We start from the raw sequence: 56,598 nt of genomic DNA, 5'->3' as shown, positions 1-56,598 counted from the left end.
GAGTTTGCTAGATACACCTCGCTCGTGCGATCGCCCATGCGGCCTACGAAGTTGCGATTTGTCGTGCTCACGCATCTCTCGCCATCGCCCAAAATACCCATATATCCGCCAAGGCACGCTCCACAGGTCGGGTTGCTCACAACAGCACCTGCTTCGACGAAAATATCCCACAAGCCCTCTTTTTGCGCTTGTAGAGCGATTTTTTGCGTAGCTGGTGTGATGATAAGGCGAGTTTTGCGAGCTACTTTTCTGCCTTTTAAAATCTGCGCTGCTATGCGAAGATCGCTTAAACGCCCATTTGTGCAGCTTCCGATGAAGACTTGATCGACAGCGATACTATCTTTTACCGCCTCTCTCACGCTTTTGCCATTACTTGGCAAAAATGGATACGCTATCACTGGGTCTAAATTAGCAGTGTCGATTTCTAGGACGCGCTCGTAGTTTGCCCCCTCGTCTGAGTAGTGAAATTTCGGCTCGCTTCGTAGCGTTCTAGCGGCCAAAAATTCTTTTGTTACCTCATCGCACGCCACGATTCCGCTCTTTCCGCCAGCCTCAATCGCCATATTGCAAAGCGAAAATCTACTATCCATATCAAGGTGCGCAATCGCCTCGCCAACAAATTCTAACGCCTTGTAGCGCGCACCATCAACGCCGATTTGGCGGATTACTTCAAGTATCAAATCCTTGCCGTAAATGTGCGCACCCGGTTTGCCTTTGAAAACCACTTTTATGCTTTCTGGCACCTTAAACCAGTTTTTGCCCGTAATCATCGCATAAGCTAAATCCGTGCTTCCCATGCCGGTAGAAAACGCCCCAAGTGCGCCGTGTGTGCAGGTGTGGCTGTCCGCGCCGATGATGACATCGCCGGGTACCACTAGCCCTTTTTCAGGCATTAGGGCGTGTTCGATGCCCATATCTTTTTCGTCAAAATAGTTTTTTAGGTTGTGTTTGTAGGCAAATTCGCGTGAAATTTTGGCTTGGTTTGCGCTTAAAATGTCCTTTGTAGGGATATAGTGATCCATTACAATCGCAAAGCCGTCTGGATTTGCCAAAGCCTTTGCGCCGCTTAGCTCAAACTGCTTTATCGAAATCGGCGTTGTGATGTCGTTGCCGATGACCATATCGATTTTGCTTTCTACAATTTGCCCTGCACTGACTTCTTCGCCCACATGTTCGCTAAAAATTTTTTCCGTAATTGTCTGTTTCATAACCTGTCCTTAAAAAATTTGGGCTAAATTCTATCAAATCTAACCATAAAACTTTATAATAAAAGGTATAATTTTGCTTTTGGAAAGGAAAAATCATGGAAATTTTAGAGATTTTAAAAGCCAGGCGCAGTGTGCGAAAATACGCTCCTGGCGAGATTAGCGATGAAATTTTAGAAACAATCTTAAAGGCTGGTTTGCTAAGTCCTAGCGGACATGCAAGGAAATCCTGGGAATTTATCGTAGTCAAAGATAAAGCAAACCTCGCCAAACTAAGCCTTGCGCGCACAGGCGCAGCCGATATGCTAAAAGGCGCAAATGCCGCTGTGGTCGTAATCGCCGATGAAAGCGTGCAAGATGTCTGGATCGAGGACGCCTCTATCGCTATGGCTTACATGCACCTGTGCGCGAGCGCGCTAGGCGTGGGAAGCTGCTGGATACAATGCAGACTGCGCGAGGCGCAAAACGGCGCGAGTAGCGAGGAATACCTGAGCGAAATTTTGGGTTTTAAGGGGAATTACAGGGCCTTAGCGATTTTATCGCTTGGAAATCTAATCTCCACGCCCGCTCCACACGAGCTAGAAAAGCTAGAATTTAGCAAAATTCACAAAGAAAAATTTTAAGTGTAAAAATCAGAGACAACCAAATTTGCCGAATTTTACCCAAATTCGGCAATGAATTTATTTGCAACTAAGTTTTGGATAATTTGCCAAAAAGTAAGTTTTGGTTTTGCCAAAGAGATTTTTTACCTCATCTTCGCTGCCGCTGCTAGCTAATAATCTTTGTTTATAGATAGTTTGAGTCATACCGCAAGATTTTAGTTCGATGATAGCAAAATTTATCTCATAATCTTTTTCGCCCCTGCGTTGATTTGGATACCAAAGCATGGTTTGAAGTGCCTTATTTTCGGCTAGTTTTTCAATTTTTGCTTCGTGTTTTTTATCGAATTTCGCAATATCTTTTTTGGTGTCGCTTAAAAATTTATCAAAATCTTTTTTCTTTAAACCTTCGCTAAAAAGCACATCGATTTGCCCGTATGTAGGATTTTGGGCTGAAAAGTAAGTAACCGCGCTAGTATCCGAGCCATAAACTCGTGGATATTCTTTGAATTTCTCAAAGTTTGTTTGCATATATTCTAGGCTTTGCGGGTGATTTAGCTTCGAACTTTTTATGCTAAGATCCTGCGCGCACTCGATTTTAGGATAGTTTTTCAAAAAATTTGCCTTTTTGCTCTGTATTTGCTTTCGCACAGTATCTATCGGCGTATCTTTGTCGAAATTCATCGCATAATGCACATTTACAGCCCCGCAATCTTTGATTTCATAAATTTTCAAATTTGCTTCAAATTTGTTTAAATTTGGATTATTTGTAGGGTAGAAAATTTCGGTAGAAATCGCCTTTTTCTCGCTCAATTTTTCGAATTTATACTCATTTTTTGCGCCAGAGCTTTTTTGTTTTTCTAACTCATGTTCCATGGCGCTGAGCCAACGCTCCATATCATACACGCCATGCCCATACGAAATCGTAATCAGCTTCGTCCAGCCAAAGCCCCTTTCGCCATCTAAAAAATACTCGACGCCCATGGAGCTTTTGTGTCCTAGCGCGTAAGATTGCTTTTCAAATGTGATGTTTTGTGGCAAATTTAGCATTTTATCGATAGAGTGCGGACTGGCTTCGTTTGAAGGCACGACAATGTAAGTATCGCGTCCTAGCCCTTGCAAACAACCACTTAACACAAACGCCGATAATGCTAACGGCACTAAAATTTTAAATTTCATAATCTCTCCTTAAAAATAAACCCAAAGTATATCATTTTTTTTAAAGTAAAAATGGAATTTAAAATTTTTGCTAAATTTTTTTGCTAAAATAGCGTTTATGAAATACCAACACCTAATCCAAATTTGCGAATTTTTGCAAAATTTCAAAACTCTAAGCCACATAAAGCGCGTCGGCGACAATCTTTTTAAACTAAGCTTTGATAGCTATGAGCTGTTTTTTGATATGAATAAAACCGCGTGCAATATCCATAAAAACGGCTCTTTCGTGGAAAATAAAATTTACAAAGCCCCATTTGACGGGGTTTTGGCTAAACGGCTCGTAAAATCGAAAATTTTGCAAATTTGCGTAGTGGAAAATAATAGAATTTTGCATATCAAAACCGAACTAAAAGCCAGCTACAAGGCGTTTATCACAAATTTATATTTTGAATTTACAGGGCGATTTACAAATGTCATCATCACTGATGAAAAGGGCATCATACTCGAAGCGCTCAGACACCTAGATAACGATGTGCGAAGCGTGCGCGTGGGGCGGATTTTGGCGCCACTTCCGCCATATAAAATCAAAGAAAAAGATGTAGCAAAAATAGAGAATTTCGATGAATTTTTCGTGGGCGAGTTTGAAAAGCTAAATTTGGCAAATTTAGCCCAAATTCGAAATTCAAAATTAACCCAAATTGATAAAAAAATCGAAATTTTGCATGCAAATTTAAATGCCGTGCCAAAAGAGAGCGAACTTTTAGCAAAAGCCGAAAATTTGGCAAATCTCGGGCAGGTATTATCAGCGAATTTGTATAATTTAAGCGACTGGCAAAGGGAATTTTGCCTAAGAGATAAAAACGGGGAAAGCGTGGAATTTCGCCTAGAAAATCCGCCAAAAATCGCAATGAACGAATTTTTTAACGAAGCAAAAAAATTGCGCCAAAAAGCCGCAAATTCGCATATCCAAATCGCAAATTTAAACGAAAAAATCGAATTTTACGAAAATTTGAAAAATTTAATCACAAACGCAAAAAGCGTCGAAGAGCTTGAAATTTTGCTTCCAAAAAAGCGAATTAGCGCGAATTTGAAGGAAAAAAACGCCGAATTTGTGCAGAGCTTTTATATCGGCGAGTTTAAAATCAGCGTGGGCAAAAATGAAAAAGGCAATGAATTTTTGCTAAAAAACAGCGCCAAAAACGACTTTTGGTTCCATTTAAAAGACCGCGCCAGCGCGCATGTCATTGTGCAAACTAACAAACAAAATTTAAGCGAAGAAATCGCAAATTTTGCTGCTAAAATTTGCGTAAATTTTAGCGTAAAAGAGGCTGGAAACTACCTCGTTGATTACACCAAACGCCTAAATGTAAGCCCCGTGAAAGGCTCGTTTGTGCATTATGTGGATTATAAAACTATCGGCGTTTTAAAGCCGTGATAAGGCGAAATTTTATATAATCTCGCGAAATCAAATCTAAGGAAATTTTATGAAACAAAGACTAGTAACTGGCGGAATTTTGCTCGCCATTTTTTCTGTTTTAATCCTGATAAATAGCAGATTTATCAACTTTTTCGTTTTTGCCATAATGCTTAGCATAGGGCTTTTGGAGAGCTACAAGCTCTATGGGCTAAAAAATGTCAGCCTCAAATGGCTAGCCCTTGCGCTTGCATTTTTCGCGCTAATTCCCCTTGCCCAAGACGACGAGCCATTTATCAGCGCGGTTAAAGTATGTATCGCCTCGGTAGTCGTGGCTGCTTCGATTGTGGCTTTTAAAAAGCTTGAAAACGCGAAAATTATCCTGCCTTTTATCTACCCTTTCGCTCCGATTTGCCTAATGTGGGCGGTTTATGATGATTTGGGGATTTTCCACTTCGTCTGGCTTATCATTACGATAATCGCCTGCGATAGCGGTGCGTATTTCGCCGGCAAAAGCTTTGGCAAAACCCCATTTAGCCCTAGTTCGCCAAACAAAACCATTGAAGGCATCATAGGCGGAATTATTTTTGCATTTATCACAAGCTTCATTTACGCGCGCATTTTCACAAACCTGCCGCCGCTTGAAATTTTATGCAAGACCCTAGTTATCGTGATTTTTGGCATTTTTGGCGATCTTTTTGAAAGCTATCTCAAACGAAGCGCAGGCGTCAAAGACAGTGGCAGTTTATTCCCGGGACACGGCGGCGTGCTAGACCGCATTGACGGGTATATGTTTGGCGCAGTGGCTATGGTGGTCGTGTATTCATGGTAGTGCTAGGCTCCACCGGCTCGATTGGCACAAACACCCTAGATATCGCGCACAAAAAGGGAATTTTAATCGAGGCTTTGGCGTGCGGAAAAAATGTGAGTTTGCTAAACGAGCAGATTGCTAAAATTCACCCTAAATTCGTCGCTATCGGCGAAGAGAGCCTAAAATCAGCCGTCAAACACGACAAGGTTTTTGTCGGTATGGAGGGGATTTTGGCAATGCTTGAAGAGTGCAAATCTAGCACCGTCGTAAATGCCCTAGTGGGCTTTGCTGGCATGCTCCCTAGCCTAAAAACGCAAGAACTTGGCAAAACGCTATGCCTAGCAAATAAAGAAAGCCTAGTCGTGGGCGGGAAATTCCTTGAAATTTCAAAAATTCATGCCATTGACAGCGAGCATTTCGGGCTAAAATTTCTAATCCAAAACGCAAAAACCCCTATTTCTAGGCTCATCATAACAGCCAGCGGTGGGGCGTTTTACGATACGCCACTAACCGAGCTTGGAAGTGTCGGCGCCAAAGACGCGCTAAGGCACCCAAACTGGCAAATGGGCGCAAAAATCACAATTGATAGCGCGAGTATGGCAAACAAGCTTTTCGAGGTAATCGAGGCGTTTTGGCTATACGGCACGAAAAATATCGACGCCGTGATCGAGCGCACATCGCAAATCCACGCCCTAGTCGAGTTTATAGATGGCTCGACCACAGCGCACATTAGCGAGACTGACATGCGCCTAGCCATAGCGCACGCGGTTTTAGAGGGCGCGATTAGCGAGCAAATCGTAAAGCCCGTGAATTTGCTGGATTTAAAACCGATTAAATTCGCTCCAATAGATACACTCAAATACCCTATTTTTGGGCTCAAAGACGCGCTTTTGGATAATCCAAATTTTGGCGTGGTGATAAATGCGGCAAACGAAGTTGGCGTTTATGCGTTTTTAGAAGGGCGGGCGAGATTTAGCGATATTTCGCGCGTAGTGCTAAAATCCGTGGATAAATTTCACTCGCCAAACACGCCAGACACGCACGCCCTAATCGAAATCGACCGAAGCGTGCGAGCGTATGCAAATGAGCTTTTGCGCTAAATTTGGAAAATTTGGCGCAAAATTTGGCACAAAATTTAAAAATTTTGGCAAATTTGATTAAATTTTACATTTTTTAAATTTTATATTAGCTTTTTTTGGTATAATGCAAACTCTTATTTTTGGCCCCGTAACTCAGTTGGTAGAGTGTCACCTTGACATGGTGGAAGTCGTTGGTTCGAGTCCAATCGGGACCACCATTTAATCGAGCCTTAATTTCAAATATTTCAAATTTATCTGTGCGATTTAAAGGAAAACCATGCTAAATGCCAAACAGCTAAAAATGTGGCAAAATGTAAGCAAACATTTAAGCAAAATGAGCGATGATACGCAATATCGCGCGCAGGTCGAAGCACGCCTGTATAAGGGCATTGCGCCAGAGATTATAGATAAAATTTACAGCCAAATTCCATGCCAAAACAGCGTAAATTTAATAAGCCAAATCACAAAACTCGACTTTTCGCACAATGAATTTTTGGCAAAAATTCAAACCGATGCCATAAATTTAGCCTCAAATTTCACAGCATACATTTTAGAAAACTACGCTAAATTCGCCGATAGCGCGCATGGACGCTACATTTGCTCAGACACCTTTAAGGAGCTGTTTATGGCATGGGTGCGCAAAAACGACAGAGCACTTGTAAATGACGCCTTGCATAACACTTCGGCGGTTTTGGGCGCGACGCAGTTTGATGAGATTTTAAAATCCCGCGAGGAGAGCAAAACAGAGGCTGTTTTTATCACTGGAATCCCGGGTGCTGGCAAAAGCGCTAGCGTAAAAAATTTTATGTCCAACCCAGATATCAAACTCATTTTCGAAGGACAGCTAGCAAACCCAGCCCCAAGTATCGCCAAAATCGAAAAATGCTTACAAAATGGGTTAAATGTCACGATCTGCGTTCTTCATATCGCCCCAGAACGCGCGCTAAAAAACACTTTTGCGCGATTTGAGGCATACGGCAGAGGCAGTAGTATCGCGGTGATGTCGAGCATACAAGGCAATCTGGGCACTGGACTAGCGCATATAGCGGAGCGTTTCGCAGATAAAATCAATATAATCGCTATCGACAGAGACAGAGGCAATGAGGTAGTGCAAGGTTTCGCACAAGTCCAAAATCTCATAAATATCGGCTCGAAAGATGAAATTTTCACTCGCCTTAGAGCGAAATTAAACAGCGACTTCGAAAACGGCAAAATCAGCGAAGAGTGCTTTAATCAAGCAGATAAGACAAATTTGATGAATATCATGCGCTCTGGTGAGAAATAAATTTTTAAAAAAGGTCAAATTATGGGTCAATTAGTTTCCTTAAACTTCACAAACTACGATAAAATGGGGATTTCATAAGATAAAGTGGCTCCGGATGCTGGATTCGAACCAGCGACCAAGCGGTTAACAGCCGCCTACTCTACCGCTGAGCTAATCCGGAACGAGTATTAAATGGTGCGGATGAAAGGACTTGAACCTTCACGCCGTAAAGCACCAGATCCTAAGTCTGGCGTGTCTGCCAATTTCACCACATCCGCAAAAAAGAAAGCGCATTATAGCCAAAAGCTCTTAATGCTAGCTTAAATGGTACGCCCATCAGGATTCGAACCTGAGGCCTACGGCTTAGAAGGCCGTTGCTCTATCCAGCTGAGCTATGAGCGCATAAAAAACAAATCAGTGGTACGCCCGAAAGGAGTCGAACCTTCAACCTACAGATCCGAAGTCTGTTGCTCTATCCAATTGAGCTACGAGCGCGAAAGTGGGGTGAATTGTGGGAATCGAACCCACGACCCTCAGGACCACAATCTGATGCTCTAACCAACTGAGCTAAACTCACCACAATGGTCGGAGCGAAAGGATTCGAACCTTCGACCCTCTGGTCCCAAACCAGATGCGCTACCAGACTGCGCTACGCTCCGATAAATGATGTGGATTGAAAAAGGAAACTTGATTATATATAATTTTTAAAATTTTGTCAATGAAATTTAGCTTAAAAATTTAAAATTTAGAAAGAATTTTATTTATGACGAATTTATGGGTAAATTTCAAGTAATGCGATGATAAAAATGTCTGCAACATTTCCTTTGTCAAATTTGAATTTTTAAGAAGTCTAGCTTCTGCCTTGTCTAGTTCTGCTTTCGCAATACTTTCTCTACTCATATCGTCTCATTTAACAAAAGTTTAATTTAATAAATCTTTATCTTTAAACCAAGATATAGGCAGAAAAAATTTCTTTTCTGCCTTATCTAAACTCTTGCCTGTTTTAACCAATAAATACTTTTTAATTTCATTGTATTGTTTATCCGAACTAACCATAAAATTAAAAAATTTGCCGTCTTTATCTTGTAGCCAAATGACATCGTAAAAACTATCTTTCAAACCGCCATATTTGCGATGAATTATAAATTGTGGTAAATATAAAACTGAAAAAGTAAAAAGTGATATAAAAATCAGTATTTTAAATTCGCCTCTATATATAATCAAAGCTAAAACAAAAACGAAAAATAATCCACAATAAATAAGAATAGCTTTTTCTATTTTTTCACCAATAAAACCATTTGGCAACATTGATGAAATGCTTTTTGTTATATTTTTCAAGTGAGATATTGCAATTCTTTTTTCAATACCGTTTTCTAATTTTTTAACTATATAATCATTATAAAAGTGAATTTGTGCGTCTTTTTCAAGGTTTCTAAAAGTATTTTTTAAAGTCATATAAGTAAGAAACGGAATAATAAAAAGCGAACTACCATTGCTATAAACAGTGTCATATTGAGAAAAAAATATTTTTCTAATTATTAAAGCAAGTCCTAATAAAATTAAAAAAATGATACTCAAAAATTTCGCATTTGATAATTCATCTTTCATAATTATCGGATTTTCATCATAATCTCGCAAATTTGATTTTTTAATGTTTGGTTTATTTTCTAAATTTTCGTTTTCCAAATTTAATCCTTTTATAAAATCTCGGTCAGTATCGTTGATACTGAAATTTTAAATTTTATAAATCAGATGTTTTTAAAAGAGTTTATCAAAATTTTCATTAGCGCAAGTCCTCGACAGCGATGCGAAATTTCGCCCTTAATGCGCGCTGAAAGCTCGCCTATGGTTTTGCCCAAATCGCCCTCTCCAAGCTCCTCGTAGCGACGCGGAATAAACATAAAATCATACCCAAACCCATTTTCCCCGCGCTCTTCGCAAATCACTTCGCCGTGCATAAATCCGTGCGTGCAGTATTCGCCAAAGTGCGATTTCAGCGCGATTGCAGCCACATAGTGCGCGCCCGAGCTACGCACGCCACGCGCGATTAGCTCGCTAGCTAGTTTCGCGCGGTTGCTAGCGTCCGTCGCGCCCTCGCCACTAAATCTAGCCGAATAAATCCCAGGTGCACCACCTAAAATATCCACGCAAATCCCGCTATCATCGCTCATCACGAGATATTCGCGGTGCAGGTCTCGCGCTAGTAGCCTCTCATAGACCGCGCGCACCTTTATCAGCGCATTTTCTTTGAAACTCTTGCCGTCTTCAATGATTTCAAAAGGCTCTAAAACCTCGCCAAGCCCGTAAATTTCGTCGTTTTTGAAAAATTCTCTAATCTCGTTAAGCTTATCTTTGTTGCCAGTGGCTACTAAAATTTTCATATCAAATCCTTGCGTAAAAACGCTTATTTTATCCAAATTTGACAAAATTTTAGCTACAATCACGGACAAAAATAATCTTTAAGGCTTTCGATGTTAAATACAATTTTGCCACTTAGTTTTATCGCAGCGACCCGCTTTTTTGGGCTTTTTATCCTGCTTCCGGTGCTTAGCTACTATGCTTTGGAGCTTCGCGGTGCCAATGAAAAACTAGTCGGCGTTTTAATCGGCGTGTATGCGATCATGCAAATGCTCTTGCAGACCCCATTTGGCGCGCTTAGCGATAAAATCGGGCGCAAAAACACTATCGCAATCGGCCTTGTGATTTTTATCGCAGGATCTGTGATTTGCGCGTTTGCTAGCGACATTTACACTATGATTTTGGGGCGATTTGTGCAGGGTTGTGGGGCTATCGGAGCCGTGGCTACGGCGCTGATTAGCGATTTTACCACAGAAGAAAACAGAGGCAAGGCAATGGCGATAATGGGCGCGATGATAGGCTGTGCCTTTGGCGCGGCGATGATTTTAAGCCCGGTTTTGAGCGCGAAATTTGGGCTGGCAAGCCTTTTTTGGCTAAGTGTCATTTTGACGATTTTTTGCCTGATTTTGCTATTTTCTCTCGTGCCAGCTGAACCCAAAATTCGCTCCAAAATGCCCAAAAAATCCTCACTCGCGCTTTTGCGAGATAAAAATTTATCCTTGCTAAATTTAAGCAATTTTTTCCAAAAAGCCTTTATGACGACCGCATTTTTCCTAATCCCCATAATGCTTCACTCAAAATTTGGCTTCGCACAAGACGAATTTATCAAAGTTTATGGCATAGCTATGATTTTTGGCTTTTTATCCATGGGCGCAAGTGGCGCAATGGGCGAAAAACACGGACTTTCAAAGCAAATTTTACTTCTTGGAATTTTATTTTTTATTATTTCGTATTTGATTTTTGCCTTTGCGAACAACCCTTATTTTTTTATTTTTGGCGTGATTATATTTTTCGCTGGATTTAACGCGCACGAGCCCATTATGCAGAGCCTCGCGTCGAAATTCGCCAAAACCGCAAACCGCGGCGAAGCACTTGGAATTTTCACTTCGTTTGGGTTTTTTGGCAGTTTTATCGGGGGCGTGTGTGGCGGAGTGGCGTATGGCTGGGTCGGCATTTTGGGTATCGGGCTAGTCGTGGCAGTGCTTGGGGCGGTGTGGTTTGCGATGATTTTAGCTCTGCCTGATCCGAAAATTTTTAAAAATTTATATTTTGATAAAGCGCTAAATTTCGATTTTAGCGCCATTAGTGGGCAGGCTGGGATTGTCGAAATTTACGAAAACGGCGAGAATTTCGTCGTCAAATACAATTCAAAAATCATAAGCACAGAAGAGATTAAAAATTTGCTAGGAGCCACCGATGCAGTTTGAGAGTTTGCAAAGCGCGGTTGCGAGGTTTAAAGCCAGCGTCGCGCCCGAGAAAAAGAGCGAAATTTTGCCCCTAAACGAGGCTTTGGGGAGAATTTTAGCTGATGAAATTCGCGCGCCATTTGCCAAGCCAGAGCGCCCTACCGCCTCCATGGACGGATACGCGCTAAATAGCGCAAATTTAGCGTGCGGGGCGAGATTTAAGGTCATCTCGCAAACCCCTGCTGGAAGCATGCCAATGTCTTCCCCAAAATCTGGCGAGTGCATCAAAACCTTCACAGGAGCGATTATGGCGGAGGGCGCGGATACTCTCGTGCCTGTGGAAAATGTCAGCGTCTGCGACGATGAAATCATAATCGACAATCCTGTCCCTACTGGCTTTGCCGTGCGAAAAATCGGCGAGAGCTACGAAAAGGGCGAGGTTTTACTAAGCGCAAACTCACGGCTAAATTTTGCAAGCATTGCGCTTTTGGCTGAGCTAGGCATGGCTAGCGTGGCAGTGTTTGCGCGCCCAAAAGTCGCTATAATCGCCACTGGAAGCGAAATCAAACGCCCGGGCGAGAGCTTAGAAAACGAGGCGCAAATTTATAGCTCAAACAACTTCGCGCTTTTAAATTTAGCGCGTGCAATGGGATTTGAAGTGGTGAGCGAGCAAATCATCAGCGACGATAAAGACGCCCTAAAAAGCGCCGTTTTTGACGCACTCACGCGCGCTGATATCGTAATTACAAGTGGCGGAGTGAGCATGGGGGATTATGATTTTATGAAGGCTTTGGTGAGGGAGAATTTCGAAATCCTAGTCGATAAAGTCGCCATAAAACCGGGTCGCCATGTCAAAATCGCCAAATTTGGCGAGAAATTTATCTTTGCGCTGCCTGGATTTCCGCTTTCTAGCATTGTGACTGGATTTTTGTTTTTGCGTGCGTTTTTGAGCGCGAAATTTGGGCTTGATGACGGGTGCGAGAGTAGCGCGATTTTAAGCAACGATTATGCGAAAAAATCGCCGTTTTTGGAGTTTGCTCTTGGCGATATCAGCGTCCAAAATGGGCAAATTTTTATCTCTACTGCGGGTAAAAAGCAAGGATCTAGCGCGATTTTGAATAATTTTGGCCCAAATTCTGCCCTGCTAATCGCAGAGCAAAATTTAAGCGCAAATTCTGTGGTGAAAATTTTGCAAATACCAAGGTGGTGAGGTTTTGATTATTTCAAATTTTCCCAAATTTTATTAGTTAAAATATCTAAATTTTCGCTTTGAAATATGATTTTTGCAAATTCTAAATTTTGGGAATTTGAGTTTAAATTTCGCTTATTGATTATTGTTCCAAATACAATCAACAACCACCAAATTCGCAGGGTGTCCGATTATTTGAATATCGAATTTTAAACTAGTTTCAATCTTGCTTGAAGCATTATGAATTCTAAAACTAAATTGCCAACCGCCGTCCAAATAAAGTTCTAGTGTGTTTTTGCTGTTTGGTTTAAAATCAAAATTTACAATGCGTGTCGGCAAAGAAGCAATCGGAACTATAATTTTTGGTTTATTTAAATTTGAACTTTTATTAAGCGTTCCGCGTAAATTAAAACTTTGAATTTGTGTGATTTTTTTATTGTCGATACTTATAATTTTATAAAAATCAAATTTGCCGATAAGATATTCAACTAAAAATTTAGGAATATTTTTATTTTTTTCATATTGTTTTAAAATTTCATTTTTAAATGCCGTTAAAATCGTTTTATAAACAATTTCATCTTTATTTTTCAAATCTTTCCAAAACAAGCCTTTTTTGTTTTGTAAAAATTCAAAAACTCCTTTTATATCTTGTTTATATTTGTCAGAACAAGGAATTTGATACCATTTTTCACCAAAATCAAGTTCTTTTGATAATCTGCTATGCTTTACAGCAAAATGATTATGTTTTACACTTAGCCCAATTACCCAAGAGATATTTTTTCTTTGTATCAAAATATCTCTTACATCGCCATTTTTTCCTGCATTGTCGGATTGAGAACTCAAAACAATCTCATCGTCACTATCTAAAATATTTGGCTCCCTATCAAAAATAGCCTCACACATTGTGGCTGCGCTTTTCATATAGAGTTTTTGCTCGTCTAAATTTATCAGTTGCCAAGTTTTTTGTAGTCTTTTAAAATTACTATCTTTAAGAATTTGGACTTTTTTATTTAAATCTTTTATCTGTTTTTCTAGCGATACAATACAAGCATATTCGTAGGCTCTGCCTTGATTATTACTTTTATTACTCATAAAATTATCCTTTTTTTATTGCATTTTTTATGGATTTTGCAATTTCATACGCCAAATTTACAGGAACGGCGTTTCCTATCATTTTATAGCCGTCGTTTATGCTTTCGTAAATAAATTTAAAATCATCACTAAAACCTTGAATTCTAGCGCACTCTCGGACACTTAATCGCCTATATAAACTCTCTTTGCCACTTACAAATCTGCAATCATTTTTACCAAATTTAACCATTTTTGGAGCTTGTGGGTGAATTTGGCACTGCCTACCGGAAGCCTGAATAGTAAAAGCCTGTTCGTTCCACGATTTTACGCGATTTCTACTCATAAAAATAGGCGAAAATGAGCCTATGAAATATTCATTATTATTTATAGAATTTGGATTGTGTTTATTATTTTTTAATGCTGGTAATGCTGTATTTTGTAAATCAAAAATAGTATCTTTTAAAACAATTTTATCTTTATTGTTTTTAGTAGAGCCTTGCGGAAAGCTAAAATTCACACTTAAATCTTTACGAAAACCTATAAAAAACACTCTTTTGCGCTCTTGGGGAACGCCATAATCTTTTGCATTTACCAAATTTACGCTTACTTCATAGCCACATTTTTCAAACAAATCTAAAATATTTCTGACTGCCGTTTCGTGTCTTTTTGAGAGCATTCCGCTAACATTTTCGGCAAGAAAAAATTTTGGCTTTACAGCCTTTAAAATTCTAATATATTCAAAAAATAATTTTCCCCGTTCATCATCAATACCACGCAAAGCACCTGCTTCACTCCAAGATTGACACGGCGGTCCGCCGATAATACCGTCAATATCTTTTGGCAACTCATCTGTGTTTATTTTTTTAATATCACACTTTAAAAGTTTTGTTTTTGGGTGATTTATTTCGTAAGTTTGCCAAATTGTTTTATCAAATTCATTTGCCAAAACAATATTTGAACCAGCTTTTTCAAAACCCAAATCAAGTCCGCCACAACCACTAAACAAACTAATTATTTTCATATATTATCCATAAAACAAATACTTTTATTAATCTACTAAACCAATACAACTCTACGCAAGCAGATTTTTATATCAACTCCTACTTAATCTCACTAAGTTTGCAACTAGAAGTTATCGCAAATTTGGTCAAAAATGCCTTATTTTCGCGATCGATCCTGCGAAGCTCGTCGATTTGAGCCGGATCGTATTCGTGCGCAAAATCAAGGTCTTCTAGCGGAAATAGCGCCTTTTCAAGCTCCTTGCTCAAAGCCTTTATGCGCGCGCCGTCTTTGCAAGCTTCGAGCGATTTATGCAAATCTTGCATGATTTGTTCTGCCTTTTGGGGCGCGACCTTCATCGGCGTAAATTCTGCGCCAAAAACGCAGGCGCAAAACGCGCAAATTAAAGCGATTTTTCTCATTAGTAATCATCTCCGTCGATGTTGTTGTAGTTTAGCCCCTCGCCATCATCATAGCTATAATCGTCCTCGTCATAAGCGTAGTTATAGCCCTCTTCGCCCTCGATTATATCCTCATCGTAATCGTCTAAATCCTCGTATTCTTCGAAGTCTTCGTCAAACTCTCTCATCATCTCCTCCTTCACTAAATTTCGGGTTATCATAATCAAATTTTGGTAATTTTTCAACATACAAGCTCTGCGACGGGAAGGCAAATTCTAGCCCGTTGTTCTCGACAATCTGCATGATTTTAAACAAAATATCCTCTTTAATCTGCAAATAATCATCTCTCATAACGGTTTTTGTGAAACAATACACCAAGATATTAACAGAACTATCGCCGAAGCTATCGAGCACCACATTCATCGTGCTTTTATAGCCCGCTAGATCGTCGATTGAGACCATGTTTTGGCGTGAGCGCATACGAAAATCGCGCGAATTTGTCGCACTATCGCCAGATTGAGCGATTCTTGGGTGCGCTTTTAGCATTTCTTTGATATCTTCGATACACTTTCTAAGCTGTTCTGATCTGGCAGAATATGTTACACCCACGATGATATTGATATGGCGGCCGACCTTGCGGCGGTTCCAGTTTTTGATATTTTGCGCCATAATGTTTGCATTTGGCACGAAAACAAGGGCATTGTCAAAGGTTCTAATCGTGGTTTTTCTAAACCCAGTCTCCACGACCGTGCCCTCTATGTCGCCCACTACGACATGATCGCCTTGCGAGAAGGAATTATCAAACAAAAGCATGATTGATTGGAAGAAATTTGCGATAATATCCTTAGTCGCAAACGCAATCGCCAAACCTCCGATTCCAAGCGAGGCTAGTATCGCGCTGACATCAAAACCTAGCCGTTTTAGGATAAGCAAAAGAGCAATTATTACTACGATGATATATAAAATTTTGATAACCAAATTTATAACATCTTTTCTAACGCCCTTTTTAGCGATATTTCCTAGCACGATTATGCCGTATCCGTCGATGATTTCGATGATGACCCACGCCCACAAAATGACATAGATTATCGACAAAATGCTAGCAAACCTTATCGGCACAGGGGCTGGATAGAAAAATATCACCAGCGAAATATCTATCGAATACGCTATCAAAAGCACGCCAAGCGGGCGTTTTATCGTGGCTACGACCTGCTCTTTTATGGTTTCTTTATCAATGGCTGTGGAGCGATTGATGATTTTAAAGACGAAATAAATCAAATTCGCTAGCACCCTGCGAAGCGAGTAGAAAAAGAGCATTATCGCGCTAATTAGCACGATTTTGCCGAAATTTATGCGTCTATCTTTGATAGGGGAAATTTCATTTATGCTATCGATTGCGGATTTGAAATTTAGGCTAGTAAAAATCACGCTGGACGCGAGTAAATCGGCATTTGAGTGCAGATAGGATAAAATTTCCTCGTAAGTTGCTTTATCATTTTTAAGCTCGCTAAATTTAGCCACGAAATTTTCGGCATCTTCTTGCGATTTTAGGGCTTCTTTGAGCTTGGAAGTTTTATCTAGCGAATACTCCGAAATCCTGCTAAGCGCGTCCTCTAAGCTCATTTTTAGCTCATCTTTGCTCGCACCATTTACAAAAAGATTATCAAGTTTTAAAATTTCTTGATAAAAAATATCCCCAAGCGCCATTCTATCGGCACTAACCGCCGCGCTTACATATTCGATAGAATTTTGCTTTTTCGCAAATTTTGCCAGCGTATCTTCGATATTTTTCTTAATCTCAGCGTATTTTAAAAGCCCTTCCCTGCTTAGCGTATTATTCGTAATCGCCATAGGAACGCTCTCTAAAAGCCTTGCTTTGTTTTCTTTGAGAGTTTTTAGCGAGCTATCTGTGGCGTTGGCTTCGCCTTTTGGCGAGATAGCAAGGATTTTTTTATTTATCTCTTTTATCTCATTTACCACGCGGTAAAAGGAATTTGCGCCGTTTGTTTCGTTTGCGTTAAGTTCGTTTTGTGCGACCTTATTTACGATCATATCATAGACTTCGCTTTTGTTCGCATCGCCCCCTGAAACCTCGCTCAAAAACTCTTCAACTTCCTTTTTTTTCTCTTCTAAATTTGGCGCAGGAACTGCGCTTTGGCTCGAATTTTGCTCGGTTAAATTTTGGTCACTTTTATTCGCTTCTGCGTAGATAAAATTTAGGCAAAGCGCACTAATCAAAAAGCTGATGAGAAATTTTTTCATAGTCATAATCCTTGTTTAATAGCGCAAAATGGTCATTGTGCGGGTCGTAGTTGAAAATTTCGCCCGTTTCAATGATATAGTGCCAGCCAAAAATTTTAATCTCACCTGCCATATAACCCTCTTTGACATTTGGGTAGCTTAGCAGATTTCGTATCGAATTTACGATATTTAATCGCTCGGCTAGCCACTCTCTTTTAGCTTTATCGTTGGCGCAGTGCTTTGAAATTTGATCTTTTACCCCAGACATCAAATTTATCCACTTTTTCACATTTGGGGTTTTTTGTAGTTTTGCCTCGTCATAAAACAGCGCCGCGCAACCGCCACAATTGCTGTGTCCGCAAACGATGATTTGCTTGATTTGCAAGGCATTCAGCGCGTATTCGATAGCCGCTGTGGTAGCGACGAAATCATCACTAACGCGATATGGTGGGACGATGTTTGCGATATTTCGCACTACAAACATCTCTCCCGGTTTTGTCGAAGTTATGAGCCCTGGCACCACGCGCGAATCCGAACACCCGATAAAAAGCGTGTGCGGGGTCTGCGTATTTGCCAAAGAGCTAAAAAGCTCGGCGTGCTCGGCGTAGTTTTCTTCCATAAATTTAATTGCACCATTGATTAGTTGTTCAGCCAAAATTCTCTCCTTTTTAAAAAACGGCTGATTATATATTGCTTTTTTAAATAGAAAAAATTTTAGCTATTTATTATATATTTGGTAAAATTTTGCTAAACTCCCTACCCAAAATTAAAAAAAGGAGAGAAAATGAGTCTTTACGATAGAAATCATCTTACTAGCGAATACGACGCGAGCTACGATGCGCCATTAGAGCAAGGCAGAGTTAGCAAACTCATCAAAGAAACTTATGCTCTTTTAACAGCTTCTATGGTCGCAGCCGCCGCTGGTGCGTATGTAGCGATGAGCACAGGCGTAGCAATGGGGCTAAATCCGTTGCTATATTTTATTTTGATGATTGGTTTGATTTTTGCAATGCAATTTGCCGTCAATCGCGGAGCTAACAGCCTTGCGTTGGTTTTGCTTTTTGCCTTTACATTTATCACAGGTCTTACGCTAGGTAAGGTTTTATCGCTTTATATCGGTGCTGGTATGAGTGGCGTGGTAACGCAAGCTTTCGTGGCTACTGCGGTTACATTTGGCGCACTTACTGTGTATGCGATGAACTCAAAAGTCAATGTCGATAGCTGGGGCAAACCGCTATTTATCTCGCTAATTGCTGTGATTATCATCGGATTTTTGAACTACTTTTTCTTCAAAAGTTCGCTTGTAAGCTTGGGAATTTCTGGTTTTAGCGCGCTTTTGTTTTCATTTTATATCATTTATGATACTAAAAATATCATCAACGGCGTCTATACTTCGCCAATCATGGCAGCTGTGGGTATGTATCTAAATATCTACAATCTTTTTATGTCACTTCTAAATATCCTTGGCTTTGCAAACAGGGATTAAAATTTAGGGCGCAAATTTGGCGCCCTTAACTTAAAATTTATATTTTTTTCATTATAATGCCAAATTCAATTTTTTTCAAAGGTTAATATTGTGACTACTTTATTTTTGGTTTTACAAGTAATTTTTGCTATCGTAATAACAATCGCCGTGTTGTTACAAAAAAGCTCATCTATCGGTCTTGGCGCATATAGCGGAAGCAACGAAAGCCTATTTGGCGCAAAGGGACCTGCTGGATTTTTGGCTAAATTTACAGCGTTTATGGGAATTTTATTTGTGGCAAACACTCTTGCTTTGGCATATTTTTATCAACAAGACGCAAAATCATCAGTAATCGACCGCGTCAAAGTAGAACAAAAACAAAGCGAAGCGCCGAAAAACGCCGTGCCAGCCGTGCCAAGCGCACCAAAGGCAAATAGCTTAAATGTAAAACCTTCGTTTGATAACGCCGCTAATGCTTTGCAAAGTGGAGCAGAAAAAATTTCAGAAGCAGTTGAAAACAACGCTAGCGCGGCAGTAGAAGCTGTAAAACAAAGCATAGAGGGCGCAGAAAACAATATCTCACAAGCTAGCGAAAAAATCGAACAAAAAGCTAGCGAGCTTGGCGCAGCAATCGAGGGCAACGCCACAGAGGCTCTCAAAACTCTAAGCGATCAAAACCAATCAAAATAATTCTAAATTTTTGCATTTAAAAATGTCAAATTTCGCATTTTTAAATGCAACTCTTATTTTTTTTACGCTACAATTCACAAATTTTTCTTAAAAGGATTTTAATGTTAGACTCTATTTATAAAGACCAGAAATCGCACTGCGACAAAGCTATTGAAGCCCTTAAAAAGGACTTTGGGACACTTCGCACCGGCAAGGTAAATATAAATATCCTAGACCACATTACGGTTGATTACTACGGAAGCCAAACTCCACTCAATCAAGTCGCTACCGTTTTGGCAACAGACGCTGTTACGATCACAATCACACCTTGGGAAAAACCAATGCTAAAAACGATTGAAAGCGCGATTGCAGCGGCAAATATCGGCGTAAATCCGAACAACGACGGCGAGGCTGTGAAGCTGTTTTTCCCACCGATGACGGTAGAACAAAGACAAGAAAACGCCAAAAAAGCCAAAGCAATGGGCGAAAAGGCAAAAATCAGCATTAGAAATATCAGAAAAGACGCGAACGACGAGGTTAAAAAACTAGAAAAAGACAAAGCTATTAGCGAAGATGACGCTAAAAAAGGCTACGATGAAGTGCAAAAAATCACCGATAACTACTCAGCCAAAATCGATGAAACCGTAAAAGCCAAAGAGGCAGAGTTATTGAAGGTTTGATAATGGAAATCGAAAAAATTTACAAAGAAAACGGCGCGTATTTGCACGGGCATTTTTTGCTCAGTAGCGGGAACCACTCCGAATACTATCTCCAAAGCGCGAAAGTTTTAGAAAACCCTGCCCTAGCCGGGGAGTTAGCAAGCCAGCTAGCGGGCGTCATAAAAGATGCCGGCATTAGCTATGATAGCGTCTGCTCGCCAGCCCTTGGCGGAATTTTGGCTGGTTACGAGCTAGCCAAGCAAGCAGGCAAACGCTTTATTTTCACTGAGCGTGTCGAAAAGGTTATGAGCCTAAGACGCGGTTTTGAAGTGAAAAAGGGCGAAAAATTCGTCATTTGCGAAGATATCATCACTACGGGAGGCTCTGCCTTAGAGAGTGCAAAAATCATCGAGAGCCTTGGTGGCGAGGTTGTAGCTTTTGCAGCCCTTGCAAACCGCGGATTTTGCGCAGTGGCAAATTTAGGCAACTCGCGCCATGAAAGTTGCAAACTCCCATTTGATAAACCACTTTTTACGCTTGGAAATTTCAGCTTCGAAATTTACGAGCCTAGCTCTTGTCCGCTTTGCAAAAACGGAAGCGTGGCGATTAAACCTGGTTCGCGCGGAAACTAAATTTCGCGCGAAATCCAAATTTATTCAAGGAAATTTAAGTGGCAAAGCAAAAAGCGGTAATCGCGCCAGTGTTTTTACGCGTAAAGGCCTTTATCGTCGATATCTTTTTTATCGCAATGCCACTTTTTTATATCACGACCTACCTTGTTTTGGGCTCGAAAGAGGCTTTTCAAAGTAACCAAATCGCAATCGCACTAATCTGGCTAGCTTACGGGGCAATCTGCGCGGTTTTTTACGCCAAATCAGCCCAAAGCCCTGGCTATAAATTTTCAAATATCTATCTTATCGATCTTCGTTCAGGGCGCAAAATTTCATTTTTTCGCGCATTTTTGCGCTTTTTGTGCTTTATTTTGGCGGGATTTAGCATGATTGGGTTATTAATTTGCTTTTTTCGCAAAGACAGACTCTGTCTGCACGATATCCTAACCCACACAGCAGCCGTGAGAAAAAGCGAAAATGGCTGAGATTTGCGGTATAGACGAGGCTGGCAGAGGCTGTATCGCAGGGCCTTTGTGCGTGGCAGGCTGTGTTTTGCATGCCCAAATTTCAGGGCTAAATGACAGCAAAAAACTAAGCGAAAAAAAACGCGAAGAACTATTTGAAAAAATCGTTAAAAACTCAAATTTTAAAATAGTCGAATTTTCTAGCGCTGATGTCGATGAAATGGGGCTTAGCGCGTGTTTAAAAACTGCGCTTGAAGAGATTGTGGCGCACTTTGGGGAGCAAAATTTTGACATTATTTTTGACGGAAATTCCAAATTTGGCGCAAGTGGATTTCGCACTATGGTGGGGGCTGACGCTAAAATCGCAGAGGTAAGCGCAGCCTCGATTTTAGCGAAGGTTACGCGAGATCGCAAAATGAGAGAAATCGCAAAAGCTTGCCCACAATACGGCTTCGCAAAAAACAAAGGATACGGCGCAAAAGCCCATATCGAGGCGATTAAAAAATTTGGCTACACAGAATTTCACCGCAAATCATACCGCCTCAAAGCCTTAGAGCCGACACTTTTTGATTAAAATTTTAAATCGTATTGAATAAACATTAAATTTTTTGCCATAAAATAGCGAAATTTTTTATGGGGGCAAATTTTGCTTAAAAAAATTATTTTGATTTTCGCGCCATTTTTTTTAATGGCTAGTTGGGAAGAAGTCGCTGTAAAGGGACTAGATGTGATGATAAGCGCCAATGTCGGCGACAGCGAAAATTTCAAACGCTCTCTTTCTTCGCTCATCGAGCGCGCCGCGAGAGAATACGCCAAATCAGGCATAACGCAATACGAGCTGGATTTGCCGAATTTCATCGCCAAAAAAACGAGCCCAAACTCCCCTACTGCGCACACCATGCGTCGCTCGCTAACCCAAAGCCTAACCCCTGCAATCCCAAATTTAAAGCAAATTTTGCAAACCAAAATCTCAGCTATGGACGAAAACTCCACGCAGGCCATAATGCGTGGCGAGCTAAGCCTAGCGCATTATATGAGAGTTAATGCCTTTAATGAAATTTACGCCGCCTTGCGCCCAAATATCGAAAACCTTGCCAGTGACACAAGCTTTGCCAAAAGTTACAAAAACGCCACAGGAAGCGAGATCGGCGATGATTTTGTGAACGAATTTACAAGCGAGTTTTTAAACGACGCCTTTGATAAACTAGTCGCCCACGAGCGCGAATTTCGCAACAGCACAGAGGCGGTTTTTAATATCTTAAAAACTATTCGCTAGCTTATGCGCGCTAAATTTAACCAGCCAAATTCAACCCTTATTTGGGAGCTTGCCCTAATTTGCGTCGCGCTGATTTGGGGTAGCACATTTATCCCCGTCCAGCGCACCACTGCAAATGCTGATATTTTTAGCTTTTTGTTTTGGAGATTTTTGCTCGCTAGCGTTTTTATGTATCTAGCGAGCCTGAAATTTAAGCCTAAATTTGACACAAAAACCATATTTTTCGGTATTTTTTGCGGGCTAATGCTATTTTTTGACTTTACCTGCCAGACCTTTGCCCTACGCTACACTCTATCATCATCGGTAGCCTTTATTTTGGGGCTTAATGTCATTATGGTGCCATTTATGATGTATGCGTTTTTTCGCAAAAGTGTCGGAATTTTCGCATTTTTAGGCGCAGGAGTGGCAGTTTTGGGGCTATTTTTTCTAAGTGGGGCTAGCAAGGTTGGCTTTAACCTTGGCGAGCAACTCACGCTGATTTCTGCCTTTATGTATGCCCTACACATCGTATTTACCGGCGTTTGCGCTAGGAGGTGCAACCTGCACGGCTTTGTGGTGATGCAGTTTGTTTGCGTGAGTGTTTGCACGCTTTTTGCCGCGATTTCCACACCGCACGAAAATTTCGCAAATTCCATAAATTTAATCGGAAATTTGACATTTTCCTTCAAATTTGACTTTATTTTCGCCCTGATTTTAACCTCGATTTTCGCCACTGTTTTTGCATTTTTTATCCAAACACTAGCCCAAGAAAAGGGCGTCAGCGAGATTAAAACGGTGCTTATTTTCACACTCGAACCACTTGGGGCTGGCGTGCTGGGATATATTTTTGGCGAAAAGTTAAGCCCACTTCAAATCACGGGCGCAGGTTTGATACTAGGCGGAATTTTACTAAGCGAGCTTGGCGGGATTTTAAGCGCGAAATTTCGCAATAAGCGCAGTGGCGAAAAAGCAGACCGAAGCGATTAAAATTATCGCCGCACCGCTTGTGAGATTGTAAAAATAGCTTAGCGCTAGCCCGCTAAGGCAAAAAATCGCAGAAATTATCACAGCACTTATCATCATAATGCCTAAATTTTTCGAAATTTTCTCCGCGATAAATGGCGGGATCGTCATCAGCGAAATGACTAGTATCAGCCCTACAATCTGGATCGCGCTCACAATCGCAAAGCTCGCCATTATCACCAAAACATAATAAAACACGCTCGTATTTACCCCACGAAGCGTGGCAAACTCCCTATCGAAGCTAATCGCCAAAAACTGCCTATAAAAGCAGATTATAATCAGCACAAAAACGGCGTCGCAAATGAGAGTGAAATTCAAGGTCGCGCTATCAATAGCCAAAATCGAGCCAAACAAAAAGCTCATCAAATCGCTTTTATAACCCGGCGCAAGGTCAGCAAAAATAATCCCCAGAGCCATACCAAAAGCCCAAATTGCGCCGATTATGGCGTCAAATCGCTCGTTATTTCTGGCCGTGATATAAGCGATTATCAAAGCCAAAAGTAGCGAAAACACGCTCGCGCCCAAAAGTGGCGAAAATCCAAAATATATCGCCATACCGACCCCACCATACGCCCCGTGCGCGATTCCACCGGCGATGAAGCTCATTTTATTTATAACGATCAGCGAACCTATCACGCCACAAATCACACTGACTAAAAGTGCGCCTATTAGGGCATTTCGCATAAATTCCAAAGCCAAAATTTCACTCATGCTCGTCCCCGCAGTGGCAATCATTTAGCGCAAGCTCGACCGAGCAAAAATGTCCATGCTCCTCGCGCAGGTGTTTTAAAAACTTCGCCCTCCCACTCGGATGCACGCTGTGCATGTGAAGCGAGCCACCACTGACATAAACAGCGCGATTTGCGTAATTTAACGCCAAATTTAGATCATGGCTAATCATAATAATGCCCGTGCCCTCTGAATTTAGGCTTTTTAGCAGTTCATAAATCTGCACCTGCCCCATAGTATCGATACTAGCCAAAGGTTCGTCCAAAAGCAAAATTTTAGCATTTGCGCACAGAGCGCGCGCGATATAGACCCGCTGTCTCTGCCCCCCACTTAGCTCGCTGATTTTCGCCTCGCCTAGCTCTCTCATACCCACTCGCTCCAAGGCTTCAAGGGCTTTTAGGCGATCTTTTTTGGTGTAAAATCCAAAAATTTTTTTATCTATTAACCCCATTAAAACCACATCAGCCACGCTGATTGGAAAGCTTTTGTTAATAGCGATGAATTGGGGCACATAGCCAATTTGCTTCCTAGCAGCAACCGGGGATTTGCCAAGCACCTCGATTTTGCCACTATCTGGCCTTAAAAGTCCCAAAATCAGGCGCAAAAGCGTGCTTTTGCCACTGCCATTGGGGCCAAAAATTGATAAAAAATCGTTGATTTCATACTCTAAATTTATCGAATTTAAAATTTGGCGCTTTTCGTAAGAAAACGAAAGGTTGCTAAGCTTTACGGCGCTCATTTTTGCGCCCCCGCAGCCGAGATTTCATCTATTAATTTTTTAAGCTCACTTTGCCACTCATAGCTTAAAAAATCGATTTGTGTGAGCTTTGCGCCTGTTTGGGTGGCTAGGATTTGCGCTGCCTTGCTTGCAAACTGCGGGCTAGTGAAAATCACGCCGATTTTTTCATCATTTGCTAGCTTTATCAAATCCGCCAAATCAGCTGGTTTTGGCTCGCCCCCACCTTGCTCGACTGCGATTTGTATGAGTTCATACCTGCGCGCGAAATACCCAAGTGTGGGGTGGTAAATGATAAATTTCGCCCCAGCTAAATTTGATAAATTCTGCTTCGCGTAAGCGTGAAGCTCGTCTAATTCAGCTTCAAATTTAGCCAAATTTTGCTCGTATTTGGCGCAGTTTGCGCCATTTAATTCGCATAAATTTTTAGCGATATTTTGCGAAATTTGTTTTACCAAAATCGGATCTAGCCAAATGTGCGGATCAGCTCCGTCGTGGGCGTGCTCGGCGCGGTCGCCCTGCTCCTCGTGTTTTTCAGCGTGAGTATCACCCTCGCCAACTTCCTCGTGCGTTTCGCCCAAAATTTCAAAATTTACCTTCTCTATCCCTGCGCTTAAATCATAAAATTTCACCCCGCTAGCGTTTGCGCTAAACCTTTTTAACCACACCTCATCAAACTCCGTGCCTATGCCAAAATACGCCACGCTCTTTGCGATATCACGCATTGTGGCGGGTTTGGGCTCGTATGTGTGAGGATCGGCGCTCTTATCCACGATGCTTTTTATCACAAAATCATCATCTGCGATTTTTTGCGCGAAATATCTCACAGGCTCGATTGTTACGCTAATTTGCGCCAAATCTTGGGCGAAATTTGCGCTAAATAAAAATGGGATTATCAAAAATTTGGGCAAAATTTTCATAAATTCTCCTTGTAAAACTGACGATTATATCATTTATAATAGAAATTTTGGTATTATTGCGAGAATTTGAGGTCGTTATGGAAAATATCTGGGACAAAAAAGCCGAAACTTACGCTAAATTCGATACAAATTTAAATGAATTTGGACAAAATTTATTTAAATTTATTGAAGATGAGGGCATAAATTTTGCAGGCAAAAGCGTCATTGACATAGGCGCAGGAACCGGCGTGTATTCGCTATATATCGCTACTTTGGGCGCTAGGCTTTACGCTCTTGATAGCGCGAAGGCAATGCTTAGCGCTCTTAAAAACAGCGCGCAAAAATACGGCATTAATGTAGAGCAAATCATAAACGATGATTTTGCCAGTTTTACCCAGAAAAATGAGCTTAAATTTGACATTGCGTTTTTGAGTATGAGCCCTGCACTGCGCACTAAGCAGGACTTTGATATGTTTTTAAACCTAGCAAAACGCAAAATTTATGTAAATTGGGCGAGCGAGCGAAATTCCTCGATGTTGTCGCCGATTTTCGCGCATTTTGGGATAAAAAAATCTAGTCTAAATTTAACCACGCAAAATTTCGAGTTAAATTTAAAAAACAAAAATATCCCTTACAAATCGCGCGAGATTAGCGAAAGGCGCATACAAAGGCGAAATTTAAGCCAAGCAGTGCAAAATGCACTGTGGCATTTGGGGGTAAATGGCGCGAATATCAGCGAAAAGGCGCTAGAAAATCTATTGGAAAAACAGGTAAAAAATGGGATTATCACAGATGAAATCAACGCTACTTTCAAAGCTTTTATTATTTAGTATTGTCCCTATTTTAGGCATTTGCGATGATATTTTCACACCGCTAAAAATGCCAGCGTTTAGCCCCGAAAAAGCTAGCCTTGGTATGAAGCTCTACCGCGACGCTAAATTTAGCGAGCAAAAGCGCTCTTGCGATAGCTGCCACAATCTATACCTAAACTCATCGGGCGCTAGTGTGCGAAATGGCGAAATCCCCACAATCCTAAACGCTTATTATATCGAGCGATACTCGGGCGGAAACTTTTTCCCTAGCCTAAATGAGCGCATTAAAACCTCGGTTTTAAGCCCCAAAGAGTTAGCCTCATCAAAAGAGAAAATCGAGCTAATAATCACCCAAAATATAGCCTATAAACGCGAATTTAAAAAGCTCTATGGCAAGGCAAATTTCGAAAATTTCGTCGATGCCTTGGGCGAGTATCTGAAATCAAAAACCACGATAAATTCTAAATTTGACCGCGTTTTGCGCGATGAGGAAAAATTCAGCGAAAGCGAATTTAAGGGCTATTTGCTCTTTATCGAGCTGTGTTCGTATTGCCACAACGGCGCGAATTTAGGCACCAACTCATACGCCAAAGTGCCTAATAAAAACCTAAATTTCAACCCAAACACAAGGATTGCAAACTATCGAAGCCACACTTACAAAAGAGTGCCGACCCTGCGAAATATCACCAAAACAGCCCCTTACATAAACGGCGAGTATTCGCTAGCGCGCTCGATTAAATTTTTGTTCCGCGATGTGTTTGATTACAGCTTAAATGATGATGATTTGCAAAATTTGCTGGATTTTTTGGCGACATTATAAGGAGTTATGATGAAAAAACTATTTTCAAATTTTAACCAAATTAGTAAAGACACCATAAACTGGATAATCATGAGTATTATCATGATAATAAGCCTTAGCTTCGCGCTAAGTTACTTTATCTCGCTAAAAAATGTCTCCGACTACAACGCCGTAACGCGCCAAATGACGATGATTTATGACGCGAACACTAGGCTAAATACGCTCTTTGCCTCTGATAAACCTAGCCGCGATTTTAGCTCGATTAACGAAAATATGAAAGTCGTGTATAACACCCTAGATACGCTGGGGCAAAATCCGCTGATTTTGGATAATTCATTTAGCAATGATGTCGAGTATCTAAAAACAGCTTTTGCCGAAAAAATCAAACTCATCGACGAGCTAGGCGCGCTAAATTCGCAAAATAGCGTCATCTTGCACGCGATAGAGCAAAAATACATCAACCCAAACTCACGCTACGAAGTGGTAAATATTTTCTCACAAATCACGCAACTAAACTACAATAACTATACCGAAATTTACGCCATAAAAGAAAAAATCAAATACATAACTCCGCAAAATTTAACCGAGCAAAATTTCTTAAAAAACGCAAATTTGGTGCTTGATAATCTCACTAAGCTAAATTTGATTATCACGCGAAATGAAAGCGCAATCAACGGCAAATTCAAGGATCTAAGGGAAAAATTTGCGAATTTCAACGCCGAATTTTACAACTCATTTTCCGAAATGACTATGGTTTTTACCGCGATATTTTTGACATTTTTGCTCATTACCTACATGGTAAATTCAGACGCAATCAGCAAAAAACAAAAACTCCGCCCATACAAAGCCCTAGTCGATAGGGACGAAAACGCCGTGTTTTTGCTAAATCATAAATTTCAAATCACCTACGCTAACAAGCAAGCAACCGAAATGTTTGGCTACAAACTAGACGAGCTAAAAGGCAAGGATATCGGCATAATCGCAGCTAGCGAGGACCATGCCAAATTCGAAAAAAAACTTAAAGAAGAAAGCGATAAGATTGGATATTTCACACAGCAGCTGCGTTTGCTAGATAAAAATGGCACGCCGATTAACTCCAAAATAAAGCTCTCAAAATTAGACGAAAAGTCCAAATACCCGCACTATGGCGTTTTCATCAAAGATATGCGCCCAAGCGAAGCCATGCAAGCTAGCCTAGCAGCAGCAGAACAAACCCTGCTCGAACAAGGCTATGTCGATAAAATGACAAATTTCGGTAGCGAACTAGCCCTAAATGAAAGGATAATCAAACCAGAGATAGAAGGCTATATCATCTACCTAACAATCGCAAATTTTGATAATCTTAGACTATTTTATTCTAGCGATATTACTAGCCAAATCATAAAGGTATTTGCAAGGTCGCTTGATTTGTTTTTGGCCACAGAACAAATCCCAGCCCAGCCATTTCGTATGCAAGGCGATGAATTTTGCCTATTTTATCCCGTTCATAAAGCTAGCAAAGAAAATATCGATAATAGAATTATTGTCGCAAATCATGTGCGCAAAATCATCGCAAAATTTACAAACCAACAGACCAAAATCGCAACCAAAGCTGGCGACATAAGCGTAACGATAAATGTCGTGGCTGGCGTAAGTAGCAACAAAGACAATAATCGCGCTACAAGGGTGTTTCAAGCGGTCATGGCGATGTATGAAGCACAGCAAAAAAACGAGAATTTGGAATATTACCGCCCAAACAACCCAATCGAGCTAAAATACGCCCAAAACCAGCTTATGATAAATACAATCCAGCAAGCAATCAAAACAAACCATGTCTTCGTGCTAGTCCAGCCGATTTTCGATATCTCAAAATCAGATCCAAACGGCAGGGAATACGGCACGCAAAGGACAAATTTCGTCCCTCTTGTCTATGAAATTTTAATCCGTCTAATCGATGATTCTGGCAGGGTTAGGCACCCGGGCGAGTTTATGGATGTCGCAAAACAGGCCTCACTTTACACTTCGCTGACAAAAATCGTAATCGAGGAGGCATTTAGGCTAATCGAAAATTTCCCAAATTCGAAATTTAGTATAAATTTGTCGTTTTTCGATATCGCAAACAACGAAATTCGCGCACTTTTGGAGGAAAAATTAGCAAAGGCAAAAAACGCGAAAAATCTCTTTATCGAAATTTTAGAGAGCGAGGAATTCGACGATTACGATAGCCTGCGAAAGTTTATCGCCACAGCCAAAAACCGCGGCTGCAAGATAGCTATCGACGACTTTGGCTCGGGGTATTCGAACTACTACCGCGTTTTGACGCTCGATGTAGATTTCATCAAAATCGATGGCGCACTCATCAAAGATATCGTAGCAGACGAGAGCTCGCGCGCGATCGTGGAGACTATCACAGCCTTTGCGAAAAACAGAAATTACGAAATCATCGCAGAATATGTCGAAAATCACCAAATTTCGACCATTTTGGAGAGCATGGGCATAAAATACATGCAAGGATTTTTTTACAGCAAACCAATGGAACCATCAAAAATCGCCGTGTAAGCTATATTTGCAAGGAAATGCGAAGCATTTCAGTTGAATAAATCAGCTAAATTTAGAAAAACGAAGTTTTTCTAAATTTAGCCACTTCTAAGGTTTTACAGGGGTGGGGGTTGGTAAGGGGGAGGGTAGCGTCTCCTAAAAAGCGCGCCCTCCCCCTTACGAGAAAAGCAAAATTTTGCTTAAAATTTAAAAAATCGTTCAATGCAAAATTTAAGTAGAATTTTGAATTTAAATTTCCCTGGATTGCTTCGTCGCTGTTTCACAGCTCCTCGCAATGACAAATCAAACAATACGCTCAATCTGTCATTGTGAGAATTTTGCGTAAGCAAAATTCGTGGCAATCTACAAGTATAAAATTCAAGGTCAGTATTTTTGCAGAATTTTACCCATTTTTTCTGTTATACAAAATCGAGCAAACAAAGGCAGAAAAAATAAAAATTATCCCCAGTGTGCCGGTTATCACCTCGCTGATTTCAAATTCGAGCTTGATAAACATAATCGCTGCAAGCGTGCCAATCGCATAATGTGCGCCGTGTTCTAAAAAAATAAACTTCGCCAGCGTGCCACGCTCGACCAAATATATCGTGAGTGAGCGCACAAACATCGCCCCAGCCCCAAGTCCTAGCATGATGATAAAGATATTGTTGCTTAACGCAAACGCCCCAATCACGCCGTCAAAGCTAAAACTAGCGTCCAGCATTTCGAGGTAAATAAAGCCGTTTAGGCCGTTTCTAACGCCATTGCAACTGAAAATTTTATCAAACGACTTTATCAAAATAAACAAAATTATCGCGCTAAAATATGCGATAATCGCCGTTTTTGAGGGGATTAAAACAGCCAAAACTGCGCCTAAAACCACAGCGAGTAAAATTTCAAATTTTGGGAAATTTTTGAGCCTTCTTACCAAAGCATTTTCTTCTAAAACCCGTATCCAAGGCTCTCTATCCTCATCGTCGAAGAAAAAACTCAAAAACACCATCATCAAAAACGCCCCGCCAAAAATGTAAATGCCATCTTTGTTTTCTTCTAAAATTTCACTATATCGCGCAGGGTTGTTTAGTGCCAAATTTAGGCTCTCAAAAAGCCCCAAATGCGAAGCAGCGCTTACGATGATAATCGGAAATGCGAACCTCATACCAAAAACAGCCACAGGTATGCCCCACACGATAAACCTTTTGCGCCAAATCGCGTTCATATCCGTTAAGACCTTGGCATTTACCACGGCATTATCGAAGCTAAGGCTGATTTCTAAAATCGATAAAAGCGCGCAAATATACGCCCCAGCGAACCCGCCTAGCCAAAATCCTACCAAAACAGCTACAAAAAATATAAAAAATGATGAATAAAAATAACGCAAATTTTTCCTTTTTTTGAGCGATTTTAGCGTAAATTTGCCTTGAATTTAATATAATTTGCCCAAATTTCACACAAAGGCAAAAAATGTTAAGCAACCCAGTGTTTTTAAGCATACTTTTGATGAGTATTTTGTGTTTGCTTCGCTGTAATGTCATGCTAGCTATCCTAATCAGCGCGATTTGCGCGGTGCTGACTAGCCATATCCCGCTAATGGACGCCATAGGCTATTTCATCAACGGCAACCCACAAACTGGCAGTGTCGGCATGGGCGGAAACTTGGAAACTGCGCTATCGTATATCCTGCTTGGTGTCATCGCAAGTGCCGTAGCACGGACAAATTTGACGGCGATTTTGGTGCGAAGCGTAGCTGGATTTATCAGCGATAAAAAATTTATTTTCATCGCTATGATTGCCTTTATTTCGTGTTTATCGCAAAATTTAATCCCTGTTCATATCGCATTTATCCCGATACTAATCCCGCCACTTGTAAAGATTATGAACTCACTAAAACTCGACCGCCGCGCCATAGCCTGCGCACTGACATTTGGTTTGCAAACCCCGTATATGGCGTTTCCTGTGGGGTTTGGTCTGATTTTTATGGGAATTATCCAAAAAGAGATGAGCAAAAACGGCATGGATGTGGGTATCAGTGATATAGCTAGTGTCATGTGGATGAGTGCCATACCTATGGTAATTGGCCTTATTTTAGCCATGCTTTACTACCGCAAGCCACGAAGCTATACTCAAACCAAAGAGAGCATTGAGGCGCATTTTGAGGAGTTTAAAATGCAAAAACGAGAGTGGGGCGTGCTAGCTGGGATTATAGTGTGCTTCATCGCTCAACTTGTCCTTAGCATGGTAATCCAAATCGACGCTGGCTCAATGCCCTTTGCTGCTCTGGCTGGAATCCTTACAATGCTACTTTTAGGCGGTATTCCATGGGGCGAGCTAGATAGCATTTTCGACCAAGGCGTGCATATGCTAGGATACATCGCGTTTTTGATGCTTGTAGCTGGCGGATTTGGCACGATTATCAAAGAAACAGGCGGTGTGGGCGAGCTAGTAAGCGCAGTGGCTAGCCTAAGCGGTGGCAAAATCGGCGGTGCGGTGCTAATGATAGGCATAGGGCTTCTTGTAACAATGGGAATCGGATCTAGCTTTGGCACGATTCCGATTATCGCGACGATTTATTGTCCGCTAGCAGCCGAACTTGGATTTAGCGTGGCTGCGACGATTTTTATCATCGGTGTGGCAGCAGGTCTGGGGGACGCTGGAAGTCCAGCCAGCGATAGCACACTAGCCCCTACTGCTGGGCTAAACATCGACGGCGAGCATAACCATATCTGGGATACTTGCGTGCCGACATTTATATTTTTTAATATCCCGCTAATCATCTTTGGCGTAATTTTTGCGATAATTTTATAAATTTTTAGGGTTAAATTTTAAAATTTAACCCTAGATAAATTTTAAAATTTGCAGAATTAGGCAATAAATTTGGATAATCTTTCTAACTAAAATTTCTTAAATTTGCTAAAATTTTCTCACTAAATTTCAATCAAGGAGAAAATATGAAAAAAGTCCTAATCTCCCTAGCTCTCGGAGCTATTTTGGCCACCACTGCAAGTGCCAAAGGCGAAGCGGATATGCCAAAAAATGTAGTGAGTGCGTGGGATAAAACCTTTGCAAAAAGCGACAAAGTAAATCACAAAAAAGTAGCCTTCAAAAACCGCTATGGAATTGTAATCGTTGCGGATTTATACACGCCAAAAAATATGAGTGGCAAACTCCCTGCAATCGCCATTTCTGGCCCTTATGGTGCAGTCAAAGAGCAATCTAGCGGACTTCACGCGCAAACCTTAGCCGAGCGAGGATTTGTAACTTTGGCGTTTGATCCAAGTTTCACAGGCGAGAGCGGTGGCGAAGTAAGAGATATTTCTAGCCCTGATATAAACACAGAGGATTTTAGCGCGGCCGTGGATTATCTGGGCGTGCAAGACTTCGTCGATAGAGAAAAAATCGGAATTTTAGGCATTTGTGGCTGGGCTGGATTTGCGCTAAATGCCGCTATCAGCGACACTCGCATAAAGACCGTCGCAGTTACTACGATGTATGATATGACGCGTGTAACCGCCAAAGGATACAACGACAGCGTAGATGAAAATGCTAGGTATGAAGCCAAAAAGGCGTTAAATTTACAACGCTGGACGGACTTCGAAAAGGGCGAGGTAGAGTATTTGCCAAGCGGAAATATCGACCCTAAAACCATTACCGAGCAAACGCCAAAATTTATCGCTGACTACGCGCTGTATTATAAAACCGAGCGTGGTTACCACGAGCGCGCAATCAACTCAAAAGAGCATTTTTGGAGCAAAACAGACGCACTAGCGCGTATGAGCGATAAAATTTTAACATACGCTAACGAGCTTCGCGCCCCTGTTTTACTAGCGCACGGCGAGGTCGCGCACTCACGATATTTTAGCGAGGACGCATTTAAAGAGCTTGGAAGCAAAAACAAAGAGCTTTTTATCGTGCCAGGTGCAAGTCATACGGATTTGTATGATAAAAAAATTCCGTTTGATAAATTTGAAGAATTTTTCAAGGCAAATTTGAAATAAATTTAGCAAATTTGGCGCGAATTTGCGCCAAATTTAACTTAAATCACCAAAATTCCAGCATTTCTCATTAAATCTAGCGCGCACTTTTCATAATACTCGCGCTCATGATTTGGCGCGTCGTATGTCGCCACACACTCGGTTGGCACGACAATGTCCTTATTAATGTCATTTTCGTTGAAATATGTGCGAAGCGCAAGGGCAAATTGCAAAACGCAAATATCCGTGCAGCACCCCGTAATCACAAATCTATCAAATTCGGCTAAAAGCCCCTTATCAAGGGCATAAAAGCCGTTTGTCGAGCGTTTTTTGGTAGTGTTTTGAGGGGTAGCAAATTCGGCAAGTTCATCGATGATTTCGGCCTCTGGCGAGCCCTCGATACAGTGCGCTGGGTAGCGTTTCATCTCCAAATCCCGCTCGCCGTGCGCGTCGCAGATGAAATGCACGCCTGCGCTTCTGCGGATTTGCGAAGCGATTGCGGGTGCGATTTTAGCGATGTTTGGATCTGCCATTGCGCCAAATTTCGCAAAACCATTTACCATATCAATTACAAAAACTAAATCCTTCATAAAATCTCCTTTAAAATCTCTTTTCGCTCATCTTTTAAAATATCCATTTGCGCCCGAACTAGCGAAATTTGGGCTAGATTAATACCGCAAATTTCACTTTCTTGCCCCACTCCAAGCTCGCACAAAATCTCTCCCTCAGGGCTAATCACGCACGAATGCCCGCCAGAAGCGCTATTTAGGGCTACTAAAAAACACTGCGCCTCAATCGCCCTAGCCCGCGCGAGAGTACGGAAATGCTCTATGCGAGAGTGCGGAAACTGCGCGATGACAAATATAATTTGCGCGCCATTTTTGGCAAGGTAGCGGAAAATTTCGCCAAATCGCAAATCATAGCAAATCGCAAGTCCGATTTTTAGGGGCTTTTTATCATGCGAAATTTCACAAAGCCCGAATTTATCGCCAGCGCGGACAAATTCATTTTCACCTAAATTTGAAAAAAGAAAAATTTTATCGTAATGATAAATTTCACGCCCATTTTGATACACCAAGGCGCGGTTGTAAATCTCGCCATTTTCGTTCAGTGCTAGTCCAGCGATTGCGACTTTTTGCGCTGAAATTTCGCGTAAAAATTCGCGCGCTTTTTCGTTTTGCTCTGGCAAAATTTCGCTAAAAATTTCAGGCGCAAATCCGCTTAAAAATGTCTCAGGAAACACGATAATATCGCAATCCCTCGCCTGCGAAGCCAAATTTCGCGCATTGGATAAATTTTGCTTGTATTTTAAAATTTCGCTTTTAATCTGCGCTAGTGCGATTTTCACTTTTTTACCCCTTTTATTTTTCCAGCCCTCTCATAGCGTTTGCGTGAGTGAGCGCAACCGCGATAGCATCGGTTATATCGAGCGGTTTGATTTCGCCTTTAAGCCCTAGTATTCGCTTGACCATGAAGGCGACCTGCTCTTTTGCGGCCTTTGCCTTGCCGGTTACGGATTTTTTGATTTGAAGTGGCGTGTATTCGGCGAAGTTGCCATAAACTTGCAAAATTTTTAGCCCCAAAGCCCCGCGAAACTGCGCTAGTTTTAGCACGGATTGGGGATTGTAGGCGTAAAACATACTCTCGATTGCGACCTCGTCGATTTTGTGCTGCGAAAATATAAGATCAATCGCCTCCGCCATTTGTGTCATCTGAAACTGCACATTTTCGGCCTTCATTTTCACTAAACCTGCTTCGACGAGCGAAATTTTATTCACATTTTTTTCTAAAATCGCATAGCCTAAATTTCTAGTCCCTGGATCAATTCCTAAAATTTTCATCACAATCTTTCACTTTAATTCACGCCTTATTCACTTGTGAATTACTTTATAAATTTAACACAAATTTAGCGAAATTTTGCTAAAATTAAGGATTAAACAAAGGAAAATTTATGTCAGAAACTCAACCACAAGAAATTTTATTAAGTTTAGCGGGCGAAATTCCACCGCTTGATTACGAAAGATATATCAAAAATTTAAAATTTAATGAAAAAAACTCTACCTTTGAATTCTTTGTTTATCACGCAAACAACGAGCTTGTGGCTAGATACATACAGACAAAATACGCTGAGAGGATCAAAAACGCGCTAGTTAAAAAATTTGGCGTTAGCAATATCACGGTCAAAATTACTTCAAAAGCCAAAATTTCCCCAAAAGAAATTTCAAAAATGATTCCGCAAGACAAGCCAAAAAGCACGATTGTCAATGACAATTACACATTTGAAAATTTCATCGTGGCTGATTCAAACAAACTCGCATTTTCTAGCGCAGTCAGTGCCGCCAAAAACCCCGGCAACAAAATGTATAATCCGCTATTTTTATATGGACCTAGCGGGCTTGGTAAGACCCATTTGCTCCAATCAATCGCAAATCACTGTATCAAAAAAAATCTAAGCGTCATTTGCGTAACCAGCGAGCAGTTTGTAAATGAATTTATCTCAAATTTGGAAAATCAAACAATGGATAAATTCAAGCACAAATACCGCAACTGCGATATTTTGTTAATCGATGATATTCAGTTTTTGGTAGGCAAAAGCTCGACGATTGAGGAGTTTTTCTTCACTTTCAACGAACTAAGAGAAAAAAAATGCCAAATCGTCCTAACCAGTGATATCGCGCCAAAATACCTAAAAGGCTTTGAGGAGCGTATGATTTCGAGGTTTAGCGACGGGCTAATCGCTGATATCATGCCGCCAGAGTTGGAGACCAAAATCGCAATCATCAAACGCAAAAGCGAAGAAAATAATTTTTATGTCCCAAACGATGTCATACAATACATCGCCGCGAATATGGGCGATAATATCCGCGAAATCGAGGGCGCACTAAACAAACTAAACGCATTTTCATCGCTTGTAAATGCCAAAATCGATTTAGCATTTGCCAAAACCACGCTTCAAGATCAAATCAAAGAACACTACCAAAATGTCGATTTGGAGCAGATTATAAGCGTGATTTCAAAAGAGCTAAATATCAAACCAAGCGAGCTAAAAAGCAAAACAAGGGCCAAAAATGTCATCGAAGCGCGCCAAATTTGCATATATTTAGCCAAAATTTTAACCAAAAATTCAATGCCAAAAATCGCGTCGTATTTCAATCTCAAAGATCACAGCGCCATTAGCAAAAATATCAAAAAAATCAACGAAACGATTGATAAAGATGAATTTTTTAAAATCAAAATCGAAGAGTTAAAAAACAAAATAACCCAAAAGGAAAATAATGAAAAAATATGAAATAAAATCAAAATTTGTGAATATTGGTGAATAAAATGGCAAATTTAATTCACAAAGCAAATTTCGCTAAATTCAGCATTTACGCGGGGTATTCACTAAATCCCACACTCTACTATAACAAAAACAAAAATTTAAAATTTAAAGGACAACTATGAAAGTCATAATTGCAAAAAAGGTTTTAGAAGACATTGTTTCAAACACTAATCCTTACCTTGACAAAAAGGATTTAAGCTCGATTACTTCTCACATTTTAATCAGAGCTAGAAATGGCGAACTAAGCATTAAAGCCACAGATCACGAAATTGGCCTTAGCTATGTTTTGCCTTATGCTATGATCGAAGAAGAGGGCGAAGCCACAGCCAATGGCTCAAAACTTCTTAGCGTAATCAAGGGTTTAGGCGACGAAAATGTTACATTAGAAACAATGAACGGAGCGCTTTTTGTAAAACAAAAAAAGTTAAAATACAAACTCCCTATGTTTGACTCAAAAGATTTCCCAAATTTCCCTACTATCGAGGGTAAAAACAGCTTCAATGTAAATGCTTTGGTGCTTGGCAGAAGTCTTAAAAAAATATACTCTTCAATCGATACAAACAACCCAAAATACGAGCTAAATGGAGCTTTGATTGATGTAAAAGACGGGTATTTAAATTTAGTCGGAACCGATACTAAACGCCTTAGTGTCTTTGTGCTAAATACAAATATGGGCGAATTTGCCAAAAAAGATACTCAAATTTTAATCCCTAAAAAGGCAATTGGCGAAATTCAAAAGCTATTTTCAGATAAAATCGAAATTTATTATGACGAAAATGTCCTTTTAGCAGTGAGCGAAAATTTCGAATTTTTCACAAAACTAATCAACGGAAAATTCCCAAATTATGAGCGCGTAATCCCAACTGAGACAAATTTTAAAGTAATTTTACCACGAGATAAATTTGTCGGTGGCGTAAAAGCAATCAACGCAATGTGCGAAGAAATGAAGGTTACGATTAAGCCTGATGGCATTATTTTTGAGAGTATAAATGAAGATAATTCTGAGGCAAAAGCCGAAATCGAGGCAAATATCGCAGTTTCATCAAATTTGATTTTTGGCGTTAAAAACAGATTTTTACTCGATTTTCTAAACAGCGTCGAGGACGATATGTTTGAGCTAGATTTTAACAACTCAGAAACAGCATTTGTGCTAAGCTCAGGCGAGCTAAAAACGGTCGTAATGCCAATTAATAAAATTTAAGAAATTTAAGGGAAAATTTAATGGAACAACAAAATTACGGTGCAGGAAATATTAAAGTTTTAAAAGGTCTTGAAGCGGTTAGAAAACGCCCAGGAATGTATATCGGCGATACAAATATCGGAGGACTACACCACATGATTTATGAGGTTGTGGATAACTCTATCGATGAGGCTATGGCTGGGTATTGCGATACTATCGATGTAGAAATCACGCGCGAGGGAAGCTGTATCGTCACAGATAATGGCCGTGGAATCCCAGTAGATATGCACCCCACAGAGCATTTGCCAGCAGCGACTGTGGTTTTGACCGTTTTGCACGCTGGTGGTAAATTTGACAAAGACACTTATAAAGTATCAGGCGGACTTCATGGCGTGGGTGTTAGCGTCGTAAATGCGCTCTCATCAAAGCTAGTTTTGACAATCAAACGCCAAGGCAATGTTTATCGCCAAGAATTCGCCCAAGGCAAACCAACTACCGATTTAGAAATCATAAAATCCACAAACCGCACTGGAACGACTGTGGAGTTTTGGCCAGACGGCGAAATTTTTGAAATTTTAGAATTTAATGCCGATACTTTGTCAAAAAGATTTAGAGAATTAGCATATTTAAACCCAAAAATTACCATAAATTTTAAAGACCAAAGAGACGGCAGAAATGAGAGCTTTCATTTCGAGGGCGGATTAGAGAGCTTCGTAACTGATATGAACAAAGCCTCACCTGTTAGCAAGGCAGTTTCATTTAGCGATAGCGTCGAAGATGTCGCTGTGGATATCGCGCTAATGTATAATTCAACCTACGATGAAAAATTATTAAGCTTTGTTAATAATATCAAAACCCCAGACGGCGGAACGCACGAAGCTGGATTTAGAGCGGGACTAACTCGCGCTATCACAAACTATATCGCAGCAAACGCAGCCGCACGCGAAAAAGACACTAAAATCACCGGCGATGATGTCAGAGAAGGGCTAATCGCAGTCGTAAGCGTCAAAGTGCCTGAACCGCAATTCGAGGGTCAAACTAAGGGCAAACTTGGTTCAAGCTATGTCAAACCAATCGTGCAAAAAATGACCTTTGAGGTGCTTTGCAAATATTTCGAAGAAAACCCAAACGAAGCACGCGCGATTATGGAAAAGGCTCTTTTAGCGGCCCGTGGTCGTGAAGCAGCGAAAAAAGCGCGCGATTTAACGAGAAAAAAAGATAACATAAACTCAGTCGGCACACTTCCAGGAAAACTCGCTGATTGCACCAGCAAAGATGCTAGTATGAGCGAAATTTTCCTTGTCGAGGGCGATAGTGCGGGCGGATCTGCCAAAGGTGGTAGAGATAGGGAATTTCAAGCGATTTTGCCTTTGCGCGGTAAAATTTTAAATGTCGAAAAAGCGCGCTTGGATAAAATTTTACAATCAGAAGAGATCAAAAACATGATAACCGCCTTTGGTTGCGGTGTAGGTGAGGAATTTAATGCCGATAAACTTCGCTATCACAAAATCATCATTATGACAGATGCCGATGTCGATGGTAGCCATATCCAGACCCTGCTTTTGACATTTTTCTTCCGCTATTTGCGTCCGATTATCGAAAACGGCTATGTTTATATCGCTCAACCGCCACTTTTCAAATACAAAAAGGGCAAAAAAGAAATTTATCTAAAAGATGAGCGCGCATTGAGTGAATTTTTGATCGAAACTGGTATTGATATGGGCGAATTCGAAGGAATTGGCAACCAAGATTTAATCGATTTTCTAAAAATCGTTTCAAACTATCGCTCACTTTTAAACGAGCTTAAAAAGCGTTTTAGCGTCATTTCTGCGATTAGATATCTAATCGAAAACGACGAAGCGCGCTCTATGGAATATTCTGCGCTTTTTGAAGTGATTAAAACGCGCTTAGAGAGCGAGGGATTTAATATTTTAAATTCAAATGTCAGCGAGAGTGAAATTCGTATCTATGTCCAAACTCCAAATGGTTTGGAGCAACTAAACATCAACGAAGCCTTGCTTACAAATCATATTTTTGCCGAAGCGATCCGCGTGTATGGGCTAATCAAAGAGCGCGAGGTCGATTTTGGTAGGGATTATATCGAGGTTTTAGACGAGATCGAGCGAAATTCGAAAAAAGGTGCGTATATTCAACGCTACAAAGGTCTTGGCGAGATGAACCCAGATCAGCTTAGAGAGACCACGATGAGCAAGGAAAATCGTCGTTTGCTTCGCGTGGGTATAGCTGATGCGCAAAGCGCTAGCGATACATTTAACCTTTTTATGGGTGATGAAGTGGAGCCTAGGCGAAACTATATCCAAGACCACGCAAAAGATGTTAAGAATTTGGACATTTAATGGGTAAATTTATCGAAAACGAAGTAATTCTAGTCTCAGAGCAAAAAGAGCGTGAAACCAGATTTATAACGGCACTTAAAATTTCAGTGCCTTTTACACTCCTGCTTATCGCTTTTGGATATACGATGTTTAAAAACGGTGAGTTTAATAGCGATGATGTGATACTTTTTTCGCTACTTTTGATTTGCTATGTGTATTATGTAATTTATCAAATTTACTTTGGTTTTAAAAAGACGCTAATCGATCCAGTCAGCCATGTATTCGTGCGCGATGAGATCGAGCGAATTTTAAAAAAGCAGATGAAAAAAAACAAAATCAACCATGTGGTTTTGCTTCGTATCAAAAATATCGCCGATATCAACGATAGATATGGTTATCAAAACGGCGATGATATTTTGTATAATTTTTGCAAAGAATTTGCGAAATTTATGTCAAATCAGGGCTTTAAAAATTTGCATATTGGGCGTTTTATCAACGGCCACTTTATCTTTGGACTTAACGGCAAAATGGCGAATTTAACGCACATTTTGAAGATGTTCGAGCATAAAATTTCAAACCAAAGCATAAACAATATCGAGATTAAAACCGAATTTGAAATCATGCCTACTTCGTATGACAAAAATCTCAGCAATATCACAAACGCGCTGTTTTTTAAGATAAATCGCAAAGAGGTCGAAGAGGAAAAATCCAGCGAAAATATTGATCTAAATAAAATTTTGCTAGATGATTTTAACAAAGATGTCGTTGATGCGATTGACAATGAGAGTTTTAGCTTTAAATTTCAATATGTCGCCGATAAAAATGGCGTCAAATCGCATATAAACTTAATCCCAAAACTAGATCTCAGAACCGGCGATAAGGTTACAAAAAGCCGAATTATTGATATTTTGCACTTTAATAATTACGATATCAAATACGATATTGCGATGATTAAGCAAATTTCGCGCATTATCTATTTTAAGGATATCGAGCATAAAATTTTCATCGAAATCATGCCTCAGACACTGCGAAATGCCGAGTTTCGCAACGAAATTTTAAAGCTAATTGACAATAATCTAATCGATCCAAGTAAGATTGTTTTGGAGTTTAACGAGGAAGAAATTTACTCCGAAACAAAGCGATTTGCCGAAATTTTGCTTAAATTTAAAGAGCTGGGATTTAGCTTTGGACTTAGCCAGTTTGGCGGTGCGAACGCGAGTTTCGAGTATTTTAAATTTTTCGATATTGATTTTGTGATTTATGATATCGAGTATAATAAAAATTTAGGCAACGAAAAAATAAAAAATGTTTTTATGAAACTAAACGAAATGTGCCATAAATCGGGCATTAAAAGCATTATTCGCTTTGTAGATAAGCCAAAATTCCAAGACGAACTTTACGAGCTTGGGGTCGATTTCGTGCAGGGTTTTTGCGTAGGCAAACCAGAAGATATTATAAATTTAAGGAAATAAAATGCGTTATGGCGAAAAAGAGATAAAAGAATTTGACATAGAAAAAATGGAAATTTGGCCAAATAAACACGAAAATGATTATTTGATCAAAATCACGCTACCAGAGTTTTGTTGCCGCTGTCCGCGTTCAGGATACCCTGACTTTGCGACGATATATTTAGAATACATACCGAATAAATTTGTCGTAGAGCTCAAAGCAATCAAACTCTACATTAACTCATTTATGGATCGCTACATCTCCCACGAGGACAGCGCGAACGAAATTTACGCTACCTTGCAAGAAAAATTGCAACCAAAATACCTAAAAATCGTGGCTGACTTTAACCCGCGCGGAAATGTGCATACCGTGATTGAAATAAATTCGGATAAAATTTACAAATGATAAGTTCAAATTTAGTAGAAAAAATCTTTAAAAGTGCGAGTATTTCGCGCTGGAACGACTACCCAAAAATGGTAAATTTAGTCGAGCTTGACAAACAGGCGCACAAATTTATAATTGCATATTTTATCGCTAGTTTCGAGCGCGATATAGATATGAGCTATGTCATCGAGGCTGGGATTTTTGATTTTCTTTCGCGCATCGTAGTAACCGATATCCGCCCAGATGTATTTCACCAAATTCAAAAAAGTAAAAAAGATCAAATTAACAAATGGGTTCTCTCACAGCTTGAAAACGACCTTTCTAGCGTGCAAGATGGCGAATTTTTGAAACGATTTATAGCCTATCAAAACGGCTACTCGCACGAAAAAGAAAAGCTCATTTTAAAGGCGGCAAGTTATCTGGCTACGAGGTGGGAATTTAATATCGTTTATCAAACTAGCCAGTTTTTAAACGATATCGAAGAGCTTAAATTTAAGGTCGAAGAGGAATTAGAGGATTATTACGAGCTAATCGGCGTGCGAAAAATCGTAATGAATAAAAAACTAGCCCGAATTGTAGATCTTAGCGGTAGGCTAAGGTTTCAAAAGCGCTGGGCGCAAACCCCACGCATACCTGAGACTAGCGTGCTAGGCCACATGCTAATCGTGGCGATTTTAAGCTACTTTTACTCGCTCAAAGTCGGCGCTTGCAAGAGTAGAATTTTTTATAATTTTTACTGCGCGCTTTTTCACGATCTACCTGAAAGCCTTACCCGCGATATCATCAGCCCCGTAAAATACGGCGTGGCTGGGCTTAGCGACATCATCAGCGAATACGAAATGCGCCTAATAGATGATAAAATTTTGCCCTTCGTGCCAGAGCATATCAGAGATGAGTTTAGCTATATTTTGGGTATTAGAAACGACGGCGAGAAATTTGTAAAAGATGAGTTTGAAAACAGAATTTACGAGCTTGGCGGTAAGCCAAATTTCGCAGACGGCTCGCTTGGCGCGTATAACGAGGATAAATTTCGTGCAATCGACGGCAGAGCGCTTAAATTTTGCGATAAACTAGCCGCGTTTTTCGAGGCTGGAATTTCGATAAGCTATGGCGTGAAAAGCAAAGAATTAGTCAGTGGATATAACTCAATGCTCGAAAATTTCAGACGAAATAAAAGCATAGAAGGCGTCGATTTTCACAGCGTTTGTGATGATTTCATCGAAAATTTTGGATTGGATAGGGTTGAGTTTTAAAACCCCTTCCCAGATGACTGCGGCACACGATAGGTAAAAGTGCTCTGCTGTGTTCCCACCCTGAAGCGGTGTTTTTAAAAACCGTTGCACAGGTCTAAGAAAGGGCAAACTAGATTATAATTAAAAGTTTCTTAAAATAAGGTTATAAATGAATTTAAAAGATTATATTTTTTCGGTTTTTCGTGAAATTTCGATTTCTCACCACCGCTCTATCGAATTTAGAGCGAAAATTTTCGCTGCAATGTTGCTTGCTAAAAAAAAGCAAACCGATGAGGATTACGAAAACCTGCGCGAAATCGCAAGCGAAATTTACAGCGACGATTCGCGCAGAGTGGGGGTTTTGGTATCGATTGTGAGCGAATATATCCAAAAGGCCCACACCTACAAAAGTCTAAATTTAGACTCGCTTTTAGTAGAAATCGACAAAGAGATAAAAAATGCGCCTCGCTATGTCAAAAAGATCGATTTCTCGCACCTTAGACGCCTCATTAGCGATGATGAAAACGACGCTTTAATCCAGCAAAGAGTGTATGAGTATTTGGTAAATGAGGTCAAAGAGTATTCTTAGAATTTAAGAATTTTTAGTGTATAATCATCAGTTTTTAAACATAAAATTTTGGAGTAAAATTTGGAAAATATTAGAAATATCGCAGTTATCGCCCATGTCGATCACGGAAAAACCACTATCGTAGATGAACTTTTGAAACAATCAGGCACATTTAGCGAGCACCAAGAGGTCGGCGAGCGCGTAATGGACAGCAACGATATCGAAAAAGAGCGTGGAATCACGATTTTATCGAAAAACACAGCTATTCGCTACGGCGATACGAAGATTAATATCATCGACACCCCAGGCCACGCGGATTTCGGTGGCGAGGTCGAGCGCGTGCTAAAAATGGTCGATGGCGTTTTATTGCTCGTCGATGCGCAAGAAGGCGTAATGCCTCAAACCAAATTTGTCGTTAAAAAGGCCCTATCTTTGGGACTTCGCCCAATTGTCGTGGTAAATAAAATCGACAAACCAGCCGCAGATCCAGATCGTGTGGTAAATGAGATTTTTGACCTTTTTGTCGCACTTGATGCCAACGACGAACAGCTCGAATTTCCAGTCGTATATGCTGCGGCAAAAAACGGCTATGCTAAACACAATCTAAGCGATGAAAATGTCGATATGAAGCCACTTTTCGAGACAATTTTATCTCATGTGCCAAGCCCAAGCGGTAGCGATGAAAATTCTTTGCAACTTCAAGTCTTCACCCTTGATTACGACAACTATGTCGGTAAAATCGGAATTGCTAGAATTTTCAATGGTAGAATTTCAAAAAATCAAAGCGTAATGCTTGCCAAGGCTGATGGCACAAAGGTAACTGGTAGAATTTCGAAGCTTATCGGATTTAACGGCTTGGAGCGTATCGATATCGACAACGCTGGCACTGGCGACATCGTCGCTATTGCTGGATTTGACGCGCTTGATGTAGGCGATAGCGTGGTAGATCCCGCTAACCCTATGCCATTAGATGCGCTTCATATCGAAGAGCCAACTCTAAGCGTAATTTTTAGCGTAAATGACGGCCCACTGGCTGGAACTGAGGGTAAATTTGTAACTTCAAATAAAATCGATGAGCGCTTGGCAGCGGAGATGAAAACAAATATCGCTATGCGATACGAAAATGTCGGCGAGGGTAAATTTAAGGTTAGCGGTCGTGGTGAGCTTCAAATCACGATTTTGGCTGAAAACATGCGCCGTGAGGGATTTGAGTTTTGCCTAGGTCGCCCAGAGGTCATCATCAAAGAAATCGACGGCGTAAAATGCGAGCCGTTCGAGCACCTAGTAATCGACGCTCCTGATGATTGCACAGGCACAGTCATCGAAAAACTAGGCCGCAAAAAAGCCGAAATGAAGGTGATGAACCCCACAGGTGACGGCCAAACTAGAATCGAGTTTGAAATCCCTGCTCGTGGCTTAATCGGATTTAGAAGCCAGTTTTTGACCGATACTAGGGGCGAGGGCGTTATGAATCACAGCTTTTTGGAATTTCGCCCATTTTCAGGCGCAGTCGAAAAACGCCAAAATGGCGCACTAACTAGCATGGAAAATGGCGTCGCACTGGGATATAGCCTATGGAATCTCCAAGATCGTGGCGTGCTATTTATCGCTCCACAAGCGAAGGTTTATGTCGGTATGATTATCGGCGAGCACAGCCGTCCAAACGACCTAGATGTCAATCCAATCAAAGGCAAAAACCTAACAAATGTCCGCGCTAGCGGTAGTGATGACGCGATTAAGCTAGTTCCGCCACGCACGTTAAATTTAGAGCGTGCATTAGAGTGGATCGAAGAGGACGAGCTAGTCGAGGTCACTCCGATAAATATCCGCGTGCGCAAACGCTACCTAGACCCGACCACGCGCAGACGCATGTCGAAAACTAATTCGTAAATTTTAAAATTCGTGCGAAATTTGGCTAAATTTTGCACGAATTTTGCTCAAATTTTTCTAAATTTTACTCCTTAAATTCCGCTATCGCAACCTTGAAATACTGCCCCTAAAATTTTCTTTTTGCTGTCATTGCGAGCGAAGCGAAGCAATCCAGAGAAATTCCGTTGAATTTTGAAATTCAAAATTTAGTCAAATTCGCTTTTAAGTGTCATTGTGAGCCGTGCGAAAGCACAGCGTGGCAATCTACAAAGTCGAAATTAACGGCAGGGCAAATGGCAGAATTTTGAATTTCATTAAATTTGACTTTTAAAATTCTGCCATTTGCGCGGTTAGAATTTTAAATTTTGTAGATTGCCACGCCCGAAAAGCGGGCTCGCAATGACACTTAAAAGCAAAATTCAACGAAAACAAAATTTCGGCGCAGGTATTCCAAATTTGCGATAGCTAAATTTTGCCTGCAAAATTTGGTAAATTTCCCGTAAATTCGGCTATTAACACACCATAAAATTTCCGAATTTTTATTCTAGTTTTGTAAAATTTCGCCAAAGGATTTTTATGAAATTAGTTTGTTTTGACTTTGACGGGACGATTACCAGAGATGATTCGTTGCTCGAATTTATCGCCTATGTCGTGGGGTTTAAGAAATTTTTTCGCGGGATTTTTAGGCTTAGCCCTATTTTGCTGGGCTACAAGCTTGGGCTGTGTTCGAATAATTTCACGCGCAGGCGGCTAATGGTGCATTTTTTCGGTGGTATGAGCGTGGATAAATTCGCCAAAATTTGCAAAAAATACTCCACCACGCACATTGAAGATATTATCAAATTTGAAGCCATGGCAAAAATCAAAGAATACATCGCAAATGGCGATAAGGTCGTCATCGTAACGGCCTCTTTGGAGGACTGGCTAGCCCCTTGGTGCAAAGAAAATGGGCTCGAACTTTTGGGCACAAAAATCGAGAAAAAAGGTGGCGTAATCACCGGTGAAATCGATGGTCTAAACTGCTACGGGGCGCAAAAGGTGGCGCGCATAAAAGAAGCTTATGATTTGAGCGAATTTGAAAAAATCATTGCTTATGGCGATAGCAGAGGCGATAAAGAGATGTTAGAATTCGCAGATGAGGCGCATTTTAGGGCGTTTGAGTGAAATTTTGCTAGTGCAAATTTGGGATACTGCGTCGAAAATCTAATAAAGGAGAAAAAATGAAAAAAATTTTAATCCCAAGCCTTGTGGCTATGGGTTTTGTGTGTGGGTATGCGGATGAAGGGCCAAGAAGCTATGAATACTTCGCGGCAAACTTGCAAATCGCTAAGGCAAGGGTGCAAGAGTGCGCGAAAACGGGCTCTGTGGCTTATATAGACGCGGTCGAGTGCAATAATGCTAGCAACGCCGTAAGCGAAGCGAACGAAAAAATAATGGCAAAGCTCCCACGCGAAAGAGTAGAAATTTTAAATGGTTTAAGAAGGATTTCGGTCTTGCTTGATGATTTTTACGCATACCACACTGCTATGGGAAAATTTGAAAACCAAGCTGAGCAAATGACAAATATCCCAAACCCTATCGCCGTAGCTGGTAAAAACTGCGCCAAATACGCTACCATTGGCTCCCACGAAGTAGAAATCGCAATAGACAAAAATGACGAAATTTGCAAAGGGCTTGCTAGCGAATTTGAGAAAAATTTCGGGCAAAATAGTGTGTTTTTGCGCAAAGAAAATAGCGAAAAAAGCGATATTTGGACATTTGATGTCACGAAAAAATATAGTAATTTTTACTATATTTTCTTAAACGCTGTGGAGTAACTTAGAAAAATTTGGCTTCGCAAACCTAGATACTGGCGCGGGAATTTTGAATTTGGCGATTGCTTCGAATTTTGCAAAGCAAAATTCTCGCAATGACACTAAAAAGCAAAATTTAAAAATTCCGCGCTAAATTTCAAATTTAAAATTTCAAATTTCACGCTTTCGTAATTGCAATTTTGACAAGTTGCGAAAATTTCACACCTTTAAGTCCGCCGATTTTGGCGCTAAATTTTTCGATTTCGCCCATTTTGCCACGCACATTTATGGTTTCTAAGCAGTTGTCGTGATCGACATGGATATGGTTCGTGCAGACAACATCGATTTTAGCGTGGTGTTCGAGCTCGATTAGGTTTTCGAGCAGGTCGCTTTGGTGGTGCGAATACGCTATACAAATTACGCCGATGCCCTCTTTGTCGCTGTTTTCCTCGCTCCATTTATCGCTTACGATTTTCTCACGGATTAGGTCCCTGATATACTCGCTCCTGCTAGGATAGCCCCTACTTTGCACGCGCGAGTTTAGCTCGTCAAAGAGCTCCTCTGGCAGTGAAACGCTAAATCTGATTACATTATCCATTTTCGCCCTTTTAATTTTCTTTTTTCTTGACCCTAAGCGAGGCTATCGAGGTGCCGTCCATCGCAAGCACGGTGTAATCGCAGTTTTCGTCGCTTATCTCATCGCCATTTTCTGGCAAACGACCAAAGAGATTAAAGACATATCCGCCAATCGTGAGCTGTTCGGTCTCATCGTCAAAGGCGATTTCCATTATCTCCTCGACATTTTCGATCTCGAAGCGACCTTTAAATTCGTAAGTATTATCGTCAATGCGGGTGAAATTTTGCTCTATATCGTCGTATTCGTCCTCGATCTCGCCAAAAATTTCCTCGATTATGTCTTCCATGGTCAAAAACCCCGCCGTTCCGCCGTATTCGTCGATGACAAGGGCGGCGAAAATGCGCTCTTTATTCATCATTGATAAAATTTTCGTTATCGGGGAGTTTTCTGGCACGATGATGAGTTTGCGCACGATTTTATCGAAATTTTTCTCGCCGTTTTGTTGCATGATATCGCGGATATGAATTAGTCCTAGCACCGTGTCTTTGCCTCCGTCGATGTATGGGAAGCGGGTAAATTTCGACTCCAAAACTACGCGGTAATTATCCTCGTAGCTTTCGTTTTTATCTAGGCAGACCATATCCTTGCGCGGAGTCATAATCTCCTTTGCCACAGTATCGCCAAAATCTACGGCGTTTTTGATGATTTCGGTCTCCACGCTATCTAGCACACCGCCTTTTAGGCTTTCGCTAGCGATGATTTTGATCTCTTCTTCGGAGTGGGCGACCTCGCTATCTTTGACCGCGCGGATTCCAAAGAGCCTAACCACGCTTGATGCGACGAAATCAAACGCCTTAATCGCAGGCAGACACAAAACCCAAAAACAATAAAGCGGTCTAGCTATCCAAAGCACGATTTTTTCGGATTTTGCGATTGCGATTAGTTTTGGGGCTTGCTCGCCTAGGACGATATGCAGTGTCGTAATGATACTAAACGCGATGATTACAGCCACGGTATGCACGCTAGCCTCGCCTAAATTTAGGCTAGCAAGTGGCTTGCGGATTAGGCTAGCTACGGCTGGCTCGCCTATCCAACCAAGGGCGAGAGAAGCCAGTGTAATGCCGATTTGGCAAGCGCTTAGGTAGGTATCGATTGAGTTTGTCATTTTTAGAGCGAGTGAAGCGTTTGCGACCTTGTCTTTGACGAATTCTTCGAGTTTTGAGCGTCGAACTTTAACAAGGGCAAATTCAGATAAAACAAAAAAAGCATTTAAAAAAATTAAAACAAAAGCGAGAAGTAACATAAAGACCGAACGATCCGTGTCCAAAATTTAATCCTTTGAATTTAAAATGAAATGCAGATTATAGCAAAATTAAACTAATTTTCACAAATTTTTTTAAATTTTAAAAGTGCGGAATTTTGAAATTTGGCTGGTGCGAAATTTCACAAATTTCGCACCGATGAAGCTTACGAAGCTATTTTTTACCTTTTTTGGCTTGTTCGTATAGTGGCATGACGACCGGGATTGTTTTTTCTAGGTTTTTGATACGGGTTTCATCGCCTGGGTGAGTTGAGAAAAACTCAGGCGTTTTGCTACCACTTTCTAGTTTCGCCATTTTGCGCCATACATTTGGGGCTTCGTTTGGATTGTATCCAGCGCGCGCCATAAGCTCTAAGCCCATGATATCGGCCTCTGTTTCGTGTGAGCGAGAAAACGGCAGACTAAATCCATACTGCCCTAAAATTGCTAATCCAGTCGCGCCCAAATCCCCTAGCCCAGCGGCTTGCGCACCGATTGAAATGCCTAGATTTTTTATAGACTCTGTGCTGGCTCGCTCTCGTGAGTGTTCGCGAAGAGCATGAGCGATCTCGTGTCCTACGACAGCTGCTAACTCGCCGTCAGTTAGGCTAAGCTTATTGATAATGCCTGTATAAACGGCAATGCGACCCCCTGGCATGCACCACGCATTTACGGTCGGATCTTCGATGACATTTACCTGCCAGTTCCAGTTTCGCGCATCTGCTCTAAAAACGCCTACTTGGTTAATCAATCTATTTGAGATTGTTTTGACCCTTTTGGTTTGTTTGGCGTTGGTGTTTAGCTTTTTTTGGCTTTTTGCTTGGCTGATTACTTGTGTGTATGAGCTTGCCGCTGCCTTGTCAAGCTCAGCTTCACTGACTGTGAGAAGCTGGGTGCGATTTACTCCCACAGCGCCACCTTGGGTCGTGCTAGCACAACCGCCCAAAAAAATCGTGGCGAAAATCGCCAAAATTAAGGAAAGTTTTTTCATCTTTTCTCCTTTTGAAATTTGAAAATTTAAATCTGCCAAATTTTAGCCAAAATTTTTAAAATTTCATTATAATTGAGTAAAAAAGGAAAATTTATGAAAAAAAATCTACTAGTTTTTATCCTCGCTCTGCTCGTTGGTTTGGGCGTTGGTGTGTATATGATGGGCGGGACTAACACTCACGGGGACGGCGGAAATGGCGAATTTAGCGCAGGCGAGCATTATTTGGTTTTGGATAAGCCACTAAGTGTGGATAAGGGCAGTTTCGTGGCAATTTCGAGCTATGCTTGTCCGTTTTGCTATAAATATTATCAAAATGTCCTGCCTGAAATTTTAGGCGAAATCCGTGCTACTTACGAGCCGTTTCACATGCACGCTATGGGCGAATTTGGCGTGAGTGTGAGTAAAATTTTGGCTGTGGCGAGAGTTTTGGATAAAAGAGAAAATATCGTCCCAAACTCGCCAAATTCGAAATTTAAGAAAATTTTATTTGCATATTTTGAGAGTTATCACGACAAAAAAGAGCGTCCTAGCGCGGAAGCAGACGAGATGAAATTTTTGCAAACGGGCTTTGAAGCAGGCGGTATTACGCGCGAAATTTACGAGAGCGAATTGCAAAATAGCGAAGTTTTGGATTTGCTTGGGCTTTGGGACGAGGGCTATGATGTCGCACTTATTCAGGGCGTGCCAGCCTTCGTGGTGGGTGGTAAATACCTCATAAAAACCGAAAAAATCGCCTCCACAGCCGAATTTGCGAAATTAATTGATTATTTGGCGAGCAAAAATGAGTAGAGTGCTGTTTAAAATTTGCGCGTGGCAAAACAGCGCGAAGCCTTGGATTTATCTGATTTTTGTCTGCGCGCTTTTAATCATTATCGCGCACTATTTTTTCCAAGAATACCTATTTATGGCGCCTTGCGAGCAGTGTGTGTATATCAGGCTGGCGTTTTTTGTGATATTTTTCGGAGCGATTTTAGGCACGATTTGCGGGGGAAATTTGCTGCTTAAATTTTGCGCTTATGGCGTGTGCTTTGTGGGCGCAATTTATGGAATTGCCCGCTCAATCCACCTATACAAGGTGCATAGCGCGATTTTGGATAAACTGCCTTTTGGCGTGCATGGTTGCTCGTTTAAGCCAAATTTCCCGCTAAATTTGCCCCTTGATGAGTGGTTTGCTAGCTTTTTTAAGCCAACTGGTGATTGTGGCTTAGACGCGCCCATAGTCCCGCTAGGAACGAGCTTAGATCCTATTCAAAGCTTTTTTGTGGATTTGTATTCTAATGGCTGGTATTTGATCCCGGGCGCGAAATTTGGCACAATGGCTGAGTGCATGATTTTAGCCTTTGGCGTGATTTTAGCGGTTTTATTTGTGATGATGAGTGCGCAAATTTACGCTATGTTTTCAAAGAAAATTTAGGGCAAAATTTTAAAATTTTGATGATCTAATTTTTGGATTTTTTTATTTTTGATTAGCTTATTTACAGCCACGGAGACATTTTGGCGTGGGGCTCCGACGAAGCTTGCGATTTCGCTGACACCGCCATTGACATGTGCTATATCGCCGTTTGCGATTTGAAGTAAAAATTTATAAGTTCGAGTTTCGACACTATCAAAAACCAGCTCTTTTATCACATTTTTTTGCATTGTCATATTTTTCAAAAACGAGTTAAAAAGATAAATCGCAAAGTCTTGGTTGAACTCAAACAGATCAATCACGGTGGATAAATTTGCCTCTAAAATTTCAGCGTCTTTTGTGATTTCAAATGACGAAAAGGTATCGACTAGCACGAAAGAACCCGCCCCAAAGTAGCTTAGCACATACTCCCTGCCGCTTTCGTGGTAGGTATTTAGCTTGCCCTCGCCTTTTAGGATTATCATAAAAAGTTTTTTTTGTGCGTAAATCATCGAGCCTTTTTGATAGGAAATGCGTCTGAATTTATCCAAATCCTCTTTGCCGAAAAACGATAACTTCTCGCCCTCAAAAACCCCTGTCGTCCTAGTCCCCATAAAATGCCTTTTTATTTTTATTATCTCACAAAAAGGTTAAGTATCGATAATAAAAACTAAATTTGTCATAAAAATGACAAATTTTTATTTTTGTTTTTTATAAAATTTCGCAAATTTTAAAAAAGGAGAAAATTTGAAAATTCTAAATTTAGCTCTTTGCTTAGGTCTTTTAACCTGCGCCGCAAACGCCCTTAGCGTGGGCGATAGCGCGTATAGCGTAGCTGTTAAAAATATCAGCCTAAGCGCGGATTTAAGCGAAAGTGTTGGAAGATTAATGCCGACAAATGAGATCAAAATCATCGAAGCAGATGATAAAAAGGTCAAATTTAGCCTTGAAGGCTACCAAAGCGCAAAGGCGCAAAATATCATTTATTTTACCCCTAAGGCGAGAATTATCTCGGTTGCTTTTTCAAAACAGGCGAAATTCGACGCTGAGGTTTTGGAGAATTTAGGCGAATACAACAAGGTAAAAATCACAGCCTATACTTCGCCAGACGCGCTAGAAACGGATTTGAAAGCGATTTTTAGCACAGCGAAGAAAAACCACGAAGAAAACTGTGGCACCTGCCACCCGCTTCACAGAGGCGAAACTCAGGTCGCAAATAGATGGCCTGCGCTGATTAAATCAATGCAATCACGCACGCCACTATCGCAAGATGAAATTTGGGTTATCACTCAGTATTTACAAAAACATTCAAAAGACATTAATGTCGATTAAAGGAGAAAAGATGAAAAGACGAAGTTTCTTAAAAGGCAGCGTCGCTCTGGGTGCTGCTAGCGCAATTCCAAATTTTGCCCTTGGGACAGAGGCAAATACCGCTTTGGTTAAAAACGGCGAAGTCATCACGGGAGCACACTGGGGAATTTTAAAAGCTACCGTAAAAGACGGCAAAATCGTAAAATCGGAAGCTTGGAAAAAAACTTCAAGCGTACCAAATCCTTTGCAAACAGCCATGGACGATTTGGTTTATAAAGCAAGAATCAAAGCCCCAATGGTTCGCAAAAGCTACCTTGAAAATCCAGATAGCCCAAAACCAGAGCTTCGCGGTAAGGACGAGTGGGTAGAAGTGCCTTATGAAGAGGCTATCAAACTTGTCGCAAAAGAACTTAAAAAAACACGCGAACAAAAGGGTATGAATAGCATTTGTGCAGGAAGCTACGCTTGGCAAAGCTCAGGCGCACTTGGTATGGCAAGAACGCTTTTGCATAGATTTATGAATATGACAGGTGGTTTTGTGGGCGTTACCGGGGATTTTTCAACCGGAGCTGCGCAAGTGATTTTGCCACATGTCGTGGGTTCTAGCCAAGTTTATGAGCAACAAACCGTTTGGCCTGTGGTTTTAGAAAACTCAAAAGTCGTCGTGCTTTGGGGTATGAATCCAATCGGCACTTTGCGTTTGTCATTTACGGTCTCTGATGAAGGCTCGTTTAAATATTTTGAAAAATTGCGTGATAGCGGTAAAGAAATCATCATCATCGATCCGCTAAAAACAATCACAACTAAATTTTTTGAAGGCAAAGCTACTCATATCAGACCTACTCCAAATACCGATGTTGCGATGATGTTAGCTATGGCAAATCACTTGCTAAAATCAGGCAAATATGATAAAGAATTTTTAAGCACTTACACCGTTGGCTTTGATAAATTTGAGCAGTATTTACTAGGCAAAGAAGACGGCGTAGAAAAAACACCTGAGTGGGCAGAGAAAATTTGCGGAATCGAAGCAAAAGTTATAAAAGAATTAGCTGAAAAATTCTTTGATAATCGCACTATGATTATGGCTGGTTGGGGTATGCAAAGAGCGCACCACGGCGAACAAGTCCATTGGATGATAGTAACTCTTGCTAGTATGCTTGGTCAAATAGGGCTTCCTGGTGGCGGATTTGGTTTTAGTTACCACTATGCAAACGGCGGAACGCCAAGTTGCGTTGGTGGCGTGATTAAAACAATCAACGCAGGAAGCGTAGGCGTTATCAAAGACGGCAAATATATGGGTCCTGCTAACGCTGATGGCGCAAAAGAAAATGCAGCGCAATCTTGGCTATCAAATACTGCTTTGATGTCATATCCTGTCGCTAGAAATGCTGACGCTTTGCTAAATCCGGGTGCCACACTTGATGATAACGGAAATAAAATCACATATCCTGATATGGATTTTATCTACTGGGTCGGCGGAAATCCACTAACTCAACAACAAGATACAAATAAAAATGTCAAAGCTTGGCGAAAACCGCGAACTATCGTCGTAAATGAAATTTACTGGACGCCGACAGCGAAAATGGCTGATATTGTCTTCCCAGTAACTAGCTCGTATGAGAGAAATGACATTTCTATGACAGGGGACTATACAAATATGCATATCGTCCCACAAAAACAGGTTGTAGAAAAACAATTTGGCGCAAAAGATGATTATCAAGTTTTCGTTGATTTGTGTAAAGCTTATGCAGACGGACTTGCAGAAGCCTACACAGAAGGCGGCAAAACCGAAATGGACTGGATAAAAGAGTTTTATGAAACAGCGGCAAATCAAGTAAATGCAAACGAAGCTTTGGGAATAAAAATGCCAAGCTTTGAAGAGTGGTGGAACAAAAACGAACCGACTGAATTTTTCCCTACAATGGAAAGCGAAAGCTATGTAACTTTTGCAGATTTTAGAGAAGATCCGATTTTAAATGCACTTGGCACACCAAGCGGACTAATCGAAATTTACTCTGAAACAATCGAAAAAATGGGCTATGATGACTGCAAGGCTCACCCGACATGGTTTGAGCCAATCGAGTGGCTAGGTATGAAGGATAAACCAGCCAGATTCCACATGATAAGCCCACACCCAAATGATCGCTTACACTCACAACAAAACCAAACTAAGCTAAGAGATAGCTATGCTGTGGCGGGAAGAGAGCCGATTTTCATCAACGAAGAAGATGCAAAAGAGCTAGGTATAAAGGGCGGCGATTTGGTAAGAGTTTTCAACGCTAGGGGTCAAATTTTAGCAGGTGCAGTTGTAAATGATGATACTCCAAGAAATGTCGTAAAACTTTGCGAAGGTGCTTGGTATGATCCAAACGAAAACGGACTTTGCAAAAACGGCTCGGCAAATGTGCTTACTATCGATATTCCGACAAGCAAACTAGCCAACGGAAATATCTCTCACACTTGCCTTGTAAATATCGAGCCTTACAAACCAAAAGACGGCGAAGACATCACGCTAACTGCGTTTATGCCGCCAAAAGGTGCGAAATAAGCAAAATTTGGCTAGGATTTCCTAGCCAAATTTTAAAATTCTACAAAATTTTGCAAATTTCAAAATTCCGCTATCGCAAATTTGAAATACTGCCCCGAAATTTTGCTTTTTAAAATCCAACGAAATTTCTACGAATTCCTCAATTTACAAAGTTACTTCGCAAGCTTATAATAAATCAATACAAAATTTTGCACCATATAATCAAAATTTCAACCCATTTTAAGGGGGGGGGGGGGGGTAGAATAAAACTTTATTTTTTTTCAAGGAGAAAATTATGGATGAAGAGCTACACTTAGGCTGCCCATTTTGTGGCAAGGACGACATCAAATACGGAGTATCAGTTTGCAGTGGTTGCCAAGCTGAGATTAGATATGGTGTATCGTGGGCTCCAACTTTAATTTTGGGTGTAATATTGCTTATCGTAGGTATTGCTATCGATAGCGCTATTGGTGCCCTTGTTTGTATCGGTGGCTTGGTCGGTATCGTCATAGGTGCATATAGATTTTTACAAAATTTAAGCTATAAAAAGGGTCCTAAATTTTTCAGA

Annotated in this window: 56 protein-coding genes, 7 tRNA genes, 1 other RNA gene and 1 pseudogene (2 of these 65 only partly in view); 36 read left to right on the top strand and 29 right to left on the bottom strand. The window is 40.8% G+C overall.

Features of this window, described 5'->3' with window-relative positions; genetic code table 11:
* Positions 1-1,208, bottom strand: partial view of a 3-isopropylmalate dehydratase large subunit gene (leuC, locus tag OFN98_RS06450; protein ID WP_270874440.1) — the 5' portion only. Its footprint begins 58 nt before the window's first position; the window shows 1,208 of its 1,266 coding nt (coding positions 1-1,208); it begins with the start codon at positions 1,206-1,208; its stop codon lies off the left edge, out of view.
* Positions 1,209-1,303: 95 nt separating this feature from the next.
* Here leuC and OFN98_RS06445 point away from each other — a divergent pair, with 95 nt between their 5' ends.
* On the top strand, positions 1,304-1,828 hold the full coding sequence (locus OFN98_RS06445; protein WP_270874439.1) for a nitroreductase family protein: 525 nt from the start codon (positions 1,304-1,306) through the stop codon (positions 1,826-1,828).
* 57 nt (positions 1,829-1,885) lie between these two features.
* Here the strand turns inward: OFN98_RS06445 and OFN98_RS06440 are convergent, their stop codons facing one another.
* Entirely contained in the window at positions 1,886-2,983 is a 1,098-nt protein-coding gene (locus OFN98_RS06440) for a hypothetical protein (protein WP_270874438.1), read from the bottom strand.
* Between the two features lie 97 nt (positions 2,984-3,080).
* On the opposite strand from OFN98_RS06440, the gene OFN98_RS06435 reads away from it, so the two are divergent.
* The 5 genes from OFN98_RS06435 to OFN98_RS06415 all read left to right on the top strand — a co-directional run bounded on the left by OFN98_RS06435 (position 3,081) and on the right by OFN98_RS06415 (position 7,551).
* On the top strand, positions 3,081-4,397 hold the full coding sequence (locus OFN98_RS06435; RefSeq protein WP_270874437.1) for an NFACT RNA binding domain-containing protein: 1,317 nt from the start codon (positions 3,081-3,083) through the stop codon (positions 4,395-4,397).
* Positions 4,398-4,446: 49 nt separating this feature from the next.
* On the top strand, positions 4,447-5,208 hold the full coding sequence (locus OFN98_RS06430; RefSeq protein ID WP_270876640.1) for a phosphatidate cytidylyltransferase: 762 nt from the start codon (positions 4,447-4,449) through the stop codon (positions 5,206-5,208).
* Positions 5,202-6,287 (top strand): 1-deoxy-D-xylulose-5-phosphate reductoisomerase, encoded by a 1,086-nt coding sequence (gene dxr / locus OFN98_RS06425; RefSeq protein WP_270874436.1) that lies wholly within the window; start codon positions 5,202-5,204, stop codon positions 6,285-6,287. The genes OFN98_RS06430 and dxr overlap by 7 nt, the downstream gene beginning before the upstream one ends.
* Positions 6,288-6,408: 121 nt before the next feature.
* Positions 6,409-6,484: transfer RNA gene (locus OFN98_RS06420), tRNA-Val, on the top strand.
* Between the two features lie 59 nt (positions 6,485-6,543).
* Complete coding sequence (locus OFN98_RS06415) at positions 6,544-7,551, top strand: hypothetical protein (RefSeq protein ID WP_270874435.1); 1,008 nt, start codon at positions 6,544-6,546, stop codon at positions 7,549-7,551.
* Between the two features lie 85 nt (positions 7,552-7,636).
* On the opposite strand, the gene OFN98_RS06410 is transcribed toward OFN98_RS06415, so the two are convergent.
* The 9 genes from OFN98_RS06410 to OFN98_RS06370 all read right to left on the bottom strand — a co-directional run bounded on the left by OFN98_RS06410 (position 7,637) and on the right by OFN98_RS06370 (position 9,911).
* Positions 7,637-7,711, bottom strand: a tRNA-Asn gene (locus OFN98_RS06410).
* Between the two features lie 12 nt (positions 7,712-7,723).
* A tRNA-Leu gene (locus tag OFN98_RS06405) sits at positions 7,724-7,808 on the bottom strand.
* A 47-nt stretch (positions 7,809-7,855) separates the two neighbouring features.
* Positions 7,856-7,932: transfer RNA gene (locus OFN98_RS06400), tRNA-Arg, on the bottom strand.
* A gap of 16 nt (positions 7,933-7,948) precedes the next feature.
* Positions 7,949-8,025 (bottom strand) — tRNA-Arg (locus OFN98_RS06395).
* Between the two features lie 5 nt (positions 8,026-8,030).
* Positions 8,031-8,107: transfer RNA gene (locus OFN98_RS06390), tRNA-His, on the bottom strand.
* Between the two features lie 5 nt (positions 8,108-8,112).
* Positions 8,113-8,189: transfer RNA gene (locus OFN98_RS06385), tRNA-Pro, on the bottom strand.
* A 79-nt stretch (positions 8,190-8,268) separates the two neighbouring features.
* Positions 8,269-8,430, bottom strand: coding sequence for a hypothetical protein (locus OFN98_RS06380; protein ID WP_270874434.1), 162 nt, complete (start codon positions 8,428-8,430; stop codon positions 8,269-8,271).
* Positions 8,431-8,451: 21 nt separating this feature from the next.
* On the bottom strand, positions 8,452-9,216 hold the full coding sequence (locus OFN98_RS06375; RefSeq protein ID WP_270874433.1) for a hypothetical protein: 765 nt from the start codon (positions 9,214-9,216) through the stop codon (positions 8,452-8,454).
* 62 nt (positions 9,217-9,278) lie between these two features.
* Positions 9,279-9,911: a non-canonical purine NTP pyrophosphatase gene (locus OFN98_RS06370; protein ID WP_270874432.1), complete on the bottom strand. Its 633-nt coding sequence runs from the start codon at positions 9,909-9,911 to the stop codon at positions 9,279-9,281.
* 90 nt (positions 9,912-10,001) lie between these two features.
* Here OFN98_RS06370 and OFN98_RS06365 point away from each other — a divergent pair, with 90 nt between their 5' ends.
* Together OFN98_RS06365 and OFN98_RS06360 are read left to right on the top strand one after the other, a co-directional pair.
* Complete coding sequence (locus OFN98_RS06365) at positions 10,002-11,315, top strand: MFS transporter (protein ID WP_270874431.1); 1,314 nt, start codon at positions 10,002-10,004, stop codon at positions 11,313-11,315.
* Positions 11,305-12,504: a molybdopterin molybdotransferase MoeA gene (locus tag OFN98_RS06360; RefSeq protein ID WP_270874430.1), complete on the top strand. Its 1,200-nt coding sequence runs from the start codon at positions 11,305-11,307 to the stop codon at positions 12,502-12,504. The genes OFN98_RS06365 and OFN98_RS06360 overlap by 11 nt, the downstream gene beginning before the upstream one ends.
* 114 nt (positions 12,505-12,618) lie before the next feature.
* On the opposite strand, the gene OFN98_RS06355 is transcribed toward OFN98_RS06360, so the two are convergent.
* The 6 genes from OFN98_RS06355 to OFN98_RS06330 form a co-directional block, all read right to left on the bottom strand.
* On the bottom strand, positions 12,619-13,575 hold the full coding sequence (locus tag OFN98_RS06355; protein ID WP_270874429.1) for a HaeIII family restriction endonuclease: 957 nt from the start codon (positions 13,573-13,575) through the stop codon (positions 12,619-12,621).
* A gap of 4 nt (positions 13,576-13,579) precedes the next feature.
* Positions 13,580-14,575 (bottom strand): DNA cytosine methyltransferase, encoded by a 996-nt coding sequence (locus OFN98_RS06350; RefSeq protein ID WP_270874428.1) that lies wholly within the window; start codon positions 14,573-14,575, stop codon positions 13,580-13,582.
* Between the two features lie 79 nt (positions 14,576-14,654).
* Positions 14,655-14,975 (bottom strand): hypothetical protein, encoded by a 321-nt coding sequence (locus tag OFN98_RS06345; RefSeq protein ID WP_270874427.1) that lies wholly within the window; start codon positions 14,973-14,975, stop codon positions 14,655-14,657.
* Positions 14,975-15,142 (bottom strand): hypothetical protein, encoded by a 168-nt coding sequence (locus OFN98_RS06340; protein WP_270858667.1) that lies wholly within the window; start codon positions 15,140-15,142, stop codon positions 14,975-14,977. The genes OFN98_RS06345 and OFN98_RS06340 overlap by 1 nt, the downstream gene beginning before the upstream one ends.
* Positions 15,129-17,216, bottom strand: coding sequence for a mechanosensitive ion channel family protein (locus OFN98_RS06335; protein ID WP_270874426.1), 2,088 nt, complete (start codon positions 17,214-17,216; stop codon positions 15,129-15,131). Before OFN98_RS06335 ends, OFN98_RS06340 begins: the two co-directional genes overlap by 14 nt.
* Complete coding sequence (locus OFN98_RS06330) at positions 17,185-17,814, bottom strand: carbonic anhydrase (RefSeq protein ID WP_270874480.1); 630 nt, start codon at positions 17,812-17,814, stop codon at positions 17,185-17,187. Before OFN98_RS06330 ends, OFN98_RS06335 begins: the two co-directional genes overlap by 32 nt.
* Before the next feature lie 165 nt (positions 17,815-17,979).
* Between OFN98_RS06330 and OFN98_RS06325 the strand changes: the two genes are divergently transcribed.
* The 8 genes and pseudogenes from OFN98_RS06325 to OFN98_RS06290 all read left to right on the top strand — a co-directional run bounded on the left by OFN98_RS06325 (position 17,980) and on the right by OFN98_RS06290 (position 23,305).
* Positions 17,980-18,681, top strand: coding sequence for a Bax inhibitor-1/YccA family protein (locus tag OFN98_RS06325; RefSeq protein ID WP_270874425.1), 702 nt, complete (start codon positions 17,980-17,982; stop codon positions 18,679-18,681).
* 90 nt (positions 18,682-18,771) lie between these two features.
* Positions 18,772-19,092, top strand: a pseudogene (gene secG, locus OFN98_RS06320) (preprotein translocase subunit SecG); the annotation flags it as partial.
* Positions 19,093-19,451: 359 nt separating this feature from the next.
* Complete coding sequence (gene frr / locus OFN98_RS06315; RefSeq protein ID WP_270858664.1) at positions 19,452-20,009, top strand: ribosome recycling factor; 558 nt, start codon at positions 19,452-19,454, stop codon at positions 20,007-20,009.
* A 2-nt stretch (positions 20,010-20,011) separates the two neighbouring features.
* Positions 20,012-20,620 (top strand): orotate phosphoribosyltransferase, encoded by a 609-nt coding sequence (gene pyrE / locus OFN98_RS06310; protein ID WP_270868621.1) that lies wholly within the window; start codon positions 20,012-20,014, stop codon positions 20,618-20,620.
* A gap of 38 nt (positions 20,621-20,658) precedes the next feature.
* Positions 20,659-21,084 carry an RDD family protein gene (locus OFN98_RS06305; protein ID WP_270874424.1) on the top strand — a complete coding sequence of 142 codons (426 nt, stop codon included), beginning with the start codon at positions 20,659-20,661 and terminating at the stop codon, positions 21,082-21,084.
* Complete coding sequence (locus tag OFN98_RS06300) at positions 21,077-21,637, top strand: ribonuclease HII (protein WP_270874423.1); 561 nt, start codon at positions 21,077-21,079, stop codon at positions 21,635-21,637. Before OFN98_RS06305 ends, OFN98_RS06300 begins: the two co-directional genes overlap by 8 nt.
* A 72-nt stretch (positions 21,638-21,709) precedes the next feature.
* Positions 21,710-22,339, top strand: a complete 630-nt coding sequence (locus tag OFN98_RS06295) for a DUF4197 family protein (RefSeq protein ID WP_270876639.1) — start codon at positions 21,710-21,712, stop codon at positions 22,337-22,339.
* A 3-nt stretch (positions 22,340-22,342) separates the two neighbouring features.
* The gene (locus OFN98_RS06290) at positions 22,343-23,305 is read left to right on the top strand and encodes a DMT family transporter (protein WP_270874421.1); all 963 of its coding nucleotides are present in this window, start codon (positions 22,343-22,345) and stop codon (positions 23,303-23,305) included.
* On the opposite strand, the gene OFN98_RS06285 is transcribed toward OFN98_RS06290, so the two are convergent.
* From OFN98_RS06285 to OFN98_RS06275, 3 genes are read right to left on the bottom strand one after another with little or no spacing between them, the layout of a single operon-like run.
* Entirely contained in the window at positions 23,249-24,052 is an 804-nt protein-coding gene (locus OFN98_RS06285; RefSeq protein WP_270865688.1) for a metal ABC transporter permease, read from the bottom strand. The two genes, OFN98_RS06290 and OFN98_RS06285, sit on opposite strands and share 57 nt — an antisense overlap.
* Positions 24,045-24,809: a metal ABC transporter ATP-binding protein gene (locus OFN98_RS06280; RefSeq protein WP_270874420.1), complete on the bottom strand. Its 765-nt coding sequence runs from the start codon at positions 24,807-24,809 to the stop codon at positions 24,045-24,047. Before OFN98_RS06280 ends, OFN98_RS06285 begins: the two co-directional genes overlap by 8 nt.
* Positions 24,806-25,726 (bottom strand): metal ABC transporter solute-binding protein, Zn/Mn family, encoded by a 921-nt coding sequence (locus tag OFN98_RS06275; RefSeq protein ID WP_270874419.1) that lies wholly within the window; start codon positions 25,724-25,726, stop codon positions 24,806-24,808. Before OFN98_RS06275 ends, OFN98_RS06280 begins: the two co-directional genes overlap by 4 nt.
* A gap of 77 nt (positions 25,727-25,803) precedes the next feature.
* Here OFN98_RS06275 and OFN98_RS06270 point away from each other — a divergent pair, with 77 nt between their 5' ends.
* Genes OFN98_RS06270 through OFN98_RS06260 form a run of 3 tightly spaced genes read left to right on the top strand, consistent with a single transcriptional unit; the run spans position 25,804 to position 29,854 of the window.
* Positions 25,804-26,535: a class I SAM-dependent methyltransferase gene (locus OFN98_RS06270; RefSeq protein WP_270874418.1), complete on the top strand. Its 732-nt coding sequence runs from the start codon at positions 25,804-25,806 to the stop codon at positions 26,533-26,535.
* Positions 26,498-27,337 (top strand): cytochrome-c peroxidase, encoded by an 840-nt coding sequence (locus OFN98_RS06265; protein WP_270874417.1) that lies wholly within the window; start codon positions 26,498-26,500, stop codon positions 27,335-27,337. The genes OFN98_RS06270 and OFN98_RS06265 overlap by 38 nt, the downstream gene beginning before the upstream one ends.
* Positions 27,338-27,346: 9 nt before the next feature.
* A complete protein-coding gene (locus OFN98_RS06260; RefSeq protein WP_270874416.1) occupies positions 27,347-29,854 on the top strand; it encodes a sensor domain-containing phosphodiesterase in 2,508 nt (835 codons plus the stop codon).
* A gap of 382 nt (positions 29,855-30,236) precedes the next feature.
* Here the strand turns inward: OFN98_RS06260 and OFN98_RS06255 are convergent, their stop codons facing one another.
* The gene (locus OFN98_RS06255) at positions 30,237-31,211 is read right to left on the bottom strand and encodes a DUF475 domain-containing protein (protein WP_270874415.1); all 975 of its coding nucleotides are present in this window, start codon (positions 31,209-31,211) and stop codon (positions 30,237-30,239) included.
* Between the two features lie 83 nt (positions 31,212-31,294).
* Here OFN98_RS06255 and OFN98_RS06250 point away from each other — a divergent pair, with 83 nt between their 5' ends.
* Positions 31,295-32,635, top strand: a complete 1,341-nt coding sequence (locus tag OFN98_RS06250) for a Na+/H+ antiporter family protein (protein WP_270874414.1) — start codon at positions 31,295-31,297, stop codon at positions 32,633-32,635.
* Positions 32,636-32,853: 218 nt separating this feature from the next.
* Positions 32,854-33,825, top strand: a complete 972-nt coding sequence (locus tag OFN98_RS06245; protein ID WP_270874479.1) for an alpha/beta hydrolase — start codon at positions 32,854-32,856, stop codon at positions 33,823-33,825.
* A gap of 38 nt (positions 33,826-33,863) precedes the next feature.
* Here OFN98_RS06245 and OFN98_RS06240 read toward each other — a convergent pair whose 3' ends face one another.
* The 3 genes from OFN98_RS06240 to ruvC are packed head-to-tail and all read right to left on the bottom strand — an operon-like array spanning position 33,864 to position 35,642.
* Positions 33,864-34,391 (bottom strand): cysteine hydrolase family protein, encoded by a 528-nt coding sequence (locus OFN98_RS06240; RefSeq protein ID WP_270874413.1) that lies wholly within the window; start codon positions 34,389-34,391, stop codon positions 33,864-33,866.
* Positions 34,388-35,149 carry a nitrilase-related carbon-nitrogen hydrolase gene (locus tag OFN98_RS06235; protein WP_270874412.1) on the bottom strand — a complete coding sequence of 254 codons (762 nt, stop codon included), beginning with the start codon at positions 35,147-35,149 and terminating at the stop codon, positions 34,388-34,390. The genes OFN98_RS06240 and OFN98_RS06235 overlap by 4 nt, the downstream gene beginning before the upstream one ends.
* Before the next feature lie 13 nt (positions 35,150-35,162).
* A complete protein-coding gene (ruvC, locus tag OFN98_RS06230; protein ID WP_270862630.1) occupies positions 35,163-35,642 on the bottom strand; it encodes a crossover junction endodeoxyribonuclease RuvC in 480 nt (159 codons plus the stop codon).
* 110 nt (positions 35,643-35,752) lie between these two features.
* On the opposite strand from ruvC, the gene dnaA reads away from it, so the two are divergent.
* The 6 genes from dnaA (at position 35,753) to OFN98_RS06200 (ending at position 43,725) form a co-directional block, all read left to right on the top strand.
* Positions 35,753-37,090, top strand: a complete 1,338-nt coding sequence (dnaA, locus tag OFN98_RS06225; protein ID WP_270862631.1) for a chromosomal replication initiator protein DnaA — start codon at positions 35,753-35,755, stop codon at positions 37,088-37,090.
* Positions 37,091-37,241: 151 nt separating this feature from the next.
* Positions 37,242-38,324, top strand: coding sequence for a DNA polymerase III subunit beta (dnaN, locus tag OFN98_RS06220; RefSeq protein ID WP_270862632.1), 1,083 nt, complete (start codon positions 37,242-37,244; stop codon positions 38,322-38,324).
* Between the two features lie 20 nt (positions 38,325-38,344).
* Positions 38,345-40,660 (top strand): DNA topoisomerase (ATP-hydrolyzing) subunit B, encoded by a 2,316-nt coding sequence (gene gyrB, locus OFN98_RS06215; RefSeq protein WP_270862633.1) that lies wholly within the window; start codon positions 38,345-38,347, stop codon positions 40,658-40,660.
* Positions 40,660-42,111, top strand: a complete 1,452-nt coding sequence (locus OFN98_RS06210; protein WP_270858644.1) for an EAL domain-containing protein — start codon at positions 40,660-40,662, stop codon at positions 42,109-42,111. Before gyrB ends, OFN98_RS06210 begins: the two co-directional genes overlap by 1 nt.
* A 1-nt stretch (position 42,112) precedes the next feature.
* A complete protein-coding gene (gene queF / locus OFN98_RS06205) occupies positions 42,113-42,493 on the top strand; it encodes a preQ(1) synthase (protein ID WP_270858643.1) in 381 nt (126 codons plus the stop codon).
* Positions 42,490-43,725: an HD domain-containing protein gene (locus OFN98_RS06200; protein WP_270874411.1), complete on the top strand. Its 1,236-nt coding sequence runs from the start codon at positions 42,490-42,492 to the stop codon at positions 43,723-43,725. The genes queF and OFN98_RS06200 overlap by 4 nt, the downstream gene beginning before the upstream one ends.
* A 3-nt stretch (positions 43,726-43,728) precedes the next feature.
* Here OFN98_RS06200 and ffs read toward each other — a convergent pair.
* Positions 43,729-43,826, bottom strand: an RNA gene (gene ffs / locus OFN98_RS06195) — signal recognition particle sRNA small type.
* 47 nt (positions 43,827-43,873) lie between these two features.
* Between ffs and OFN98_RS06190 the strand changes: the two genes are divergently transcribed.
* The 4 genes from OFN98_RS06190 to OFN98_RS06175 all read left to right on the top strand — a co-directional run bounded on the left by OFN98_RS06190 (position 43,874) and on the right by OFN98_RS06175 (position 47,958).
* Positions 43,874-44,293 carry a hypothetical protein gene (locus OFN98_RS06190; protein ID WP_270858641.1) on the top strand — a complete coding sequence of 140 codons (420 nt, stop codon included), beginning with the start codon at positions 43,874-43,876 and terminating at the stop codon, positions 44,291-44,293.
* A gap of 60 nt (positions 44,294-44,353) precedes the next feature.
* Positions 44,354-46,162: a translational GTPase TypA gene (gene typA, locus OFN98_RS06185; protein ID WP_270874410.1), complete on the top strand. Its 1,809-nt coding sequence runs from the start codon at positions 44,354-44,356 to the stop codon at positions 46,160-46,162.
* A gap of 555 nt (positions 46,163-46,717) precedes the next feature.
* Positions 46,718-47,305: an HAD-IB family hydrolase gene (locus tag OFN98_RS06180; RefSeq protein ID WP_270868638.1), complete on the top strand. Its 588-nt coding sequence runs from the start codon at positions 46,718-46,720 to the stop codon at positions 47,303-47,305.
* Positions 47,306-47,361: 56 nt separating this feature from the next.
* Positions 47,362-47,958, top strand: a complete 597-nt coding sequence (locus OFN98_RS06175) for a hypothetical protein (protein ID WP_270874409.1) — start codon at positions 47,362-47,364, stop codon at positions 47,956-47,958.
* Positions 47,959-48,112: 154 nt separating this feature from the next.
* Here OFN98_RS06175 and nikR read toward each other — a convergent pair whose 3' ends face one another.
* From nikR to OFN98_RS06160, 3 genes are all read right to left on the bottom strand, one after another.
* Complete coding sequence (gene nikR, locus OFN98_RS06170; protein WP_270874408.1) at positions 48,113-48,532, bottom strand: nickel-responsive transcriptional regulator NikR; 420 nt, start codon at positions 48,530-48,532, stop codon at positions 48,113-48,115.
* A gap of 10 nt (positions 48,533-48,542) precedes the next feature.
* Positions 48,543-49,814 carry a hemolysin family protein gene (locus OFN98_RS06165; RefSeq protein ID WP_270864646.1) on the bottom strand — a complete coding sequence of 424 codons (1,272 nt, stop codon included), beginning with the start codon at positions 49,812-49,814 and terminating at the stop codon, positions 48,543-48,545.
* Positions 49,815-49,986: 172 nt separating this feature from the next.
* Positions 49,987-50,802: a M48 family metallopeptidase gene (locus OFN98_RS06160; RefSeq protein ID WP_270874407.1), complete on the bottom strand. Its 816-nt coding sequence runs from the start codon at positions 50,800-50,802 to the stop codon at positions 49,987-49,989.
* Between the two features lie 93 nt (positions 50,803-50,895).
* On the opposite strand from OFN98_RS06160, the gene OFN98_RS06155 reads away from it, so the two are divergent.
* Positions 50,896-51,591, top strand: coding sequence for a thiol:disulfide interchange protein (locus OFN98_RS06155; RefSeq protein WP_270871313.1), 696 nt, complete (start codon positions 50,896-50,898; stop codon positions 51,589-51,591).
* Positions 51,584-52,216, top strand: coding sequence for a protein-disulfide oxidoreductase DsbI (dsbI, locus tag OFN98_RS06150; protein ID WP_270874406.1), 633 nt, complete (start codon positions 51,584-51,586; stop codon positions 52,214-52,216). The genes OFN98_RS06155 and dsbI overlap by 8 nt, the downstream gene beginning before the upstream one ends.
* On the opposite strand, the gene OFN98_RS06145 is transcribed toward dsbI, so the two are convergent.
* On the bottom strand, positions 52,213-52,806 hold the full coding sequence (locus OFN98_RS06145) for a Crp/Fnr family transcriptional regulator (RefSeq protein ID WP_270871315.1): 594 nt from the start codon (positions 52,804-52,806) through the stop codon (positions 52,213-52,215). The two genes, dsbI and OFN98_RS06145, sit on opposite strands and share 4 nt — an antisense overlap.
* A gap of 133 nt (positions 52,807-52,939) precedes the next feature.
* On the opposite strand from OFN98_RS06145, the gene OFN98_RS06140 reads away from it, so the two are divergent.
* The 3 genes from OFN98_RS06140 to OFN98_RS06130 form a co-directional block, all read left to right on the top strand.
* Entirely contained in the window at positions 52,940-53,524 is a 585-nt protein-coding gene (locus OFN98_RS06140; protein ID WP_270874405.1) for a cytochrome C, read from the top strand.
* A 10-nt stretch (positions 53,525-53,534) separates the two neighbouring features.
* Positions 53,535-56,051, top strand: a complete 2,517-nt coding sequence (locus OFN98_RS06135) for a molybdopterin guanine dinucleotide-containing S/N-oxide reductase (protein ID WP_270874404.1) — start codon at positions 53,535-53,537, stop codon at positions 56,049-56,051.
* Positions 56,052-56,325: 274 nt separating this feature from the next.
* On the top strand, positions 56,326-56,598 hold the 5' portion of the coding sequence (locus OFN98_RS06130) for a hypothetical protein (RefSeq protein ID WP_270874403.1). It continues 15 nt past the right edge of the window; the window shows 273 of its 288 coding nt (coding positions 1-273); it begins with the start codon at positions 56,326-56,328; the stop codon falls past the right edge of the window.

Source organism: Campylobacter sp. JMF_15 NE4 (genome assembly GCF_027737645.1).
GTDB lineage: Bacteria > Campylobacterota > Campylobacteria > Campylobacterales > Campylobacteraceae > Campylobacter_B.
Note: the sequence above shows the minus strand (reverse complement) of the source record. Positions and strands in the feature narration are given on the sequence as shown.

Excerpts from the sequence above, each read along its gene's own strand:
- pyrE (WP_270868621.1), top strand. The coding sequence starts at position 20,012 with ATGGAAATCGAAAAAATTTACAAAGAAAACGGCGCGTATTTGCACGGG.
- OFN98_RS06270 (WP_270874418.1), top strand. The coding sequence starts at position 25,804 with ATGGAAAATATCTGGGACAAAAAAGCCGAAACTTACGCTAAATTCGAT.
- OFN98_RS06285 (WP_270865688.1), bottom strand. The coding sequence starts at position 24,052 with ATGAGTGAAATTTTGGCTTTGGAATTTATGCGAAATGCCCTAATAGGC.
- OFN98_RS06330 (WP_270874480.1), bottom strand. The coding sequence starts at position 17,814 with ATGGAAGAAAACTACGCCGAGCACGCCGAGCTTTTTAGCTCTTTGGCA.
- OFN98_RS06245 (WP_270874479.1), top strand. The coding sequence starts at position 32,854 with ATGCCAAAAAATGTAGTGAGTGCGTGGGATAAAACCTTTGCAAAAAGC.
- OFN98_RS06275 (WP_270874419.1), bottom strand. The coding sequence starts at position 25,726 with ATGAAAATTTTGCCCAAATTTTTGATAATCCCATTTTTATTTAGCGCA.
- OFN98_RS06360 (WP_270874430.1), top strand. The coding sequence starts at position 11,305 with ATGCAGTTTGAGAGTTTGCAAAGCGCGGTTGCGAGGTTTAAAGCCAGC.
- OFN98_RS06300 (WP_270874423.1), top strand. The coding sequence starts at position 21,077 with ATGGCTGAGATTTGCGGTATAGACGAGGCTGGCAGAGGCTGTATCGCA.
- OFN98_RS06250 (WP_270874414.1), top strand. The coding sequence starts at position 31,295 with ATGTTAAGCAACCCAGTGTTTTTAAGCATACTTTTGATGAGTATTTTG.
- OFN98_RS06280 (WP_270874420.1), bottom strand. The coding sequence starts at position 24,809 with ATGAGCGCCGTAAAGCTTAGCAACCTTTCGTTTTCTTACGAAAAGCGC.
- OFN98_RS06325 (WP_270874425.1), top strand. The coding sequence starts at position 17,980 with ATGAGTCTTTACGATAGAAATCATCTTACTAGCGAATACGACGCGAGC.
- OFN98_RS06430 (WP_270876640.1), top strand. The coding sequence starts at position 4,447 with ATGAAACAAAGACTAGTAACTGGCGGAATTTTGCTCGCCATTTTTTCT.
- OFN98_RS06165 (WP_270864646.1), bottom strand. The coding sequence starts at position 49,814 with ATGTTACTTCTCGCTTTTGTTTTAATTTTTTTAAATGCTTTTTTTGTT.
- dnaA (WP_270862631.1), top strand. The coding sequence starts at position 35,753 with ATGTCAGAAACTCAACCACAAGAAATTTTATTAAGTTTAGCGGGCGAA.
- OFN98_RS06440 (WP_270874438.1), bottom strand. The coding sequence starts at position 2,983 with ATGAAATTTAAAATTTTAGTGCCGTTAGCATTATCGGCGTTTGTGTTA.
- OFN98_RS06200 (WP_270874411.1), top strand. The coding sequence starts at position 42,490 with ATGATAAGTTCAAATTTAGTAGAAAAAATCTTTAAAAGTGCGAGTATT.
- ruvC (WP_270862630.1), bottom strand. The coding sequence starts at position 35,642 with ATGAAAATTTTAGGAATTGATCCAGGGACTAGAAATTTAGGCTATGCG.
- OFN98_RS06340 (WP_270858667.1), bottom strand. The coding sequence starts at position 15,142 with ATGAGAGAGTTTGACGAAGACTTCGAAGAATACGAGGATTTAGACGAT.
- OFN98_RS06380 (WP_270874434.1), bottom strand. The coding sequence starts at position 8,430 with ATGAGTAGAGAAAGTATTGCGAAAGCAGAACTAGACAAGGCAGAAGCT.
- OFN98_RS06160 (WP_270874407.1), bottom strand. The coding sequence starts at position 50,802 with ATGAAAAAACTTTCCTTAATTTTGGCGATTTTCGCCACGATTTTTTTG.
- OFN98_RS06445 (WP_270874439.1), top strand. The coding sequence starts at position 1,304 with ATGGAAATTTTAGAGATTTTAAAAGCCAGGCGCAGTGTGCGAAAATAC.
- OFN98_RS06145 (WP_270871315.1), bottom strand. The coding sequence starts at position 52,806 with ATGGGGACTAGGACGACAGGGGTTTTTGAGGGCGAGAAGTTATCGTTT.
- OFN98_RS06415 (WP_270874435.1), top strand. The coding sequence starts at position 6,544 with ATGCTAAATGCCAAACAGCTAAAAATGTGGCAAAATGTAAGCAAACAT.
- OFN98_RS06260 (WP_270874416.1), top strand. The coding sequence starts at position 27,347 with ATGAAAAAACTATTTTCAAATTTTAACCAAATTAGTAAAGACACCATA.
- dxr (WP_270874436.1), top strand. The coding sequence starts at position 5,202 with ATGGTAGTGCTAGGCTCCACCGGCTCGATTGGCACAAACACCCTAGAT.
- OFN98_RS06290 (WP_270874421.1), top strand. The coding sequence starts at position 22,343 with ATGCGCGCTAAATTTAACCAGCCAAATTCAACCCTTATTTGGGAGCTT.
- OFN98_RS06370 (WP_270874432.1), bottom strand. The coding sequence starts at position 9,911 with ATGAAAATTTTAGTAGCCACTGGCAACAAAGATAAGCTTAACGAGATT.
- OFN98_RS06435 (WP_270874437.1), top strand. The coding sequence starts at position 3,081 with ATGAAATACCAACACCTAATCCAAATTTGCGAATTTTTGCAAAATTTC.
- OFN98_RS06190 (WP_270858641.1), top strand. The coding sequence starts at position 43,874 with ATGAATTTAAAAGATTATATTTTTTCGGTTTTTCGTGAAATTTCGATT.
- OFN98_RS06265 (WP_270874417.1), top strand. The coding sequence starts at position 26,498 with ATGAAATCAACGCTACTTTCAAAGCTTTTATTATTTAGTATTGTCCCT.
- OFN98_RS06155 (WP_270871313.1), top strand. The coding sequence starts at position 50,896 with ATGAAAAAAAATCTACTAGTTTTTATCCTCGCTCTGCTCGTTGGTTTG.
- OFN98_RS06335 (WP_270874426.1), bottom strand. The coding sequence starts at position 17,216 with ATGAAAAAATTTCTCATCAGCTTTTTGATTAGTGCGCTTTGCCTAAAT.
- OFN98_RS06180 (WP_270868638.1), top strand. The coding sequence starts at position 46,718 with ATGAAATTAGTTTGTTTTGACTTTGACGGGACGATTACCAGAGATGAT.
- OFN98_RS06240 (WP_270874413.1), bottom strand. The coding sequence starts at position 34,391 with ATGAAGGATTTAGTTTTTGTAATTGATATGGTAAATGGTTTTGCGAAA.
- OFN98_RS06355 (WP_270874429.1), bottom strand. The coding sequence starts at position 13,575 with ATGAGTAATAAAAGTAATAATCAAGGCAGAGCCTACGAATATGCTTGT.
- OFN98_RS06365 (WP_270874431.1), top strand. The coding sequence starts at position 10,002 with ATGTTAAATACAATTTTGCCACTTAGTTTTATCGCAGCGACCCGCTTT.
- queF (WP_270858643.1), top strand. The coding sequence starts at position 42,113 with ATGCGTTATGGCGAAAAAGAGATAAAAGAATTTGACATAGAAAAAATG.
- gyrB (WP_270862633.1), top strand. The coding sequence starts at position 38,345 with ATGGAACAACAAAATTACGGTGCAGGAAATATTAAAGTTTTAAAAGGT.
- dsbI (WP_270874406.1), top strand. The coding sequence starts at position 51,584 with ATGAGTAGAGTGCTGTTTAAAATTTGCGCGTGGCAAAACAGCGCGAAG.
- OFN98_RS06135 (WP_270874404.1), top strand. The coding sequence starts at position 53,535 with ATGAAAAGACGAAGTTTCTTAAAAGGCAGCGTCGCTCTGGGTGCTGCT.
- frr (WP_270858664.1), top strand. The coding sequence starts at position 19,452 with ATGTTAGACTCTATTTATAAAGACCAGAAATCGCACTGCGACAAAGCT.
- OFN98_RS06210 (WP_270858644.1), top strand. The coding sequence starts at position 40,660 with ATGGGTAAATTTATCGAAAACGAAGTAATTCTAGTCTCAGAGCAAAAA.
- OFN98_RS06345 (WP_270874427.1), bottom strand. The coding sequence starts at position 14,975 with ATGAGAAAAATCGCTTTAATTTGCGCGTTTTGCGCCTGCGTTTTTGGC.
- nikR (WP_270874408.1), bottom strand. The coding sequence starts at position 48,532 with ATGGATAATGTAATCAGATTTAGCGTTTCACTGCCAGAGGAGCTCTTT.
- dnaN (WP_270862632.1), top strand. The coding sequence starts at position 37,242 with ATGAAAGTCATAATTGCAAAAAAGGTTTTAGAAGACATTGTTTCAAAC.
- OFN98_RS06175 (WP_270874409.1), top strand. The coding sequence starts at position 47,362 with ATGAAAAAAATTTTAATCCCAAGCCTTGTGGCTATGGGTTTTGTGTGT.
- OFN98_RS06350 (WP_270874428.1), bottom strand. The coding sequence starts at position 14,575 with ATGAAAATAATTAGTTTGTTTAGTGGTTGTGGCGGACTTGATTTGGGT.